This window comes from Tenacibaculum discolor (assembly GCF_003664185.1).
GTDB lineage: Bacteria > Bacteroidota > Bacteroidia > Flavobacteriales > Flavobacteriaceae > Polaribacter > Polaribacter discolor.
Genome location: NZ_RCCS01000004.1, coordinates 288,358 through 346,028 on the forward strand (window position 1 = coordinate 288,358; position 57,671 = coordinate 346,028).

Below are 57,671 nucleotides of genomic sequence, written 5' to 3' on the forward strand. Positions count from 1 at the left end.
CTTCTTTTGTCCAATCCGTAGGTGTATTTGTTGTTGGATAATATGTTAACTGTTTAGGAACTCCTCCTTTTACTGAAGTTACAAATACATTATCATTTCCTTTTCTATTTGATGAAAATGCAATTTCAGTTCCATCTGTACTCCAAACAGGGTTGCTTTCGTAACCTTTATGAATGGTCAACCTTTTTGTTTGCTGATTGTTAAAGTTATATAGCCAAATATCGCCATAATAACTGAATGCCATTTGAGAAGCATCAGGGCTTATCACAGGCTTACGAATTAACGTATGTTGCGCAAATAAAAAATTACTTGCTATTAAAGCCACCCCTAAGAATATCTTTTTAGTCATGTTGTTTGATTTTTTAAATCCCCAAATTACTTCATTATGACTAAAACTCTAATAAAATTAGGAATATATTAACAGTTCTTAACAGTTTTCACAAAATCACCAATTCCTTCAACTCCCTTTTTTTCTAGCTCTTTTATAAAAGCTGAACCAATAATTGCTCCGTTTGCATATTCACAGGCAGTAGAGAATGTTTTATGATCTGAAATACCAAAACCAACAATGAGCTTACTTTGTAAATTCATTGTTTGAATTCTTTTAAAATAATTGATTTGTTCTTCAGAAACTTCGCCTTTAGCACCTGTAATAGATGCTGAAGCAACTACATAAATAAAAGCATCTGATAAAGAGTCTATCTTACGGATGCGTTCATCTGAAGTATGCGGTGTAATTAAAAACACATTCGTAATTCCGTAGTTTTTGAATAACTGTTGATAATGGTTCTCGTATTCAACCATAGGTAAATCGGGAATAATGACAGTATCAATTCCGCAATCTTTTACTTTTTTACAGAATTTATCTTCTCCATATTTAATAATTTGGTTCAAATAGCCCATTAATACCAAAGGCGTTTTATTTGAATCTTTAATCGACTCTAATTGCTTAAAAACAACATCGAGATTCATGCCATTTTTCAATGCTACATCACTACTATGCTGAATAGTAGGACCATCAGCCAATGGATCAGAATATGGCAAACCTACTTCTATAAAATCTACACTGTTTTTACCTAACTCTTCAATAATTTTAGTTGTATCGTCTAATTTTGGAAAACCTGCTGTAAAAAAAATTGATAGTAAATCGTTTTCTTTTTGATTGAATATATCTTGAATTGAGTTCATTTCTAATAGCTTTTAGCCATTAGCCAGAGGCTATTAGCTTAAATGTTTTATATACGTTTCTAAATCTTTATCTCCTCTACCTGATAAATTTACCACCACAACTTGATCTTTTTGTAAATTCATTTTCGGTAATACTGCCAAGGCATGCGCACTTTCTAACGCAGGAATAATTCCTTCTATTTTTGTTAGCTCGTAGGCTGCATCTAAAGCTTCCTTATCAGTAGCATTCATAAACGTTGCGCGTTCTGTTTCATGTAAATAAGCATGCAAAGGACCAACTCCTGGATAATCCAATCCTGCTGAAATCGAATACGGTTCTACAATTTGTCCGTACTCATCTTGCATTAAAATGGTTTTACTTCCATGAATAACTCCTACTTCTCCTAATTGTGATGTCGCAGCACTTTCTCCAGAATTCACTCCTAATCCTGCTGCTTCAACTGCGATTAATTCCACTTCTTCATCCTCTAAATAATGATAAAAAGCACCTGCAGCATTACTTCCTCCTCCTACACATGCTATAATAGTATCTGGATTCTCTTTACCTGTTTGTTCTTTTAGCTGTACTTTCATTTCTTCTGAAATTACTGCTTGTAAACGTGCTACCATATCCGGATATGGATGTGGCCCCACTACAGAACCTATTAAATAATACGTATCTGGGTGTTGAATCCAATAACGAATCGCTTCATTGGTGGCGTCTTTTAAGGTTTTACTTCCACTCGTTGCAGCGACTACTGTTGCTCCTAGCATTTTCATACGTGCTACATTGGGTGATTGACGTTTAATATCGGTTTCTCCCATAAAAACAACGCACTCTAAGCCCATTAATGCACACACTGTTGCTGTAGCCACTCCATGCTGACCTGCCCCAGTTTCTGCTAAAATTTTAGTCTTCCCTAAATGTTTTGCTATTAAAATCTGACCAATGGTGTTATTTACTTTATGCGCTCCTGTATGATTTAAATCTTCTCGCTTTAAATAAATAGTCGCTCCGTATTTCTCTGATAATCGTTTTGCTAAATACAACGGACTCGGACGACCAACATAGTGTTTTAATAAGTCTTTATATTCTTGCTGAAAAGTTTCAGACTCTATAATTTGTATATAATTGTCTTCTAACTCTTTTACATTTGGGTATAACAATTCTGGAATAAATGCTCCTCCAAATTGTCCGTAATACCCGTTATTATCTGGTTGAAATTTCATATGATTAGCTTTTAGCTGTTAGCTTTTGGCAATAAGCCTTAAACTGTTCTATTTTTTTTACTGATTTTATCCCTGGCTTTGTTTCAAACTTACTGTTCACATCAATGGCATAACAATGCTTAGATGCTGACGTTTTAAAAAACATGGTTAACTCATCTACTTCTTCCAAACCTATTCCACCGCTTAAGAAGTACCCTTTTGTTGAGTTATAATCTTTTAAAACTTGCCAATTAAATGTTATCCCATTTCCTCCTCGCTCTTTTCCTTTAGTATCAAACAAAAAGTAATCAACTACTTCTTCGTACGGTTTTAAAAGCTCAAAATTGAATGCTCCTTTAATTCCAAATACTTTTATGATTTCTACTTTTGGTAGATGTTGTTTTAACTCATTAATATACGCTACAGATTCATCTCCATGCAACTGAACTGCTTCTAACTGATATTCTTCAACTAATGAAACTACTATTTCTACATATTCATTTACAAAAACGCCTACTTTTTTGATTCCTTTGGGTAGTTTCGGAATGATACCTTCAAAATTTCTTGGAGATTTTTCATAGAAAATAAAGCCTAAATAATCAGGTTGTAATTCAGCTACTTGCTGAATATTTTCTACAAACTTCATCCCGCAAACTTTTAGTTTCATATTATCTAATTTGATCGATAAATTCTTGACATGCTTGTCCAGGGTTATCTGTTTTCATAAAATTTTCTCCTATTAAAAAACCATGAAAACCATGTTCTTTTAACCCCGTAATAATTCTTGGATCAGAAATTCCGCTTTCAGAAACCTTCACAACAGTATCAGGAATTTGATTTGCTAAGTTGATAGAGTGTTCTAAATCAACTTCAAATGTTTTTAAGTTTCTATTATTAATTCCTATAATTTTATTGTCTAAATCTCCTATTTTATCTAAGTCTTCTTGTGTATGTACTTCGTACAATACCTCTAAACCTAAGTCTGTAGCTAACTGTCCGTAATTTTTCAATTGTTCTGGCGTTAAACAAGTAGCTATTAGCAAAACAACATCAGCTCCAATAGCTTTTGCTTCCACGATTTGAAATCCGTCAACAATAAAGTCTTTTCTCAAAATTGGTTTTTGTTGGTTGATAATTCTCGCTTCCATCAAATCTGCCATCGTTCCTCCAAAGAAAGAAGTATCGGTTAAAATAGATTGTGCTGCTACATTAGCATCTAAATATCCGTGGGTTACTTCTGCAACTGTTGACTTGTCATTGATAATTCCCTTGGAAGGTGATTGACGTTTAAACTCGGCTATAATTCCTGTTGAATATGGCTCTAACAATGATTTTTTTAACGAGATTGGTTGTCTTTTAAAATTTGGACTCTCCACCAGTTTTTTAACAGCAACCTCAGCTTTTATTTTTGCTACTTCTTGTTTTTTAAAGGCTATTATTTTATCTAGTATTGTCATATCAATTATAAATTATGATTTTTTAATTATGAATTACGAATTGTCTTTTGGATGCTTCCTATTATTTTAAGTATTTCCTCTGTATCATTTAAAAATGATTGTGCTGTATCTTTTGAAAGAAAACCAGTGTCTTTTAACAAACGAATCCAATAATGTGTTTCTCTTGCTTCTTTATATGCTATGGTTAGTTTAGCATAAAAATCTTTTCTGCTCTGCCCACCAATTGCTTCTTCTATATTCGCTCCAATTGATGTACCTGAACGTAATAATTGTTTACTTAAAACGAACTCCTTTCTCTCTTGTGATAAATGTTTGTACAAGTTCACAGTTCTCACAGCAAAATCATAGCTCTTTTCCTGAATAATATTACCCTTTTTCATAATTAACAATTTATAATTCGTAATTACTAATTCGTAATTAATTTATTTAAACATTCTTTCGCTTTTAACCCTAATAAAGAGTCTTTTGCTTCTTCAAAAGCAGTTTCAAAACTCTTCTCTTTATCAAAGGTTTTTAAAGCAAAAGCAGCATTGGTTAATACCACATTGTTTTGTGCTTCTGTTCCTTTTCCATTTATAATATTCACAAATATTTCGGCAGCTTCTTTCACTGTATTTCCTCCAAAAATAGCAGATGGAGCAATTTGTCGTTGTCCTAAATCGGACGGGGAAACTTGTTGCTCTGCTTCTTTTGTAAATAATTTAAAATCTCCTGTGAGTGAAATTTCATCATACCCGTCTAGTGCGTGTACCACCCCATAATTCACATTCGATTGCTGTAACATATAATTGTATACTCTTGCCACTTCTAAATTGAATACGCCCACCAACTGATTTTGTGGTCGACTCGGATTTACCAACGGACCTAACATGTTAAAAAATGTTTTTACTCCTAATTCTCTTCGGATGGGAGCCACTACTTTCATCGCTGGATGAAATAATGGCGCGTGTAAAAAACAAATATTCGTTTCTTCTAACTGACGCTTTAAAGTTGATTCATCGTTTGTAAAGTTATACCCTAAAAACTCTAACATATTGGATGATCCTGATGCTGAAGACACTCCATAGTTACCGTGTTTTGCAACTTTATGTCCTGTTCCTGCTACGATAAATGAGGTTAATGTTGAAATGTTAAATGTGTTTTTTCCATCACCTCCTGTTCCACATAAATCAATGGTGTTAAAATCTGACAAATCTACTTTTATTGCTAATTCCAACAAAGCTTCTCTAAACCCTGACAATTCATCAACTGAAACTGGACGCATTAAAAACACTGTAATAAATGCAGCTATTTGCGAAGCATTATATTTTTCTTGTGCAATGTTCATCAACACTTCTTTCGATTGTTCTTTCGTTAATCGTTTTTGTTCAAATAAGGTGTTTAGTATTTTTTTCATTTCTCTTTTTATTTTTCTTAGAATGAAGCAGTTCTCTTATAACAAATTTCTTGCTCCGCTCGAAATGACATTATTTATTTACACTTTCTATAAAATTCTGAATCATTTTTTTCCCTTCTGGAGTTAAAATACTTTCGGGATGAAACTGTACTGCTTCAATTGTAAATTCTTTATGTCGCAGTGCCATAATACTTCCGTCTTCATCAATTGCTGTTATTTCTAATTCCTCTGGGAAATTGTTATGAGAGGCAATCCAAGAATGATAGCGTGCTGCTTCAAATGTTTCTGGAATACCTTTAAAGGTTGTAGTGTCTTTTTTAGTCACTTTCATTTCAGTAGCAACTCCATGAAACACATCATTTAAGTTTTCTAACTCCCCACCAAAAACTTCAGTAATTGCTTGCAGCCCTAAACACACTCCAAAAATTGGAATTTTACCTGCATAGGTTTTAATTGTTTCTTTTAAAATACCCGCTTCATCTGGAATTCCTGGTCCCGGAGATAAAATAATAGCATCATAAGTTTTTATTTCTTCTACAGAAATTTCATCGTTGCGATATACATCAGGCAAAGTACCCGTTATGTCTTCTACATAATGCACCAAATTATAGGTAAACGAGTCGTAATTATCTAATATTAATATGTTCATTTCTTTAGCTTTTGGCTCTTGGTTATTAGCAAAAAACTAACAACTAAAAGTTAATTTATATTTCTTCTGCTAACACTAATGCTTTTTTTAATGCTGCCAATTTGTTATTTACTTCTTGTAATTCGTTTTCTTCTTTTGAGTTGATAACGATTCCCGCCCCTGCTTGATAATACAACGTATTATTTTTACTTACAAAAGAACGAATCGCAATTGCTTGATTTACATTCCCGTTCAAACCGATAAACCCAACACATCCCCCATAAAACCCACGGGTTTGATTTTCATACCTATCAATTAATTCCATCGCTTTATATTTAGGAGCACCGCTCAAAGTCCCTGCAGGAAAAGTATCTCCCACAATTTCTATAGGGTTCCCCGTAATTTTACCTGTAACCGTAGAAACTAAGTGAATTACATGACTAAAATACTGTACCTCTTTATAAGTTTCAACTGTTACATTGGTAGCGTGTTTGCTTAAATCGTTTCGAGCCAAATCAACTAACATTACATGTTCCGCATTCTCTTTCGGGTCATTTGCTAACTCTTTTGCTAACTCCCTATCTTTCTCGTCATCTCCAGTTCTTCTAAAGGTTCCTGCAATTGGATTAATAATTGCCTGACCTTCTTCTATTTTAATTTGCGCTTCAGGTGAAGATCCCATCAACTTAAAGCTTCCGTAATCAAAATAGAATAAATAAGGCGAAGGGTTTATAGAACGGAGTGCTCTGTACACATTAAACTCATCTCCTTTAAATTGTTGCTGGAATTGGCGAGACAATACTAATTGAAAAACATCTCCTCTTTTACAATGTTCCTTTGCTTTGGTTACACTTTGCTTAAATTCTTCATCTGTTATATTCGAAGTTTCTTCTCCTTGAAAAGCAAAGTCGTATTTTGCAAAAGATTGAGAGTTTACCAAGTTTTCAATTTCAGATAATCGAGACTCTTCTCCTTCAGGAATATTTTCTATCAATATCATTTCGTTCTTAAAATGATTGATTGCTACTATAAATCGGAAAAAACTATATTGTAATAATGGAATTTCAGAAGGTGCTTTTTTAGAATTAAATCGAATAGTTTCAAAATATTGTACAGCATCAAAAGTAGTGTAACCATACAATCCATTAAATGATTTAATCTCCTCTGAACAATCTACAGAAATAACATCACTATAGGCATCAAACTTCTCATAAAAATCTCTTTGAATAGCTACTCTTTCTAATTCTTCTTTTTGGTAAGACAGTACTAGCTGATCTTCTTCTGCCTTAATTGTTACCAATGGTTCTATACATAAAAATGAATAGCTATTTTCTTTACTGTGATAATCTGAACTTTCTAACAGCAAACTATTTGCATATTTATCTCTTGTTCTTAAATACAAGCTAACTGGCGTAACCATATCTGCCAATTGTTTTTTTGCTATTGTTTTAAAAGTAATTTTTTTCATTTCATTTAATTTGTAAAAACAAAAAAGGCTTATCATGAGATAAGCCTTTTCGTTGTATTATAGATATAACAGTATGGTCTCACTAACGTAAGTTATGAGTTTTCCACCACCAGTTATTTAATTGTTGATTCATCATTATGCTACAAATGTATAAAGTGATTTTGATTTTACAAACTTTTCTTTCAAATTATTTATTACAACTAAAAAACAGTAAGCTTATTTGAGCAAACAGGCAACAACAAGTTTCATTTTAACACAAAAAAAATATTTATAGTTTTAATTTATAATTATATTTAATTTTTACCTTACAATTAAAAAACATTCCTCTGTTATTTGTACCAGAAATAAACCAAAAAGAATAGAATTAAAAAATATTATTATGTGTGGAATTGTATGTGCGTTTGATTTAAAACAACCTTCAGATAAACTGAGACCTCAATTATTAGAAATGGCTAAAAAAATTCGCCATAGAGGTCCAGATTGGAGCGGGATTTATAGTGATGAGAAGACAATTATGGCACATGAGCGATTAGCAATTGTTGACCCTGCCTCTGGACAACAGCCTCTATTTAGCCATGACCGTAGATTTGTTTTAGCTGCTAATGGAGAAATATACAATCATAAAGAAATAAGAAAACAACTTAAGGAACAACATGAGTTCTTAACAAAATCTGACTGTGAGGTGATTCTTGCACTTTATAAAGAAAAAGGTGTGGAGTTTTTAGATGATTTGAACGGAATTTTTGGTTTTGCCGTATACGATTCTATAACCGACGAATATCTAGTAGCTCGAGATCACATGGGGATAATTCCTTTATACATGGGATGGGACAAGCATGGTACTTTCTATGTAGCTTCTGAATTAAAAGCTTTAGAAGGAGTTTGTAACAAAATTGAAGTATTTCCTCCAGGTCATTATTACACACGTGAAGATGGTTTACAACAATGGTATTCTCGTGATTGGATGGAATATGAAGCTGTTAGAGACAACCAAACTTCTATTGATGAAGTTCGTGATGCGTTAGAAGCCGCTGTACATCGTCAATTAATGAGTGATGTTCCTTACGGAGTTTTATTATCTGGCGGTTTAGATTCTTCCATCACCTCAGCTATTGCTAAAAAATATGCGGCTAAGCGTGTAGAATCTGGTGATAAAGATGCTGCTTGGTATCCACAATTACACTCATTCTCTATTGGTTTAGAAGGGTCTCCAGATTTAGCTGCTGCTAAAAAAGTCTCTGAATATATTGATACTATTCATCATGAAATCACTTTTACCATTCAAGAAGGTTTAGATGCCATTCGTGATGTAATTTACAACTTGGAGACCTATGACATAACTACAGTTCGTGCATCTACCCCTATGTATTTAATGGCGCGTGTTATTAAATCTATGGGAATAAAAATGGTACTATCTGGTGAAGGTGCTGATGAACTTTTTGGAGGGTACTTATACTTCCATAAAGCTCCAAACTCTGAAGAATTTCACAAAGAAACTGTACGCAAATTAGACAAATTATATCAATATGATTGTTTACGTGCAAATAAAAGTTTGATGGCTTGGGGAATTGAAGGTCGCGTACCGTTTTTAGATAAAGAATTTATGGATGTTGCAATGCGTATTAATCCAGAAGATAAAATGATTAACGGAGAACGTATGGAAAAATGGGTATTACGTAAAGCTTTTGAAAGCTACTTACCTGAAGAAGTGGCTTGGAGACAAAAAGAACAGTTCTCTGATGGTGTTGGATACAACTGGATTGATACTCTAAAAGAAGTTGTAGAAGCTGCTGTTACTGATGAAATGATGGCAAATGCCTTACATCGTTTTCCCATCCAAACACCAAGAGCAAAAGAAGAATATTATTATCGTTCAATATTTGAAGAACATTTCCCTAGTGAAACAGCTGCTTTAACAGTACCCTCTGTTCCTTCAATTGCATGTAGTACACCTACTGCATTAGCTTGGGATAAAAGTTTTCAAAACCAAAACGAACCCTCAGGTAGAGCTATAAAAGCTGTACATGAAGACGCATACTAAGAAAAATTCTTAGTTTTTTTCAAATTTTAGTTGTGATTAAAATCTCGCTTTAGCGGGATTTTTTTATACAAAAACCTAAAACTTTGTTAAAGTAAATTCTTTGAATCATTTTTTATAGTAATAAGAACAATTTTAATAACAATTTCATTTATTTGATGTTAATTTTGTTCTTCCTCAAAAACCGAATTATTACTCATACTCCTCGTTTTTTTTAACAATCACTAAAACTTAGTATTATGAAGAAATTTGTATTTGGTTTGCTCTTTCTAGGTCTAACCATCCTAGTACATTCTCAAAATAATGGAGTCGCTAAAAATATTATTTTAGAACCTGTAACCATTAAACCATTAAACCTAAGCTATCTTAACGAGGTACAACACAAAGACACACCCGAGCTAGTCAAAAACCTAGAAAACGAAGCTGCTAGGTATGACATTACTGAAGACCCTATTTTTGATAGAGAGTTTGAAGCTTATGAAGTTATTTTTAGAACAAAAAAAGAAGGAGGAACAACTGGATTAATAACAGCTACTTACGATTCTAATGGTAAAATTATGAGTTCTATTGAACGTTACAAAAACATGCTACTACCTAAAGTTGTGAGAACTGCTATTATAAATAAATATCCCGGATGGTCTATACATAAAGATGTTTACCTTGTAACTTACAGAAACAATAGTAACTCAAAAAAAGTATTTAAAGTTCAAATTAGGAAAGATGAGAAACGAAAAAACTTAAAACTAGATTATGATGGTAATATTCATTAAGAAATGAGTTTCAATCATAACAGAACAAAAAGTATTTTACACCTTAAGTAAAATACTTTTTAAGTCTTTTCCCCTATTTACTAGGGGTTTTCCCTTTTTCCCTCAAAGCTAACAACTTATCCAGTTTCTATTTGTTAACTTTACATATGTCGGTTTATTTGATTCAACATATAACTAATAACAACACTGCTATTGATTTAGCTGTTGCCTTTTACTCTAAACTTCAACAGAATCTCGTTAAAAAATGTATTAACTGCTGGATTGACCGCAAAAAAAATAGTGTTTTTTATCTTATAAAAGCTCCTGACAAGAGATTTATACAAAAATTATATTATAAATCCATTAATTTACACCCTTACAAAATAACTCCTGTTAATAACCATTTAGTTTATGCCTTCCTAAAGAGTGTACGAAAACTTAAAGCGATACAGTCTAAATCATTATACCCTCCAAAAAAACATTCAGTAATTTTTCTAGCTCAAACATTCAATAAAAAAACATTTTTATTGAATAGAACAAAAGCTCTTGAGTCTTTATCGTTTAAAAAAGCTATTATCCAAAACTTAATCACCTCTTATAAAGGGCATCAAATAGAAGATAGCGAAAACATTATAGCTTCATTTCACTCTTTTAAAAATGCTTTGGGCTGCACGGTTTCTGTGTTAGATAAACTAAATAAAAGAGCAGACAATACTTCTACTAAAATTATTTTATATGCATCATTACATAACAATAAAGAAACCACTTTTACTCAAATAATTCCCAAGTTAACAAAACTACTTTATCTTATAAAAAAGAAAGAACAACTTATTGTTTCTTCAAAAACAATAAACATGCACCCTTCTCTTTCTAATTTAAAAAAAATTTACTGGTTAACTCCCGAAAAAGAGTCCTTCATATTGTCTTTAATGGAAATACTTTCAAAAAATTATCATAAACCTAAATTTAAAGTTTCTGATATCTGCACCTTAATGATGATGTCTAAAACTAAACTATATAGAAATTGTAAAGACATTACAGGAAAATCTATTAACCGACTCTTAAAAGAATTTCGACTCTTAAAGTCTATAGATTCCATAACAATGAGCTCTTCAGCTATAAACCAAATTTCAACAGATGTAGGCTTTAATAGTAGCTCTTACTTTTCCAATTGTTTTAAGAAAAAATTCGGTATCTGCCCTAAAGAACTCTCTAAACAAAAATACTCTTCCCTTTTTCCTTACAGCATACAACTATAAACATCTTGATAAAACTATTCAGTAATAAAAAAAGCATCCTGAAAATTCAGAATGCTCTTTAATTTACTTATCCTTTACCTTTTTTAATTTGGCGCAATATAAAAAGGAGATAAGTTTATTTTTGCATTTCTTCTAGCACCATAATAATTATAGTAACTTTTATTCTTTTCAATTGTATAAAATGAGTCTACATAATCATCATTATTGGCGTACCAACTATCAGGCATCGCTTGAATTATAGCTCCTGCTACTTGCCCTAAAACACTAACCCAAGGTTGCGTTGAAACTGTTCCTATTATTTGAAAAACACCATTTACAATAGCAGATACTAAGTCTTTATAATTAGTATTATCATCTTTTTCAAACAATTGAATATTTGCAGCTTGATATTGGTAATCATCCCAAAACAACATAACTTGATTTGGATAATAATCGGTATCATCATGATCCAAATAATACATAGGTATCACCTTAATTTCAGGATTATTATTATCATCTTTAATACCTGATGTTACCGCATACACTTCAGCAGCACCACTAATCCACGGCTCTTCATCGTCATTCAATCTAATTTTATCTAGTTTTGTAGTTTCTAAACCTGTACCTCTCGCAGATTGAGTATTCAAATCAAATGAAGAATTTAAAAACCTATTATTCTGAACTCCACTCTCTTGAAGATACTTATTCATGTAAGCTACTTCCTTTTTTAAAGTCTCAAAACCATCAGTCTCAATAACAATAACTGTTTGACTAGGGGCTTCTTTAGGGTCTAAATAAACAAGCTCCTTATTCATAGTGTAAGCCTCAACCTTAGTCCATGTTTTTTCATCTCCTTCTGGAGCATAAGAAAATAACACATCTGAAAAGTCACCCATGTTTTTTTCATTATGCATCCAAACTTCTAATATTTCAATCTTTTCAGGAGCAGCTCCTTTCGATGCTCTACCTTCTAACATCATAGTTTTAGATGACAACAATTTGTACGCTTTTTCAGTACTTACTAAATCAGATGTTCTTTCTAAAATTTTGGACATTGCAACACTTGGCTGTTGATTTTTCAACATTTCAACTGTAGCTTCTTTAAAACTTTGGTTTTTCATCAAATCAATAAACTGCATTGTAATTTCTTTCTTGTTTACTGAATTTGACAATTCTTCTTGAACAATGTTTTCAGGATTTTCAATTAATTCTTCTGAACTATTACAGCTCATAAATAACATTGAAGCAAATAAAGCTCCTAATAAAATTCGGGGGGTTTTCATTTTTTAAAAATTTTAATTTATTAATACTAAATTCAATATTAACAAAAAACACAACAAAAACCTTAAAAAATGTTAATTTTTTACATATAATTAACCAAATTGCTATTTAAAAATATTTTAAACACATTTTTTTAACACTAAACAAACAATACCCTAACCTAACTTTTATAAAACGTATTTAAAGCCATACAAGCAATTTTACTGAAAAAAAAATTACAACACCTACTCTACTTCCTATTAAATTTAATTTAAGAAGCTTTTTAGCCTTTTTAAGAGCTTTTTTTATTTTTAAAGCAACTGTTAATAAACTCTCGTAAAAACCGCTTAAAAACTTTATTTTAAGGTATAAAATTTGTAAATTTGTAAGACAACTACAGTCGCTTTCGAGCGATTTTTTTATGATAAAGATTTTAATTTAATTCTCTTTATAATGAGCGAAGAAAAAAAACATAATTATTCTGCCGATAGTATTCAGGCACTAGAAGGAATGGAGCACGTACGTATGCGCCCTTCCATGTATATTGGAGATGTTGGAGTGCGTGGTTTACACCACTTAGTATACGAGGTAGTAGATAACTCTATTGATGAAGCTTTAGCAGGTCACTGTGACGCAATTGAAGTTACTATTAACGAAGATAACTCTATTACCACAAAAGATAACGGTCGTGGTATTCCTGTAGGGATTCATAAAAAAGAAGGAGTGTCTGCTTTACAAGTAGTAATGACAAAAATTGGTGCCGGTGGTAAGTTCGACAAAGACTCATATAAAGTTTCTGGAGGACTACACGGGGTTGGAGTTTCTTGTGTTAATGCACTTTCTGATCATTTAACCGCAACCGTACACAAAGACGGTAAAATCTGGCAACAAGAATATGAACGTGGTAAGACTTTATATCCAGTAAAAACTATTGGAGAAACCGACTTTACAGGAACAATCGTTACCTTTTTACCAGATAAATCAATCTTTCAACAGACAACAGAATACAACTACGATACCTTAGCAACTCGTATGCGTGAGTTAGCATACCTAAATAAAGGTATTACTATTACGTTAACTGACAAACGCAATAAAGATGATGAAGGCAATGATATTGTTGAAACATTTCATTCTGAAGAAGGTTTATCTGAATTTGTTAAGTTCTTAGACGGAACAAGAACTCAAATCATCCAAGATGTAATTTCTATGGAAGGTGAAAAAAATGGTATTCCTGTAGAAGTTGCAATGGTATACAATGATTCATATGCCGAAAATTTACACTCATACGTAAACAATATTAACACACACGAAGGAGGTACACACCTATCAGGTTTCCGTCGTGGTTTAACTCACACATTAAAAAAGTATGCAGACGAATCTGGTTTACTTAAAAATGTAAAGTTCGAAATTGCTGGTGATGATTTCCGTGAGGGATTAACAGCAATTGTATCTGTAAAAGTAGCTGAACCTCAATTTGAAGGTCAAACAAAAACAAAACTAGGTAACCGTGAAGTAAGTGCTGCTGTATCACAAGCAGTTTCTGAAATGTTAACAGACTACTTAGAAGAAAACCCTAATGACGCTAAAACCATTGTTCAAAAGGTTATTTTAGCAGCGCAAGCGCGTCACGCAGCACGTAAAGCTCGTGAAATGGTACAGCGTAAAACAGTAATGAGTATTGGTGGTTTACCTGGTAAATTATCAGACTGTTCAGAAACTGATCCTGCTCAATGTGAAATTTTCCTTGTAGAGGGAGACTCGGCAGGAGGTACTGCAAAACAAGGTCGTGATCGTAACTTCCAAGCAATTCTTCCTTTAAGAGGTAAAATCTTAAATGTTGAAAAAGCAATGCAACATAAAGTTTTTGAGAACGAAGAAATCAAAAACATGTTTACTGCTTTAGGTGTTTCTATAGGTACAGAAGACGATCCTCGCGAGTTAAACTTATCTAAGTTACGTTACCATAAAGTAGTTATTATGTGTGATGCCGATGTTGATGGTTCTCACATTGCTACTTTAATTTTAACATTCTTCTTCCGTTACATGCGTGAAATGGTTGAACAAGGATATATTTATATTGCTACTCCTCCTTTATATTTAGTTAAAAAAGGACAAAAACGTGAGTATGCATGGGATGACAATCAACGTGATTTAATTGCTCAAAAAATGGGTGGCTCTGTAACTATTCAACGTTATAAAGGTCTTGGAGAGATGAATGCTGAACAATTATGGGACACTACCATGAACCCTGAGTTTAGAACATTACGACAAGTTACTATTGATAACTTAACAGAAGCAGATAGAATTTTCTCTATGTTAATGGGAGATGAAGTTCCACCACGTAGAGATTTCATAGAAAAGAATGCAAAGTATGCTAATATTGATGCATAAAATATTTTCTTAACTTTAAAAAAGCTCAATAATATTATTGAGCTTTTTTTTATTTTATATTTTTACCGTTTAAAACAACACCCTCATAATTATGAAAAAAATTCTTTTACCACTTTTAACTTTAATGGTAAGCTTTAGTGTTAAAGCTCAGGAGTTAGAAACTATTTTATTAGCAAAAGAAGATGCTAGCAAATTAACAAATGCTTATTTAGATCCTGCTATGAAAGGTTTTATTTACAGCATGAACAATGGTTGGTATCACACTGCTAAAGTTCATAAAAAATTTGGTTTTGACATTTCTATAGGAGCAAATGCATCTTTTATCCCTTCTGAGGATGAAATGTTTAATCTAACGAAAATAGGACTATCTAACAACACTACCTATAACCAAAACACTACAGCTACAGTTGCCGGAAGTAACTCGATAACTCCTGCTGAATTAACATACACAACTACTATAGATGGACAGCAAGTTGAAGCCAACTTTACTATGCCTGAAGGTATTAAAGAAGACCTACCAGCAAATGCTGTACCCGCACCATCTGTTCAGGTAGGACTAGGGCTTCCTTTTAAATTTGAAGCAATGCTTAGATATTCTCCTAAAGTAGGTTCAGACGATGTAAAAGGAGGATTATTTGGTATCGGTGTTAAAAAAGAAATCACAGATTGGTTCGGTCCAATGGACAAGACTCCTTTACATGTTTCTTTATTAGCCGCCTACACAAATATGAATGTAGATTATACTATTGGTGATGTAAATGGAGACATTGAAGCTAGAAATGCTGTTACAGAATTTAGATTAAATTCATATACTGTTCAAGCTATAGCTTCTTTAAACTTTCCTATTATCAATATTTATGGAGGTGTTGGATATAACGGAGGTAACACAAGCTTAGACATGAGAGGAGATAGTTTTTACGCGAACTATTCTGCGCCTTTAGGTACAGAAAGAGAGAATCTTGGAACAAACCCACTATCTCTTAGCTCTAGTTCTGGAAGTTTTAACACTACTTTGGGTGCTCGTTTAAGTTTAGGTTTCTTTAAAATCTTCGGAAGTTATACCTTACAAGAGTATAACTCTGTTAATGCAGGTATTGCTTTTAGCTTTAGATAAAACTCACTTTATAAAATGCATAATAAAAAAATCCTATTTAGCTAAATAGGATTTTTTTAATCTCTATATTCGCAGCTAATTTTTATTTTAACAAAATTTTAACCTCTTAATTTTTAAGTGTTATGAAAACAAAATTATTCTTATTATTTCTATTAACCTCTTTATTAGCGTCCGCTCAAAAGGCCCCTGATCACACACTTACTCTTGACAGTAAAATCAGTGACGTTTACCTGCACAACCTAACAGGAATCCCTGTAGTTACTACAGATGGTGCTGTATATGGAGTTAATGGTGAAACAGGTCAAAAAATATGGGAGTTCAAAGAAAGTGGTTTTATTAAAAACCTTAATGCTCTTGGTCAAGACGGAGGATCTTCTTTTAGTGAAGTAGCATTATCTCCATTCGGAAAATTTGATCAAACAATTTTCAACATCAAAACTGGTCATAAAATTTTAGACGAAAAGACCAATGGATACAAAGGAATTTTTGATAATAAGTTTGTTTTTGGTAAAAATGCTATTTTATTTTTTGCAAAAACTGATAAAACTGAAGCTAAGCTATTTTTAACTAGTATTGAAAATGATAACATCATTTGGGAAAGCTATATAAAAACCAATAAGAAATTAGGAAGCTTATTATTAGGAGGTGCAGGTGCTTATAACTTTATCCAAAACGAAGATAAAATTGCTTTTACAGCTGGAAAAACTGTTTTTTTAATTAACAAATCTGATGGTAAAGTTATATTATCAGAAAAATACGACGCTGGTAAATTGTTTTTCACAGAAGATAATAAGTCTTTAATCGCTGTTGAAAACAAAAGTAGTTCTCTAGTGGGAGGAGCTATTAAAGCTGGATTTACAATGGGATTATCTTTAATAGGTAAAAAAGTAATTGGTAAAGAACTTATTGCTTTTGATGTAAATTCTGGTAAAGAAGCTTGGAAAAAGCCTATTAAACTAGATGAAGGTTTTGTAGACTATCAATTTGAAGATGGAAAACTATTCCTTATCCATGAAGACGGAGCTAAATTATTTGATTACCACACAGGTAAAGAAGCTTGGAAAAAAGAATTCAAAAGAAAGAAAGTTAAAGGTATTGAAAAAACTGATGAAGGTTATATAGTTTACTATAAAAACAAAAAACATTTAGTAGACAATACAGGTAAAAAAGTATGGAAAAGACCCCAAAAAGTTATTAAAAATGTAGATTTCGAAGTAGACGATGAAGAAGAGTTTACTACATTCTCTTACGACAAGGGTACCATTTTCGTAACTCCATATAGAATTGAGTATTTTGAAAACGGAAAAGAAAAGAGAATTTACAAAATAAACTTAGATGGCAAAAGCGACAAACTTACTTTTGACAAAAAGAACAATAATCTAATTCTTTTGAGCAAAAAAAGGCTTTACATTTTAAACCCAGACAAAGGACTTGGAAAAGACCAGGTAAAAAAGATTGATTTCCATAATAAAAATGACATTAATCTTGTTGAACCAAGAGATAATGGATATTTCATTAATGGAAATTGGGAATATGTCATGGTAAACCTTGAAGGAAACCTTATTAAAAAAGAATATTTTAAACAACCAGGAGAAGGACTTCGTCATCTAAAAAACATTGGATCAGCAGCTATAGCACTTAATGGAATGGCTTCTCAAGTTTCTGGTGTTACAAATGCTGCTGTAGGTGGTACATTATATAGCACAGAAGCGTTTGTTGGTGAACAAAACCTATCAAGGAGAGGTAGCAACTTATACGACAAAGGATACAATCAATATCAAAACGGACAAGATATGATTGATATCGCTAATAAATTATGGGACGGAGACCGTTACAATGCTTTTAAAGGCACTAAAAATAATGCTTTCTTCTACGCTAACAAAGGAGGGAAAAAAGTATTAGTACAGGTTAACAAAGACTCTGGTGACACTGTTGAAACATATGAATTTGGTATAGATAAACCAAAATACAAAATTGACAAACCTGCTAAAAAGATTTATTTTTCTAAAGGAAAAGACTTAAAAATATTTAGCTACAACTAACAATATAAAACCTGTTGAAATATCAACGGGTTTTTCTTTTATATCCATAGTCAAATCGCTATTTTTGTGCATCTTGTGCGGATTCCGCACTTATAAACATAATTAATTACAAAAAAACATATATAAAATGAAAGTAACGGTTGTAGGAGCAGGTGCTGTAGGTGCAAGTTGTGCTGAGTACATTGCTATTAAAAATTTCGCTTCTGAAGTTGTTTTGGTTGACATTAAAGAAGGTTTTGCTGAAGGTAAAGCAATGGACTTAATGCAAACTGCTTCTTTAAATGGTTTCGATACTAAAATTACAGGAACTACAGGAGATTATAGCAAAACTGCTGGATCAGACATTTGTGTAATTACTTCAGGAATCGCTCGTAAACCAGGAATGTCTCGTGATGAGTTATTAGGAATCAATGCTGGTATCGTAAAATCAGTAGCTGCTAGTTTAGTTGAACAATCTCCTAATACAATTATCATCGTAGTATCTAACCCAATGGATACAATGACATATTTAGTACACAAAGCAACTGGATTACCTAAAAACAGAATTATTGGTATGGGTGGTGCATTAGACTCTGCTCGTTTCAAATATCGTTTAGCTGAGGCTTTAGAAGCTCCTATTTCTGATGTTGACGGAATGGTTATTGGTGGGCACTCTGACAAAGGAATGGTACCTTTAACTCGTTTGGCTACTCGTAACTCTGTTCCTGTATCTGAATTCTTATCTGAAGAAAGATTAGAACAAGTAAAACAAGACACAAAAGTAGGTGGTGCTACCTTAACAGGTTTATTAGGTACTTCTGCTTGGTATGCTCCAGGTGCTGCTGTATCAGGTTTAGTACAAGCAATTGCTTGTGACCAAAAGAAAATCTTCCCTTGTTCTGCTTTATTAGAAGGAGAATATGGTTTATCAGACTTATGCATCGGTGTTCCTGTTGTATTAGGAAGAAACGGAATTGAAAAAATCGTTGAAATTAACTTAAGCGAAGAAGAAAAAGCTGCTTTAACTTCTTCAGCTGAAGCTGTTAAAAACAACAATACTGCTTTAACTTTCTAATAAGTTAATACTGTATAATATAAAAATCCTGAGTAGTCTTATTACTCAGGATTTTTTTTATAAACTTTTGTTAAAATTCCTATAACTGTGTAAGATTTCGCTAATATAAACGTCTTTATAGTAGAGAAGCATTAGTAGTGTTTCTTTTCATAGTTTTTCATAGCAATTTTCCCACTTCATTCTTGAAGTGGGTTTGTTTTTATATACTATACAGCTTGCTGCACTACTTCAAACAATTCCCCTCCCTCACATTTAATCACCTTCTGTTTAAATTTCACAATTAATTGGTAGTCATGAGTTGCCATAAGAATCGTTTTTCCACTTTGATGAATTTCATTTAACAACTCCATTACTTCTAATGAAGTTTTTGGATCTAAGTTCCCAGTTGGCTCATCTGCTAAAATTAATTCAGGATCGTTTAATAATGCTCTTGCTATTGCTACACGTTGCTGTTCTCCTCCTGACAACTCAAAAGTTTTCTTGTAGTACTTCTCCTTCATTCCTACCTTATCTAAAACCTCATGAATTTTATCTTTCATTTCAGTTTTATCTTTCCAACCAGTTGCCTTTAACACAAATTCTAAATTCTCAAAAACATTTCTATCGTTTAATAATTTAAAATCTTGAAAAACAATTCCTAATTTTCTTCGTAAAAAAGGAATATCACTTTCCTTCATTTTCTTTAAATCAAAATCAACTATACTTCCTAAACCGCGTTGTAAACGTAAATCTCCATACAAGGTTTTTAACAAACTACTTTTCCCACTCCCAGTTTTACCGATTAAATAATAAAAGTCACCTTTATTTAGTGTAAAGTTTACTTTTGACAACACTAAATTATCTTGTTGATAAATATCTGCATTTTCAAGGTGTAAAACAGGGTTTTCCATGGAGTATAGTTTTTTTACAAATCTAAAATTTTATAACGTAATTCTGTAACATTTCTTACTTTTGATAAAAAGTCTCCCAACAAAAATAAAAAACTAACGTTATAGTTTCTAGATAACTAAAAAATATGAGATTTAATTGTTTCAAAAAAAGCTGCTACTTATTTCTTTTTTTAACCTTTACAACAGCAGTAATAGCACAAGAATCGGCTATAAATACTGATGTAAATGCCGATTTCTATAAAGCAATTCGTTTGTACAACAATAAAGCATATGCTGCTTCTCAAGAAGTTTTTCGTGAAGTTTCACTAAACTCTGAAAAACATCATAATTTAAAAGCTGATGCAGACTATTACGATGCTATGTGTGCTATTAAATTACAACAAGATGATGCTGATTACAGAGTTAATCAATTTGTTGAAAATTACCCTTATAATAATAAAAAAGAGAAGGCTTTTTTAAATGTTGGTAATTATTATTTTGCTAATAGAAAAGCGGCCCATGCTCTAAAATGGTATCAAAAAGTAAATGAAAAACTATTGAGTCCAGAAGAAAAAAATGAACTCAATTATAAAATGGGATATGCACTTTTAGTTTCTAATTATCTAAGAGATGCTAAATCTCGTTTTCAAGCCTTGTTAGGAAATCCTATTTATGGTAACGATGCTCGTTATTACTACGGTTATATTGCCTACAAACAAGAAAACTTTGGAGAAGCAGAAGACAATTTAAGTCAACTAGCAAACGATGCTACCTACCAAGCTAAAGCAAACTATTACATTTTAGATATTAGTTTTAAAGCTGGGCGATTCGATAAATCAATTCAAATTGGAGAACAATTATTAAAAACTACAAAGGACAAAAAAGAGATTTCAGAAATTTCTAAAATTGTAGGGGAAAGTTATTTCAACCTTAAAAAATATGAAAAAGCTATTCCATACTTAAAAGCCTATAAAGGTAAAAATGGTCGTTGGACAAACACCGATTACTATTATTTAGGTTATGCTTATTATCAACAAAAAGATTACGAAACAGCTGTTAGTAATTTCAATAAAATTATTGGTGGAAATAACAAAGTAGCACAAAATGCTTATTACCATTTAGGAGAATGTTATTTAGAATTAGATAAAAAAACGGAAGCATTAAACGCATTTAAAAATGCTAGCGAAATGGATTTTGATGCTCAAATTACTCAAAGTTCTTCTTTAAATTACGCTAAATTGAGTTATGAAGAAGGAAATCCATATGAAAGTGTTCCTGATGTTTTAAAAGGTTTTTTAGCTAAATACCCTACATCTCCTAACGCTGCTGAAATTAGTAATTTGTTAGTTACTTCATACTTACACCAAAGAGATTACCAAGGTGCTCTAGACTTTTTAAGCACTTCAGAAACTCCTGAAAGTAAAAATATTATTAATGAAGTTTCTTTATACAGAGGTATTCAATTATACAATGAAAACAAGATAACCAAAGCAAAACCATACTTTATAAATGCAACACAATCAGAAAACATGACTGTGAGTAATAAAGGGGCATATTGGTTAGCTGAAACTGAATATTCTTTAGGAAATTATCAAAACGCTCTTAAACACTTCTTATCCGTTACTGATAAAGATATTAAAGAGGCTAAAATGTTAAATTACCAAATTGGATACACAAACTTTAAACTAAAAAGCTACCCTAATGCTGCAAAATATTTTCAGCAATTTTTAGAACAGAATCTTGATGATAACGATTTAAATGACGATGCTTCAAATCGCTTAGGAGACTCTTTTTATGCCTCAAAAAGTTATACAAACGCTATTAAAGCATACAATAAAGTAATTCAAGAAGGTGGTGTAGGATCAGATTATGCACAATATCAAACAGCTATGAGTAATGGTTTCTTAGGTAAAAACGATGTAAAAGTTCAAAACCTTGAAACCCTAATTAATGATTATGATGGTTCTCAGTTAAAAGATGATGCTTTATTCCAATTAGCAACGACTTATACAACTATGAACAATGCTTCAAAAGCTCAAAAAACTTATGAACGTCTACTAACCAATCACCCAAAAAGTAACTACGTTCCAAACGTACTGTTACGTCAAGGATTATTATACTATAGCAACAATAATAATAAAAAAGCTATTGAGAAATACAAGGAAGTAGTTGCGAAACATCCTAATTCAAACGAAGCAAAACAAGCTGTAAGTAACGTTAAAAACGTATATATTGATATAGGTAAAGTTGATGAATATGCTGCTTGGGTTAAAAATGTAAGTTTTGCCAATGTTACCAATGCTGAACTAGATAATGCAACTTATCAATCTGCTGAAAACAAATTCTTAGATAACAACAACAATAAAGCTATTGAAGGCTTTAATAAATATTTACAGCAATTCCCTAACGGAATTAATGCTTTAAAAGCTCATTTTTACTTAGCACAAGCCTATAACAACTCTAAACTATTCGACAAAGCTATTCCTCATTATACGTATGTAAACAAGCAAACTAAAAGTGAGTTTACAGAAGAATCTTTAACCAAGTTAGCTAATATTTATTTACAAAAAGAAGATTGGAGCAAAGGTATTTTAGTGCTTCAACAATTAGAAAAAGAAGCTAACTATCCGCAAAACATCATTTTTGCTCAAAGTAATTTAATGAAAGGATATTACAAAAAAGAAGATTATACGAATGCTATTGCCTATGCTGAAAAAGTATTAGTTAAAGGAAAGGTAGACACGAACATTGCTGAAGATGCTAAAATCATTTTAGCTCGCTCTTCGTTTAAAAACAATGACTTTTTAACTGCAGAGGAGTATTTTAACGAAGCTAGTAAAAAAGCCACTGGAGAGTTAAAAGCTGAGTGTTTATATTACAATGCTTTCTTTTTACATGAAAACAAAGAATATGAAGCTTCTACCAAAGCTGTACAAGATTTAATTGCCAATTATTCATCATACAAATACTGGGGGGTAAAAAGCTATATAATTATGGCAAAAAATTATTATGCCCTAAAAGATGCGTATCAAGCAACATATATCTTGGAAAATATCATCAAAAACTTTACACAGTATAAAGATGTTATTGAAGAAGCAAAAAACGAGCTTCGTACTATAAAGAATAAAGAAGCAAAAACAAACGAATCAGTAACTACCCAAAACTAAAATTTGTTAATAACAAACGAAAGTTAAATGACTAGATCGATGAAAAAGCACCTAAGTTTACTTGTTTTATTTGTAGTAGCATATACAAATGCACAAGAAAAAAACGTCACTAATAAAGCTAAAGACACTATTATAAAAACAGAAGTTGTAAATGTTGTAACTTCATATGTTCCAAAGATTACTGATGCCTTTAAAATAAAACAAAAACCAGTAATTGAACACACAAAAGAAACTCAGAAAAAAGCTTTAGAATACCAAATATTTTCAGTTCCTGTTGCTTCTACTTTTATTCCTAAAAGTGGAACAATGAAAAAGGTAGACTTGGGTAAAAGAGAAAAGCTATACCCTAACTACGTATCGGTTGGGTTTGGAAACGTACTTTCACCTTTTTTAGAAGCATATGTAAGACGTAGCGAAAGCTATAATAGCGAATTGGGGGCTCATTTAAAATTCTTATTATCATCTGACCCCGTAGCAAACACTGAATTAAGTAGTACTTTTTACAATATTGACTTAAACATAAACTACACTCAACAAGAACGTTATTTCCAATGGTCAGCAGGTTTAGATGCTGAAAAAGATAAATATAACTGGTACGGTTTACCTACAAATATTACGTTTACAGAAGCTACTTTAAGTGCTATTGAAGAAGCCCAAAGTTACAATCATATCAAAATATTTGGTCAGATAAAGCCCGATGATTCTTTTTTAGATGAAGCTAATGGATCAATCGCTTTTTTCTCTGACTCATTTGAAACTGCTGAATTTTTAGTTGATGGTAATGCACAATTTCGTTTTCCTTTAGATAATTTTCATCGCCAATTAAACGATCTGTATGTAAATACTACTATTAACTACTTAGGAGGTTCATATGCCTATGCATATGATGCAATTACTCCTATAGATTATAACTTCATTACACTAGGAGTACATCCAACTTACAAATTCAATGTACAAGATTTAGCTATTCAATTAGGAGCAAAAAGTTACTTTTCAATGGATACAGAAAATAGCGAAAACAACTTTTTCATCTATCCTGATGTAGAGATTTCATATCCTATCATTAAAGAACTAGCAAATGTATTTGTTGGAGCATCTGGTGATTTAACCACAAATATGTATCAATCTTTCACAAATGATAACCCATACTTATCTCCTACTCTTGACATGAGACAAACTAATAAAAAGTTTGATGCTTTTGGAGGAATTAGAGGTAAACTAAACCATCAATTTAGTTATAATGCAAAAGTAAGTTATGCTGATATTGAAAATAATCCATTTTTTGTACTCAATCAATCAAAATCAGAGGGTGATAACATTGCTGGAACTAACGGATTTACATTCTATGGATATGAATATGGGAACTCTTTTAAGGTTATATATGACGATATTAAATTGATGACCTTCTTTGGTGAAGTTGCCTTTGATGGTATTAAAAACCTTACTATTGGAGCCAATGCCCAGTTCAATAAATTTACCTTGACCAATGAAACAGAAGCTTGGAATACTCCTGAGATAAAAGGTGAAGTCTTCGGAACTTATAAAACCAACAAATGGTTTGCAGGCGCTAATTTATACTTTGTAGGAAGTCGTAAAGGAAGAACCTATGATGTTTTACCTGCCGATACTTTTACTTCTACAGATTTGAAAAGTTATTTTGACGTGAATTTTAATGGTGGATATCATTTTGACGATTCGTTCTCAGTTTTCTTAAACTTAAATAATGTTCTAAACAACAGCTACCAACGATTCAATAACTTTAATGTACAAGGATTTCAGGCAATGGGAGGTTTAACTTGGAAGTTTGATACGTTATTCTAAGAATTAAAATATAAAACTTACATTTAGGGTGTTAAAAACTAATACCCTAAATGAAAAAACTAACCTTTTTATTATTTACAAGTTTTGCTTTTGTTACTTGTAAAACAGAACAAAAACAGGCTACAACTACTTCGAAAAACTATACTGAAGTAAACTACCAACAAGATTCTACACAAATAAAAAAACTATTTAGCACAGCACTTACCGAAGGTAAATCATACGAATGGTTACGCGATTTAACACAAAACATTGGAAGTCGTTTATCAGGATCAGAAGGAGCAGCTAAGTCTGTTATTTGGGGAGAGAAGCTAATGAAAGAAGTTGGTTTAGACTCTGTTTGGTTACAACCTGTAATGGTACCACATTGGGTTCGTGGAGAAAAAGAAGTAGCCAACTACAAATTTAATGGAGAGGAAATTAATGTTCCTATCTGTGCTTTAGGAGGCTCAATTGCAACACCAAATGAAGGAGTTACTGCAGAGATTATTGAAGTAAAAAACATAGAGGAAGCTAAAAAACTAGGAGATAAAGCCAATGGAAAAATTGTGTTTTTTAATGGTGCTTTTGACAATACACTCATCAATACCTTCCAAGCTTATGGTGGTTGTGTAGGACAGCGTTATGGAGGAGCCGCTATAGTTGGTAAATTTGGAGCTAAAGGAGTTATCGTACGATCTATGACTAACGGAATCGATGATTATCCGCACACAGGTTCTATGGGCTATGGGGATATTCCTGAAGAAGAATATATTCCTGCTGCTGCAATTAGTTCTCGTGCTGCAGAAAATTTAAGCAAGCATTTAAAAGAAGACCCAACCTTACAATTTTACTTTAAACAAAGTTGTAAAAACTTACCTGATGCCCCTTCACATAATGTCGTAGGAGAAATTAAAGGAAGTGAATATCCTAATAAAATTATGGTAATTGGTGGACATTTAGATTCTTGGGACTTAGGTGACGGTGCTCATGATGACGGAACAGGGATTGTACAATCTTTAGAAGTAGCATATCTATTAAAAAAGAACAATATTCAACCAAAAAACACAATCCGTATTATATTTTTCATGAATGAAGAAAATGGTTTACGTGGTGCAACTGAATATGCTCGTTTAGCTAAGGAAAATAACGAATTACATATTGGAGCTTTAGAATCTGATGCAGGCGGGCACACCCCTAGAGGTTTTTCTATCGATGCCAATGAAAGAAACTTACAACTTGTACAAAGTTGGAAAAAATTATTAGCTCCTTACGGTTTACACGATATTACTGCTGGAGGCGGAGGTGCAGACATCGGGCCTTTAAAAGACGACCATGTTACCTTGGTAGGCTATCGTCCAGACTCTCAACGCTATTTCGACTATCATCATGCTGCTACTGATACATTTGACAAAGTCAATAAACGTGAATTAGAATTAGGTAGTGCATCTATGGCTAGCATTGTGTATTTAATGGATAAATACTTATACAACAAAGAGACATTAAAACCTTAATTCATGGGCTCCCTAATAATTACATTAAGGATTATATTCGGAATATTTTTTGCTTTTGCAGGAATTATGCACTTTATAAAGCCTAAAATTTTCAATCGATTTATACCTAATTTACTTCCAAAATTAGCTATAAATTATATAGCTGGCTTATTAGAGTTAGCAATTGGTATTGGATTATTAATTAATCAAACTACAAAACAGGCAGCTCTAGCAATGTTTATACTAATGTTGATTTTTTTACCAATCCACATTTGGGATGTTTTCAGAGAAAAACCTGCAATTGGATCTAAGAAAATAGCCATTATTAGAGTACCTCTTCAATTTTTATTATTGTACATCGCATATTTAATTTATACACACTAATGAAAAAAACACTACTTCCTCTACTCGCTTTTAGCCTATTATTTTCTTGTAAACCACAAGAAAAAGTAGATACTATTGTTATTAACGCTCATACTTATACCGTAAACTCTAATTTTGACACAACCGAAAGTTTCGCTATAAGAGACGGGAAATTTATAGCAGTAGGAAACAATAAAGAAATACAAGAAAAATACACAGCAACTAATCTTATCGATGCTAAAAACAAACCTGTCTTCCCTGGATTTATCGATGCACACTGTCATTTTTACGGATTAGGATTACAACAACAAAAAGCTGACTTAGTTGGAACAGAAAGTTATAATGAAGTACTACAACGCTTAATCGATTTCCAAAAAGAAAAGAACACTACCTACATAACTGGGCGTGGTTGGGATCAAAACGATTGGGAGGTAAAAAAATTCCCTACCAAAGAAAAGTTAGACAGCATATTTCCAAACACACCTGTAGCTATTCGTAGAATTGATGGCCATGCGATGTTAGTAAACCAAGCTGCAATTAATTTAGCAGGAATTACTACTAAGTCAAAAATTGATGGTGGTGAGTTTATAAAAAAAGATGGAAAATTAACTGGAGTGCTTATTGATAATGCAATGAACTTTATCAATAACCCGAAACCATCGAAAAGAGAACAGATTCAAGCGTTAAAAGATGCTGAAAAAATCTGTTTTGATTTAGGGTTAACCACAGTTGACGATGCAGGGTTAAACAAAGAGGTTATCGAACTAATCGATAGTTTACAACAATCTGGCGATTTAAAAATGCGTGTATATGCAATGATCTCTAACAATCAAAAAAATCTTGATTATTATCTTAACAAAGGAATCATTAAAACAGATAGATTAAATGTTCGTTCTGTAAAAGTATATGCTGATGGCGCATTAGGTTCACGAGGAGCTGCTCTTAAAGACGAATATTCTGATAAAAAAGGACATTTTGGTGCTTTGGTTAATTCCTACGAAAACTTACAAAAAGTAGCTAAAAGAATTGCCGCTTCTGAATATCAAATGAACACACACGCTATTGGCGACTCTGCAAATTATATAATGCTAAAAACTTATAATGAAGTATTGAAAAACAAAAATGATAGACGTTGGCGTATTGAGCACGCTCAAATAGTAGATACAAAAGACTTTGACCTATTTAAAAATGTGCTTCCATCTATACAACCAACACATGCTACTTCAGATATGTATTGGGCAGAAGACCGTGTAGGGTCAGATAGAATCAAAGGTGCTTATGCTTATAATGATTTATTAAAAGAATACGGAAAAGTTGCCTTAGGAACGGACTTTCCTATTGAACATGTAAGTCCATTATATACATTTTACGCAGCAACCATCAGAAAAGATTTAAAAGGATATCCCGAAAAAGGTTATCAAATGGAAAACTCTTTATCTAGAGAAAATGCTTTAAAAGGAATGACCATTTGGAATGCTTATGCAAACTTTGAAGAAAAAGAAAAAGGAAGTATCGAAGTTGGTAAGGTAGCTGATTTTATTATCTTAGATAAAGATATCATGACGATTGATGGAAAAGAAATTCCAAATACAAAAGTTCTAGCAACCTATATAAACGGAGAAAAAGTAAATTAAAAATGCATCTTTTTCTATTCGTTGTAGTCTGATTTATAAAATCAACAAATTATGACACAACTACAACGAAAACAACAATTTTACAAACAATTAACTTTAGCTAAAAAGGCACTTAAAAGTAAACACTTTCAGGTGTCTTTTTATCATTTAGAGAATGCTCATATTTTAGGACAAAAACATGTTTACAGGCACACTTTATCTCATTACTGGATGTTAGTCTACGGAATAAAAACATATAGTCTTAAAGAAATTGTTGGTCAATTTTTCAGAATTATAGCTTCAATTTTATTTACTTTAATTTGGGTACCTACAGGAAATACAGGTGGCTCTAACATATCTGCAATTAAACCTATTCCTGTTAGAAAAGAACTTCAAAAATATTTTTGACAATAAATGCATCTTTTTACACTTTTTCTTGTCTGTTATATGAAAACAAAAAACAGATAATATCATGAAAAATAAAAATCAATGTACTTGTACTTGCGAAGGATGTAAAACAGGTGACTGCTCAAATTGTACATGTGAAAACTGCACATGTAACAACTGTAACTGTTAATTAAATCAACTTTTAAAATTCTTGTCACTCTGAATACAATGAAAACAAAATATTCGTTTTATTCAGCGTGGCATTTTTCGTAAATTTATACTATGACAACGCAACAAGTTTGGAAAAAATACGCAGATGATGTAAAGCACTTTATTTTAAGTAAAGTGAAAGACACTACTGTGACTGATGATTTGCTACAAGAAACATTTATTAAAGTTCATACGAAACTTCATACCCTAAAGGATATTACTAAATTAAAACCGTGGATTTTTACAATTGCTCGTAATACTATGATGGATTACTTCAAAAGTACTAATCAAACTGTTGAATTAAACAATTTTGAAACTCAAATAGATGAAAAAGAGCACGAACATACCGAAAAAGATTGCTTACGCGGTATCTTACAAAGCTTACCCAAAAAATATAGAGATCCGCTATTTTTATCAGACATAAAAGGCTTAAAACAACAAGAAGTCGCTAATACTTTAAAACAAAATTTACCTACTACAAAATCTCAAATTCAACGTGCTCGAAAACTAATTGCTCAAGGTTTTATGGATTGCTGTGGATTCTCACTTAACGAAGAAGGGAAATTAGTAGGCGAAATTCAAGACAAAGAAGATTGTAAAGTTTGTAAGTAAGTTATATATTCAACTTTTCTTCTAACTTATTTTTTAATTATGATTTCGTTCTTTATCAACTTTTATCGCTTTTGCAAACTTGTTTTTATAGGTATTAAAAAAGATACTGAATTTAGATATTTATTCTTTTTCCTTTCTATTCTACTAACGAGTTCTACCATATTTTATAATAAAATTGAACATTGGGAAGTTGTAGACTCCTTATATTTTTCTGTAATTACGATGGCTACCGTAGGTTATGGAGATTTTGTCCCTACTCATAATATTAGTAAAATATTTACAATAATATATACCTTTCTGTCTATCGGAACATTTGTTGCTTTTACTACTAAAATTGTTCAATTTACCCTACAAAAAGACAATCAAAAAACACCTTTAGGTAAGCTAACTTCAAAGTTTAAAAATAAGAATCAGTAGTTTTTTAAAACTTTCGTAACTTTGTGTAAATTCAACACTAAATGAAGATATCACAAAATATAAAAGTTGCTGTAGATGCTGTTGTTTTTGGCTATCAACAAAAAGAACTCTCTGTTTTATTAATAAAAAGAGGCATTGAACCTTTTAAAGGAGCTTGGGCGTTACCTGGTGGATTAGTTTTAGAAAATGAATCACTAGAACATGCTGTTGAAAGAGAACTATTAGAAGAAACTGGAGTAACTATTGATTATCTTGAACAGCTGTACACTTTTGGAACTCCAAAAAGAGACCCAAGAAATAGAGTTATTTCTGTTACCTATTTTGGCTTAGTAAGTCCCAATCATTTTAAAATCAGTGCGAATACAGATGCTGCTGAAGTGCAATGGTTCCCTATTCATGAATTGCCCAAATTAGCGTTTGACCACAATCTTATTTTAACCATAGCTTTACAAAGACTTCAAAACAAAATAAACTACCAACCTATTGGATTCGAACTACTAAAAAAAGAATTCCCTTTTTCTGATTTAGAAAACCTTTATCAAACTATTCTTGATCAGAAAATTGACCGACGTAATTTCAGAAAGAAAATTATGAGCTTCGGAATACTTACTGAAACAGACAAAATACACCAACCATCTAGTGGTAGACCTGCGAAACTTTTTAAGTTTAATGCTAAAAAATACAAAGAACTAGAAAAGAAAGGATTCCACTTCGAAATTAAGTTTGCGTAAAAAAAACACTAAAACATTTTTTATTTTAAAAAACTGAATTATATTTGTGTAAAAATTACGCAATATGATTTTAAACTTAGACAAAAACTTTACTCCTTTCGGAACAGAAAACAATATAGACCATAATTTCTTTACTTTTTCAGGAGGGGAACCGCATATTAAAATCATTTCTAAACTTGAAAATGTAACAGAAGTAACAATTACACATCGTATTCAGTCTTTTAATGATATAGGTACTCTATTATTAGCTACCAATGCGCTCAAAAATATGGAAATAAAAAAACTACATGTGGTACTTCCTTATTTTCCTGCTGCACGTCAAGATAGATTAATGGTATCAGGTGAACCTTTATCGGTAAAAGTATATGCAGATATTATAAATGCACAAAACTTTGAGTCAGTAACTGTTTTCGACCCACATTCTGAAGTAACTCCTGCCCTATTGAATAACTGTAGAGTTATAGATAACCACAAATTCATAGAGCTCATTACTCAACAATTATCAGACAACTTACTTCTAATTTCACCAGACGGAGGTGCTTTAAAAAAGATTTATAAAGTTGCTGCTTATCTTCAAAATTATGAAGTAGTAGAATGTTCAAAAAGTCGAAATGTAAAGACTGGTCAGCTAACAGGTTTCAAAGTATATGCTGATGACCTACAAGGAAAAGATTGTTTAATTGTGGATGATATTTGCGATGGTGGCGGAACTTTTTTAGGGCTAGCTAAAGAACTAAAAGCTAAGAATGCAGGAAACTTATACTTAGCGATAAGTCACGGAATATTTAGTAAAGGTTTTGATGAGCTTCAAAAACACTTTACCAAAATTTTTACAACGGATAGTTTTAAAACTATTGAAAACGATAATTGTATACAAATTGAATTGGGAAAATTGCTATAAAAACCAAAAAATTGCTATGAAAAAAAACATTATAAAATCAACATTTATTGGATTGGCAGTAGCTGATGCCCTAGGGGTACCAGTAGAGTTTAAAAATAGACAGGAGTTAAAGCAAACCCCAGTAACAACTATGAGAGAGTTTGGAACACATCATCAACCAAAAGGAACTTGGTCTGATGACAGTTCTCTTACTTTTTGTTTAGCTGAGAGTTTATGTCAAGGATACGATTTAGTGGATATTTCATATAAATTTATCCAATGGATGAATGCTGAGATATGGACTCCACACGGTAATGTTTTTGATATCGGAATCCAAACACGAAAAGCGATTGAACAACTTTCAAAAATCATAAATAAAAAAGACTATAAAGAACTAGAAATTTTAAAATATTCTGATGATGAATATACAAATGGTAATGGTTCATTAATGAGAATTATTCCTTTACTCTTTTACATAAAGGATAAAAAAATAAATGACCAGTTTAATATTATTTGGCATGTTTCATCACTAACACACCCCCACATAAGATCGGCTATTTCCTGTTTAATATATTTAAAATTAGCTGAATATATTTTAAATGGATTTTCAATTATAGATTCTTATAAAAAAATGCAAAATGAAATTAATCTCTTTTTAACAGAAAGAAATATTTCTTCTTACGAGCAAAATCATTTTTCAAGAATTTTAAAACAAAATATATCAAATTTAAAAGAAAATGATATTAATTCTAGTGGTTACGTTATTCATACATTAGAAGCTTCACTTTGGTCTTTACTCAACGCCTCTAATTATAGCGAAGCAGTTTTAAAAGCTGTAAATTTAGGTGATGATACTGATACAACAGCTACTGTAGTTGGAGCTATTGCTGGTATGTACTATGGAATAGATAATATACCTCAAGAGTGGATAGATTCATTGGTAAGAAAAGATGATATTATTCTCCTAAGTCAACAATTTGCTAAAAAATACAACTATGACAATTAAAATTATAAAAGGAGATATTACAAAAGTAAGAGTTGACGTTATAGTTAATGCTGCTAATTCAAGTTTATTAGGAGGAAGTGGTGTCGATGGAGCTATACACAGAGCAGGCGGTTCTTCTATTTTAGAAGAATGCCAGCAAATTAGGAACAAACAAGGTAAATGTAAAACTTGGGAAGCTGTAATTACAACTGCTGGAAATCTTCCTGCTAAAAAAGTTATTCATACTGTTGGCCCTGTGTACCAAGAAGGAAAAAACAACGAGAAAGAATTATTAGCCAACTGTTATAAAAACAGTCTGTTGCTTGCTAAAGAAAACAATTTGCATTCGATCGCTTTTCCTTGCATTAGTACAGGGATTTATCGCTTTCCTAAACAAGTAGCAGCTGAAGTAGCTCTTTCAACAATAAAAAGCACTCCAATATTAGATGAAATAATTTTTGTGTGTTTTGATAATGAAAGCTACACGATATATAAAAACTTATTAAGCTATGAATGAGAAAAACACAAAAAGAAATGGCGTTTGGTTAACCAACCTTGTCCCAGCTGAATTTATTGAATTTTTAGATTAATAATAGTATGAAAACATTTGTCATTGGTGATATTCATGGAGGCTTAAAAGCCTTACCCCAAGTTTTAAAAAAAGCCAAAATCACTATAGAAGATACCTTAATTTTTCTTGGTGATTATGTGGACGGTTGGAGTGAGTCTGCACAAGTCATTGATTTTTTAATAGAGTTAAACAAAAAGCATAAATGTATTTTCATTAAAGGAAATCATGATTTGTGGTGTGAAGATTGGTTGAGAACTGGTGAAGGTGAAACCATTTGGCTAGTACATGGTGGAGAAGAAACCAAAAAGAGTTATGAATCTTATTCAGAAGAACAAAAACATGAACATCTAGCATTTTTTCAACAAATGAAACCTTACCATATCGATAGTAAAAATCGTTTGTTTATTCATGCTGGTTTTACCTCTATGCATGGAGTTGAAAAAGAAACTTTCAAATTAAATTATCATTTTGATAGAACCTTATGGGAAACTGCTTTAGCTACTGATAAAGATTTGCCTAAAGAATCAGAGTTATACCCTGAGAGGTTCACACACTATTCAGAAATATACATTGGTCACACACCAACTATACGCTATAATTCATCAACACCTATAAACGCTTTAAACCTATGGAATATTGATACGGGAGCTGCATTTACAGGATATTTAACAATTATGGATATTGACAGTAAAAAGTTTTGGCAAAGTGATCAAGTAAAAACTTTGTATTCAAACGAAAAAGGAAGGAATTAAAATAAAAATTAAGAAAAATTTTTGCTTATAATTTAATTTGCGTAAATTTGACACAAACAAAATAACAAACTATGAATCCATTATTATATACAGACGGTTATAAAGTAGACCACAGAAGACAATACCCTAACAATACTACGTTAGTATATTCAAACTGGACACCAAGAAAAAGTAGAATTCAAGGAGTTGAGAAGGTTGTTTTTTTCGGACTGCAATACTTCATCAAAAAATATATAATTGAAGATTTTCAAACCAACTTTTTTAACAAACCAAAAGAAGAAATTTGCAAACAATACAGTAGAAGAATTAATAACTATTTAGGTGAAAACTCAGTAGGTATTGAACATATTGCAGCATTACACGATTTAGGATACATTCCAATGGTTTTTAAAGCATTACCAGAGGGTGTTGAAGTTCCTATCAGAGTACCAATGTTTACCATGTATAATACATTACCAGAATTCTTTTGGTTAACCAATTACTTTGAAACGTTATTATCTACCACTGTTTGGTTACCATGTAATTCTGCAACCATTGCAAAACAGTACAGAAAAATATTAGACAAATACGCACAAGAAACCTCATCTGTTCCTGAAATGGTAGATTGGCAAGGGCACGACTTTTCTATGAGAGGAATGGCTGGTTTAGAAGCTGCTGAAATGAGTGCTGCTGGTCACCTATTAAGTTTTACTGGTACAGACACAATTCCTGCTGTAGACTTTTTAGAAAAATATTACAATGCAGATTCTAACAACGAATTAATTGGAGGTTCTGTTGCGGCAACTGAACACTCTGTAATGTGTATGGGAACTAACAGTGGTGAGGAAGAAACTTTTAAAAGATTAATTACTGAAGTATATCCAAACGGTATTGTTTCTATTGTTTCTGATACTTGGGATTTATGGAAGGTTCTTACCGAATATTTACCGAATCTAAAAGAAGAAGTATTGGCTAGAGATGGGAAAGTAGTAATTAGACCAGATAGCGGGGATCCTGTAGACATTATCTGTGGAAACCCTAACGGTAAAACTGAAGAAGAACAAAAAGGAGTTATACAACTACTTTGGGAAGTTTTTGGAGGAACAACCAATACAAAAGGATATAAAGAACTAGATAGTCATATCGGAGCTATTTATGGCGATAGTATTACCCTTGAAAGAGCAACACAAATTTGTGAACGCTTAAAACAAAAAGGATTTGCTTCTACTAATGTAGTACTAGGAATTGGTTCTTTCACTTATCAATACAACACCAGAGATACTTTTGGATTTGCCATGAAAGCTACCTACGGAGAAGTTGATGGAGAAGGAAGAGAAATATTTAAAGATCCAATTACCGATGACGGAACTAAAAAATCTGCCAAAGGATTATTAAAAATAACTTTAGAAGATGGAGAATATATACTCAACGATCAAGTAAGCTGGGAAGAAGAACAAAAAGGTGAGTTGAGAGAAGTATTTAAAGACGGAAAATTGTTAGTTGATGAAAAACTAAGTGAAATAAAACTTCGCACAAAAAACAGTGTGTTAGAACTTACAGAATAGTATAAAGAAGCAGGAGTTAAACTCCTGCTTCTTTTATTTAAAACCCTACCAAAAACACTAAATACCAACACATTAAAAATCACTCAATTTGCTTAACTCTTGATTTTTTCATATCTTAAATGCAACTAAAAAAGAAACTTATGACAGATCAAGAACAGAAAAGACTAGATACAATGAATGCGGTTTTAGTTAAAATGGAAGACATTAAAAACACGCAAAAAAGTTTAATTGAAAAAATTGGTGTGGTTGAGGTTCAACTATTCGATATCCAATCAAAAGATTTAGACAAAGAACTCGAAAATGTAATGGTAAGAGCTTCTGACACCTTAAAAATTATAAAACAGGCTACAGAAGCTTTTGAAATGAAACGAAATCGTTTAGAAAACGAAGCATAAATAAAAAATCCGCCTAACAGCGGATTTTTATTTTATCGTCTCTTCTTTTTGAAACCTTTATTCTTTCTTCTAGAAGGTTTTAATGGCTTATAGGTTACAGTATCATCAAAGGTGTTTTTTGCTTTTCCTGCTTTATTTTTTCTCCAAGAAGTGTCTTCTGGAAGTAATTTTTTCAATAAATCAGTACGCCCAACTTTGTTCAATGTATCTTTAATCCACTTTTTATTTTCCTTTTTATACCAAAAGAAAAACTTATGCTGATCTTCCTTCTCCTTTTTAGTTTTCGGAGTTTTTACTTCTTTTAAAGTATACGGATGGTATCCACTGTAATAAATTACCGTAGCAACCGTCATCGGTGTTGGTGTAAACCCTTGTACTTGCTCTAACTGGAAGCCCATATCTTTGGTCTCAGCAGCTAAATTTGCCATATCTTCCGCCTCACAGGCAGGATGACTAGATATAAAGTAAGGTATTAATTGAAGCTTTAATTTCTTTTTAATATTAATACGATCGAACCTATCTTTAAATAAATGAAAATACTTAAACGAAGGCTTACGCATTAACTTTAATACTGGATCAGATGTATGCTCAGGAGCAACTTTAAGTCTACCTGAAACGTGTTTAGTCATTACCTCTTCAGTATATGCATCTAACTCCTTAGGATCAGCATTTTTATTGAATTCAGGCACTAACATATCATGTCGAATTCCACTACCAATAAATGATTTTTTCACCTTCGGATGTGCATCAACAGCTTGATATAACTCAGTTAACGGTTTGTGTGATGTATCTAAATTACTACAAATTACAGGTGATATACACGACGGTGCAACACATTTGTCACAAATCGATTGTACTTTACCTTTCATTTTGTACATATTCGCCGACGGTCCTCCGATATCTGATAAGTACCCTTTAAAGTCATCCATTTGGGCAACTTGATCCACTTCCTTTAAAACAGACTCTTGACTTCTACTCGCAATAAATTTTCCTTGGTGCGCTGAAATAGTACAAAAACTACACCCTCCAAAACATCCACGGTGAATATTAATAGAAAACTTAATCATTTCAAACGCGGGTATCGGTCCACGTTTATTATACTTTGGATGTGGTAATCGTGTAAAAGGTAAATCGAATGAAGCATCAATTTCTTCCTCCGTCATTGTTGGAAACGGCGGATTAATCATCAGCTTTTTATTCCCTACCTTTTGAAAAATACGACGTGCATATAATTTGTTCGACTCCTGCTCTATCACTTTAAAGTTAGAAGCATAAGCTTTCTTATCTTTCAAACAAACTTCATGCGAACTAATTTCTACATCGTCCCAGTTCTTATTTTTTGGAGTTTTCTCATCTTCTTCTAATAAAACAGCAGTCTGCTTAATAGTTTTTAAACTCGAAAATGGCACTCCTTTTTGCAACAACTCCACAATTTCTCTTAGTGGCTGCTCACCCATTCCGTATACCAACATATCGGCTTTAGAAGTTTCTAAAATCGTTGGTAATAATTTATCAGACCAGTAATCGTAATGTGTAACACGACGTAGCGAAGCTTCTATTCCTCCAATTAACACAGGAACATCTGGAAACTTTTCTTTTAAAATTTTAGAATATACTGAAGTTGCATAATCAGGTCTGAACCCTTTATCTCCATTAGGAGTGTAGGCATCTTTATCACGACGACGTTTACTAGCCGTGTAATTACTTACCATCGGATCCATACAACCACCTGTTACTGCAAAGAATAACCTTGGAGTTCCTAACTTCTCAAAATCTTGCAAATTGTCATGTACACTTGGTTGCGGAACAATTGCCACACGCAAGCCATAACTCTCTAAAATACGCCCAATTACTGCAGGACCAAATGATGGATGATCTACGTATGCATCTCCACTGAATAGGATTACATCTAATTCATCCCATCCTCTTAACTTCACCTCCTTTTTTGTAGTCGGTAACCAATCTGAAAGTCGTCTTATTCTCATGCCGCTGCAAAGGTACGGGGTTTTATTTACACTACAATACAGTAAAAAACTGAAAACTACATTATAAACACAACAAACAAGAAAAATAAAATCATAATTTTTAACTAGATTTATTCCCTAATTAATTTAAATAAAAACCCAAAATGAAAAAAAACATTACTTTTCTATTACTATTATTTTTATCACTTCAAGCCTTTTCTCAAATACAAACTGAAAAAATTATCCCTCCTGCTAAAGGAAAGTCTGTAATTTACTTTCTAAGAACAACTGGTTTAGGAGCTTTAATGAACATTAGGTATTTTGATAAAGAAAATTATCTAGGAAGATTTAATGGTGTTAACTATTTACGTTATGAATGTGATCCAGGAGAAAAAGTTTTTTGGATTAAAGCTGAAAACATTGATGTGTTAGAAGCTAATTTAGAAGCTGACAAAGTTTATTTAGTTGAAACTAATGCTGTAATGGGAGCTTTTTCTGCAGGTGCGAAATTTAAACTGGTTGATTTCAACAAAAAGAATCAAGTTAAAAGAATTAATAAGCTTTTAGAAAAAAAGGAACCTAAAACTTTTACTCAAGAAACTCTACAAGAACAACTACAGAAAATGAAAGATGTTGTAAACAAGGGATTAAAAAAAGTGAGAAAAAAAATAGAGCGTAAAAAAACGACTAAGTTATCACCTAATATGAATTATGAAGTATAAACTACTCACTCCATTTAGTTTAACTTCCCTTTAACAATTAATTAAGATAATACCGAAAGTAGTTTTACTAATTTCCGCCCTTATTTATTCAATTAATTTTTACAATGACTAAAAAAATACTTTCAACTATTTTAGTGGTATTTCTTGCTTTAGGAGTTTCTTTGAATGCAGAAGCACAACGAAAGAAGAAAAAAAACGCAAAAAAAGAGACTACCACTAAAAAAGACAAACCTAAAAAGGGCGGTATACAACCTTACGAAAAAGTTGTTACCAAAAAACACAAAACAGACGAAGGTTTGTTTAAAGTTCACTCAAAAGACTCTAAATATTTATTTGAAATTCCAGATTCTCTTCTAAACCGAGAAATGCTAATGGTTACCAGAATAGCCAAAACAGCTAGCGGAATTGGTTTTGGAGGTGGAAAACAAAATACACAAGTGTTACGTTGGGTAAAAAACAAGAAGCAAATTTTACTAAAAGTAGTTTCTCACAATGTTGTAGCAGACACAATTTTACCGGTACACGAAGCCGTTGTAAACTCTAATTTTGAACCTATCTTATATGCCTTTCCAATCAAAGCATTTAGCAAAGACTCAACAGCTACTGTAATTGATGCTAGTCCACTTTTTGAAGGTGATGTAAAAGCAATTGCTTTCCCTCAAAGAAGTAGAAAACGCTATAAGATTTCTAAAATGGATAAAAGCAGGTCTTATATAGATAGAATTAGTAGTTATCCTCAAAACATAGAAGTTAGAAACGTTAAAACATACATTGCAGGAAATCCTCCTTCGAATTCAAGTGTAGGTTCTGTAACTATGGAGTTAAGTAACTCTATGATTTTACTTCCTAAAACCCCTATGAAAAGACGTTATTTTGATGAGCGTGTTGGATGGTTTACTAGTTCTCAAACAGATTATGGTTTAGATGCTCAGAAAAGTAAATCAGTTACCTACTTAGACAGATGGCGTTTAGAAGTAAAAGATGAAGATCTTGAAAAGTTTAAAAGAGGTGAATTAGTAGAACCTAAAAAACAAATTGTATACTACATTGATAGAGCTACACCAAAAAAGTGGCGTAAATATATTAAACAAGGTATTGAAGATTGGCAAGTTGCTTTTGAGGCTGCTGGATTTAAAAATGCTATTATAGCTAAAGATGCACCTACTAAAGAAGAAAACCCAGATTGGAGTCCTGAAGATGTACGTTATTCTGTAGTTCGCTACTTAGCTTCTCCAATTCCTAATGCAAACGGACCTCACGTTAGTGATCCTCGTTCTGGAGAGATTTTAGAATCAGACATTAACTGGTACCACAATGTAATGACCTTATTACACAACTGGTATTTTGTACAAACAGCAGCTATTAATCCAGAAGCAAGAACAAATAAGTTTAAAGATGAAATTATGGGACGTCTTATTCGTTTCGTTTCTTCTCACGAAGTTGGACATACACTAGGACTCCCTCATAACATGGGAAGCTCAGTTGCTTATCCTGTAGATTCTTTACGTTCAGCTGAATTCACTAAGAAAAATGGAACTGCTCCTTCAATTATGGACTATGCTCGTTTTAACTACGTGGCACAACCAGAAGACAAAGGTGTGGCATTAATGCCTAATATTGGTCCTTACGACAAGTATGCTATCAATTGGGGATATAGACCAATCTTAGATAAATCTGCTAAGGAAGAAAAATCTGTATTAAATAAGTGGATTAAAGAGAAAGCTGGAAATCCTGTTTACAGATTTGGACACCAACAAGTTCGTAACATTATTGATCCTAGTTCACAAACAGAAGACTTAGGAGACGATGCTATGAAAGCGAGTGCTTATGGTATTAAAAACCTACAACGTATTTTACCTCGTTTAGAAGAGTGGACTACCGAAGATGGTGAAACCTACGAAGAACTTAAAACTATGTACGGACAAGTAGTTGGACAGTTTAACAGATACATGGGACACGTAAGTTCTAATATTGGTGGTGTATATGAATACTTTAAAACTTCCGATCAAGATGGTGCTGTATACATTCACGTTCCAAAAGAACACCAAAAAAGAGCGTTACAATTTGTAAATGATGAGTTATTTAAAACTCCAAATTGGTTAATTGACGAAAACATTATTAGTAAAACACAACACTCAGGTGTTATTGAGCGTATTAGAGGTTTACAGGTACGAACGTTAAATAGAGTTTTAAAAACTGGAAGATTAACACGTATGATTGAAAACGAAACGCTGAATGGTAATAAAGCTTACACACTTCTTCAAATGATGGGAGATTTACGCAAAGGTATTTGGAGTGAAGTATATGCTAACAAAACTATAGATCCGTATCGTAGAAACCTACAACGTGCACATTTAGACAGATTAGACTTTTTACTAAATAAAGCGAAAGATCAAAAAGCTGCTAAAAGCGACAGAGGTTACTTTAAGCAAACAGCCGTTACTATTAATCAATCAGATATTAAACCTGTAGTAAGAGGAGAATTAAAACGTTTACAAAGAGACATTAAAAGAAGTATTCCTTCTGCTCGTAACACCATAACTCGTTACCACTTACAAGATGCAGTAGATAGAATAGACACTATTCTAAATCCAAATAAATAATTTTTCTTAAATAACAGCAATCTAATAGGTTGCTGTTATTTTTTTTTACATTTACCTTCCATCTACTAAAAAACTATAATGAAAAAAAACTTACTTCTATTATTTATACTAGTAATCTCATTTGCTAGCTGCACAAAAAAAACAACAGCAAAGAAAGCTGAAAAGACAGAAAACACTTACGTAAAAGACCATTACACTAAAAAAGAGGTGAAAATTACAATGAGAGATGGCGTAAAACTTCATGCCACTATCTACTCACCAAAAGACACCAGTAAAGCCTACCCTATTCTACTACAACGTACTCCGTATAGTTGTCAACCTTATGGAGAAGATAAATTCAGAAAAAAAATTGGTCCAAACCCAGTTTTAATGAAAGAGGGTAACATTATCGTATATCAAGATGTTCGCGGACGTTGGATGAGTGAAGGAGTATACGACAACATGCGTGCATACATTCCAAATAAAACAGAAAAACAAACCGATGAAACTACAGATACCTATGACACTATTGATTGGTTAGTTAATAATGTAGCAAACAATAATGGTAAGGTAGGTACATGGGGAATTTCATATCCTGGTCACTACGCTACTGTTTCAACTATTGATGCACATCCAGCTTTAAAAGCTGCTTCACCACAAGCTTGTATTGGAGATTTCTTTTTTGATGATTTCCACCATAACGGAGCTTTCTTATTGAGCTACTTTAAAGCCATTTCTTTATTTGGTACATACAAAGATCAACCTACCGATTCAGCTTGGTACTCATTTCCTGATATGAAAACTCAAGACCAATATCAGTTTTTCTTAGATAAAGGACCTCTTAAAAACTTAAACGAATATTTTCAGTACGATAAGTTAGATACCAAAGTTGTTGAAAATAAAGAGCGTATTGATGATTTCTTTTGGAAAGAAATTGTAGAGCACCCTAATTATGACTCAGTATGGCAAAGTAAAGGAATCATTCAACATTTAGATAAAGTCCCTTCTACTGTAGCCACGATGATTGTTGGAGGTGAATTTGATGCTGAAGACTTGTATGGTCCATTAGAAACCTACAAAAACATTGAAAAAAATCAACCAAACAACTATAATACAATCGTTTTTGGACCTTGGGATCATGGCGGATGGTCTAGAAATAAAGTAGCTAACAAAGTTGGTAACTATTACTTTGGTGACTCAATCTCTTTAAAATTTCAAAAAGAGGTAGAAACCAAATTCTTCAATCACTTCTTAAAAGGTGATGGTTCTAAAAACTCAGGATTACCAGAAGCTTATGTTTTTGATACAGGTAAAAAAACGTGGAAATCTTACGATGCATGGCCACCAAAAAATGCTCAAAAACAAACATTTTTCCTTTCAGAAAACCAAGAATTAACAACAACTCAAAAAGGAAATAACAAGGTTAGTTTTATTAGTGACATTAAGCGACCTGTACCTTATTCGGAAGACATAAAAACGGTATTCACTCCACGTAAATATATGACAGACGATCAGCGTTTTGCTGCACGTAGACCTGATGTTTTGGTATATGAAACAGAGGTATTAACTGAAGATTTTACACTTGCTGGTGATATTTTAGCAAAATTACAAGTAGCTACCACTGGTTCTGCTGCCGATTGGATTGTTAAAGTTGTTGATGTGCATCCTGCTAATCTAAAAAATGACAACAAAGAAATGCAACCACATTTAAAATTGAGCAACTATCATTTAATGGTACGTAGTGAAGTAATGCGTGGACGTTTTAGAAACAGTTTTTCAAGTCCAGAACCATTTACTCCAAATAAGAAAACAGCTGTAAATATTAAACTACAAGATGTTTTTCATACGTTTAAAAAGGGACACAAAGTACAAATACAAGTGCAAAGCACTTGGTTTCCTTTAATTGACTTGAATCCTCAAACCTATGTAGACAATATTTACAAAGCAGACGAAAAAGACTTTAAAACACAAACACATTCTGTATTTACAGACTCTAGTATAGAGTTTACAGTCTTAAAATAATAGCAAACTTTTTTCTATTTAAAAACTTACAACATTTAAGTGTTGTGAGTTTTTTTTATGCTCTTTTAGCTATTTCTGTCTTAAAATTTAATTCTACTACCTCTAATAATAAACCTCTCAGCACAAAATGAAAAAAATAATCATTCTAACAGTTTTCATTCTTTTTAATAGTTGTAATTCAAAAAATACTAAGCCTTTAACTACAGAGAAAATAAACAACATTGTAAACAAAGAGGTGAATAATTTTTTAAAACCTCCATATACCTCTTTATCTTGTGTTCTATACATAGATGGAGTATCACATCAATTTCACTTCGGTGAGTTAATTGATAAAAGTAAAGCAACCAATGAAACCCTATATGAAATAGGGTCTTTAACCAAAACCTATACAGGGTTATTACTTTCTCAAGCTGTTTATGATAAAAAAGTTAATCTTGAAAATAACATACAAACATATCTACATGACAGTTACCCTAACTTAAAACTACACAATAATGCTCCTATAACCTTACGTCATTTAATAACTCATACTTCTGGACTTCCTTTCAACATTAATTGTACAGACAACAATGCTCCTGTAGAAGAACAAATTAAATGTTTTGAGTCTTTTACCAAAGAAGATTTCTTTACCAAATTAAAAAACATAAAACTAACTCACGCAACCGGAAAAGATTATAACTATTCAAATGCCGGAGTACAACTTGTTGGATATATATTAGAAAACGTTTATCAGTTATCTTTTCAAGAACTATTAGAAAAATACGTTTTCTTTCGCTCAAAAGAACAACAAACAAGCTATAACACAAACAACAAGCTTCCTGTTTTAAAAGGTATGAATAATGAACAACAACCTATGCCTTTAATAAACAGTTTTTACAAGCATGCAGGAAGTTTGGTTTCCTCTACAAGCTCAATACAAAACTACCTTAAAATGTATTTAGAAAGTAATGATCCAGTTATAAAACAAGCCATGAATAAGTTAGCTGGTAACAACCAACATGGTAGAGCCTATGCTTGGAATACTTATAATTATGATAGCCACAAAAAAATGCTTTATCATAATGGCGGAACTTTTGGTCATTCTTCTTGGGCTGCTCTTTACCCTAACCAGAAAGTTGGCATTTTTTTAGTAACAAATAGTATTAATAATCAATCTCAAGGTGATTTAAACGAGCTTTCTAACAAAATAATTGATAAAGTTATGGAGTAACGCAACCTTTTTACAGTCTATACATCTATTTTAAAATATATAGACTATAAAGCAAATAAATCTCTCACTCAACTAACACATAAACAACTGAACAACAACATAAAAGAACTAAAAAAACCAATATTTACCAATTACAAATATTAAAATAATCCCCTATATTTAACATACTATAAAACAAGCTTACTTATGAAAAACCTTATACCTATACTTCTTAGTGCCTGCATAGCAATTTCAGCATGTTCTAATAAAAAAGATAAAAAAACTCCTATAAACAAAACAGTTACTACTGATTCTGTTCAAAAAACATCAACTGCAACTTCGAAAAAAACAATTACTGATGCTTATTTCAAAGCACATGGAGTTGAACCTTTTTGGAACTTAACCATTTCTGATAACATGATTAAGCTAAAAACACTTCATGATTCAGATTCTATTATTATACCGCATACAGAACCTATCTATGCTCAAGACAGTAATGTAAAAATGTATAATTTACAAACTGAATTAGCTGAGGTTCGTATTCAAATTAATCAAATGGAATGTATCAATGCTATGTCTGGTAAATCATTCCCTTACTCAGTAACTATTAACTATAAAAAAGGAAAAGATACTGATTACACTACCTTAGAAGGGTGTGGGCAATACATCACCAACTATCGATTACACGATATCTGGGCATTAGAAGAATTAAATGGTACAAAGGTTAGTAAAGAAGATTTCGGAAAAGAATTACCATATATAGAAATAAACACTGTTAAAAACACCTTTATGGGAACTTCAGGGTGTAACAGAGTTACAGGTAAACTTTTTTCTGAAAGAGAAAGAATTCGATTTACTAATATTGCCTCAACAGAAATGTTATGCCTTAAAGGAGGCAAAAAAGAACAAGAATTTACTAAAGCCCTAGCAAGTACCATTTCTTATAAAATAGCAAACAACCGACTAACGCTTTTAAATCCTGATAAAACCTTATTAGTATTTAAAAAAGTTGATTAATAATTACAAAAACTCTCAATAAAATATTGGGAGTTTTTTATTTTCAATACCCAACAAAAACAAATCATCAAAGTAATTATATAACTCTTTTACTAATGGTATTCATAGCTAAAAACTATGGAAAACTATAAAATAACTATGCTATTACCTCCCTAATAGGTATAATTTTCAATAGGTTTGATACACTAACACTTTAAAAATCTAACCGATAATGAAAACTGGAATAATAACTGGGTGCAGTAGAGGAATTGGATTTGCTATTGCTAATCTATTAACTGAAAACCTCAACTATAAAATTATTGGAACCTCTACTTCTGGAAACTCTCCAATTACAAAGTCAAATTTTGAAGCCTATCAGCTAAATCTTTCAAAAAGTGATTCCATAGATAATTTTATAAAAAAGATTGAAAACACCAAGATTGACTTTCTTATTAACAATGCTGGTATCTTATTAGAAAACTGGAACGATGCATCCATAAACATTGAACAATTAAAACATACGTTTAATGTAAATTTATTTGGAACAATTGAATTAACCGAAAAATTAATCACTAACTTTAAAAGAGGTGGACAAATAGTTAACATTACATCTGACTGGGGGTCTTTTAGCGAAAAGAATTTTGATGAATTTCAACCTCACTATAAAATGTCAAAAGTTGCTTTGAATATGTACACAAAGCTATTAGCTAAAAGACTCGAAAAACAACAGATAATTGTTTCTGCTCTTGACCCTGGATGGACACAAACCGATATGGGAGGAAATGAAGCTTCTAGAAAACCTAACGATGTTGCAACAGATGTTAGAAATTTAATAACTAACAATTCTAAGAGTGGATATTTTTGGCATCAAGGAAATATCAGAGAATGGTAAAACATTATCCTTTTACTTAATTAAAGTTAATTCAAAATTTAAAAGCTACCAAGATGACATTAAACGAGATTGAAATTAAAACAACTGATATAAAACCTGTTAAGGCTTTTTATAAAAATATCATGGAGCTTCCAACTACACAGATTGATAATAAATCGATATGTGTCAAAGCTGGTACATCCTATTTAAAATTCATAGAAGACTCTGAAAAAAACTTACCCGCATATCATTTAGCTTTTAACATCCCCAAAAACAAATTGCAAGAAGCTATTAACTGGTCAACAAACAAGTTTGAATTTATAAAAAAAGAAAATGGGGAATTCATTACCAACTTCGAGAATTGGAATGCCTATTCAGTATATTTTTTTGATGCCGTTGGAAATATATTAGAGTTTATTGCTCGACACGATTTGGATAATGCTACTACAACGCAGTTCAATAGCAATCAAATCTTAAATATAAGTGAGTTTGGAATTGTTAAAGACCAACCTGATGTTTATGGAAAATATTTAATTGACACCTATGGACTACATCTATTCGAAAAAAATCATAATAGTGAAACATTTACAGCTATTGGCGATGACAACGGATTATTAATCATCGTTAAAACTAACAGAAACTGGTATCCTACACAAACCCCTTCTAAAGCTAGTTGGGCAAACATTAAATTGAGCAACTCAGGCTCCGAAACAATTTTAAAGATAAGAGAGTAACGTACTAAACATTTTCCCTTATAAACAATATAAACAGGCTAAAAGCCCATTTATATATGTCCTCTTGCATAAGCAATTATTGGTATTTAAAAATTAAAGCGACGTTCCACCATCAACTATAATCTTCTCATTTCTTAAAACTTGTGATTTATCTGAAAGTAGAAATTCAACAATTGGAGCAATATCTGTTGGTTGAACAATTCTACCAATAGGAGAAGTACTTGAAAAATGCTCTAAAAGATTGTCTATAGCCTCATCACTCATCCCCGATTTTTTCTGAATTGGACTCTCTGTAACTCCAGGACTCACCACATTTACCCTAATTCCTTTATCTGCAAGTTCAATATTTAAAACTCTTGCTATACTTTCCAAAGCAGCTTTACTAGCTGTATATACACTTGTATTAGAAAAAGATTTAAAAACAACAATAGAAGTATTTAAAACAACACTTGAAGGGTTTTTAAGAATTGGAATAAATTTTTGAACTGTAAAAAAAGCTCCTTTAAAATTAATGTTCATTGTTTCATCAAATAGTTGTTCAGAAGTTTCTTCAAAACTAGAAGCTTTAAAAATACCTGCGTTTACAAACAATCCATCAATCTTTCCAAACTCATTTTTAACTTTAGCTACTAAATTATCAATCTCAACTAATGAAGATGTGTCTGATAAAATACCTACTGAATTATCTCCTAATTCAGCAACAGCTTTATCTAAATTCTCTTTTGTTCTTCCTGTTATTATTACTCTATAATTTAAACTTAACAAGTATTCTGCACAAGCAAAACCAATCCCTGATGTTCCACCTGTAATTACTATAATTTTATTATTCATCATATGTTTTTTTTGCAAAATTGGCGAATAACTTTACATTTGACAAGTACTTACCTTTTGGTAAGTAACTGACCTGCAAGTCGGAAAAATGTATTTTTATATGAAAACAGAAGAAAAAATAATTGAAAAAAAATATCAGCAAGCTAAAGAGTGTCCAATAACCATATTTATGGAACAAATTGGAGGAAAATGGAAACCTGTAATCATTTGGCTTTTACTTTTAAACGAAGTAATGCGATTTAACGAACTAGATAAAGCTATTGATGGTATTAGTCAAAAAATGTTATCTCAACAATTAAAAGACCTCGAAAAATTAAACATAGTAAATAGGAAAGTATATCCTGTAATCCCTCCTAAAGTTGAATACAGCCTAACTAAAAAAGGAAAATCTTTAAAAGAAAACTTAACTATGATAATGGAGTGGAGTAATAAAAACCTAAGATAAACTTCACAAACTAAAAATACTATTAGTTAAGCTACCACAGCTCTTATTTTTCTATGTTAAAAACACATTCATTATAATAACTTCTATACAATAAAAGCCTTAGTTAAGAAAATTATCCATTCATTAACGATAATTATCCATTTTAAACCATTGCTTTCTTCATCAACTTTGTAACGTCAATATTGACATACAATTTTAATAATAGAAAAAATGGAAAATATAACTGCAACAGTATTTAACGTTCCTACAAGAAATGAAGTATCTCAAACCAATAAAGAGATATTTGACAGTTTAAACAACGCATTAGGTTTTGTACCAAACTTATATGCAACCATAGGGTATTCAAACAATGGTTTAAAAAGATTTTTAGACTACCAAAATGCTAAAACATCTTTAACCAATAAAGAAAAAGAAGCTGTAAACCTTATTGTAAGTCAAGTAAATGAGTGTATCTATTGTCAAAGTGCACATTTAGTACTGGGAAAAATGAATGGATTTAATGATGAACAATTATTAAACATCAGAAAAGGAGGAAGTGAAAACGCGAAACTAAATGCATTGGTAAAATTAGCGGCTGATATTACTCAAAACAGAGGTAAAGCTAAAAATGAAAATGTAGAAGACTTCTTTGCTCAAGGGTATACTAAAGAAAACCTTGTAGATCTAATACTACAAGTGAGTGATAAGACAGCTATGAATTATTTACACAACCTTACTAAGGTACCTGTAGATTTTCCTTTAGCTGAAACTATTTAAATAAAATAAGGAAATATGAAAATCATATTTCCTTCATTTTCAACCTTTAACCTATTTAGAGATGAATCAAGAAGAAAAAAAATATCCGCTCCCACCATTTACTTTTGAATCTGCACTTGAAAAAGTACAAAAAGCAGAAGACGCATGGAACTCCAAAGATCCAATACAGGTATCAAAAGCATACACCATAGATTCTGAATGGAGAAACAGAACACAATTTATTAATGGACGAGAAGAAATTGTTACCTTTTTAACCAAAAAATGGGAAGAAGAAAAGCATTATAAACTAAAAAAAGAGCTTTGGGGTTTTAGAGGAAATAGAATGGCTGTTAGATTCGAGTATGAATTTCAAGATAAAAACGACCAATGGTACAGAGCATACGGTAATGAACTTTGGGAGTTTAATGAAAATGGACTTATGCAAAAACGCTATGCCAGTATAAACGATTTAAAAATTGCAGAAAACGAAAGAAAACTTATATAAAACATTCTATCATGATGCAAAACAACAACTTCACCCTCATCAATTCGCAAACGGGAAATCTTGCATTTAAAATATATCATTTAGAAAAAGGGAATCCTTTTGATCATATTCAAAGACTAAATTATTATTCGCTTATTTGGATACAAAAGGGTAAAGGAATACTCAAAGCTGATTTTTCCGAATACGATTTTAATGAGAACACGTTGTTGTCTTTTTCACCTTATCAACCGTTTATGCTTTCTCCTAAAACAGATATCAGTGGCGTAATAATTCATTTTCATCCTGATTTTTTCTGTATTCACAAACATCATAAAGACGTTGCTTGTCATGGAGTTCTATTTAATAATATTTACAGTTCGCCAATGGTTCAAGTTGAAGAAAAAACTACTGCTAATTTTGAAATGATAATAGAACAATTCAAAGACGAAATAAAAAAGTCAGCTTTAGCCCAATATGAATTATTAATCTCCTATTTAAAAATATTTTTAATAACAGCGTCAAGGTTAAAAACAGAACAACAAACCAAAGAAAACACAGCAACAAATAATACCGAAGAAACCCCTTTCATTTTACAGAATTTAAAGAATTACATTGAAACACATTACAAAACAAAACATTCTGCTAATGAATATGCTAAAATGCTAGCAATTACACCAAAAGCTTTAACAAAGCTCACCAAAACCCACTTCAACAAAACTTTAACCAACTTAATCTCAGAACGCATCATTATTGAAGCTAAAAGAGAGTTATACCTAACCAATAAAACTATCAAAGAAATTGCATATGAGTTAGGCTATGATGACCAATACTATTTCAGTAGATTTTTCAAAAAAAACGTAGATATATCTCCACAACTTTACAGAGAAACTGTTGGATTTAATAAAGCTTCAGCTGGTTAAAAGAATCAAACTGCTTAAGCTTTTATTTTATACTTTAAAAAAGCACTTTTATTCCTTAATATTACTACATAAGAACATCAATAGTACATATATAAATTAGTTATTAGTAATTTGAAAATGTTTTGCCATTAAACTCACGTGTTAGAATCTACTGACAATTTAATCGCTAAAACAATTTTTTTCAACATTAAAACTAACTAAAGCTATGTCTAATCAAACCACTATTAAAGGAGATGTATCATTTAACCAATCTAATAATGTTACTGCAATTGTAAAATTATGGGAAGCAAACAATAAAGATGCTATTGGTGAGCATATCATTTCACCTGAAGCAAAAGGTAAATTCACCATAAAAGCAACTCCTAAATCAAAAGACACTGTTCTCTACATCACTGCCGAACTACACTACTCCAAAGTAGTACTACTCTCTGTACTATCTCCTAATTTTAAAGAGAAGATTACAAAGAATGTAATTGTCATAAATGAATTAACTACAGTAGCATCTGCTTTTACCTGTGCTCAGTTTTTTAACGGGCTTCAGTTAACCGGAAATCTACATGGAATCAAAATCGCCGCTAAAAACACTCCTAACCTTATCAATCCTCTAACAGGAACTTATGGAGAAGTCTTAATGGATCCTTTCAACATCACACAAAACGAAACACTAGCGCGATTAAACACATTAGCTGCGTTAATCACAGCCTATGATACGGTAGAAATCGAAGGATACGACTGGAAGAAAAACTTCATAAAGTACTCAACACCTTTAGGAGGTAAAAAACCTCAAAATACTGCCGAAGCTATGATTGGTATTGCCCAATCTCCTTGGTTGCATCCAACAGGTTTATTTCATCTTTTTGACAAAGCCTATCCATCACCAAAAGATGGTTTTCCTGCTAAACCTAATAGTAAAGTTTCTGTTAGTAGACGCAATGCTCCTTTTCTACCTTATTTAAGTTTTGCTCCAGAAGATTTTGCTATGATTTTAGCCTTTGGTCAAGGAGGAATCTGCGCACCGGGAAAACTTTCTCTTGATAAAGAAGGAAACTTATGGACAGGTTTAAACTGGATGCCTGGATCACAAAATGGCGTGTACCAAGGTATTGGTGGTGGACTCGTTAAGTTGGACTCCACAGGTAAATTAGTATCACCTCCTGTTACTGGTTACACAGGAATGGGTGTTGATGGTGCCGGTTGGGGTACGGCTGTTACCAAAGACGATACCTGTTGGGTATCGAGTTTTAACGGTTCTATTGGAGTGTATAGACTAAAAGATGGCTCACCAATCGTTGAAAAAGTCCCAGAACACTTAGCTGAAGCCTTAAATGAAATTGGAGGTTTACAAGGTATTGGAGTAGCTCCGAATGGTGATGTTTGGATTGTTGGAACCTCATCTAACATCATGCTTCATTTTCCTGATGGTGACCTTACTAAGGGTAGAGTTGTTATAAATGAAGAACTCAATGAATCTCTTTCTGCTCCGTTTGCAGCTTCTATAGATACTAACAATCGTGTATGGATTAGTAATACCAACGGTGTATCGTTGGTTCGTTATTCTCCTTCTGAAAAAAACAGACCTGTAGAACGCTTTATTCTTGCAGGTGGCGGACGCGGTGTTGCTTTAGATTCAAAAGGAAATTGTTGGGTAGCCTGTAATACAAGTCCAGACTTTCCTCATACCACTACTACAGACGGCGTTTCTATTATTGAAGGATTTGCCCTTGGGTATCCACACTTACAACAAACAGTGGGGCGTAAACATAAAACAGGTTCCGTTTTTATGATTCCTGCGGATGCTAAACCTATAGACACCATTGATAAAATTACCCACGAATCTAATTTAACACCTTACGGAGATGGTGAACTAAACGCACCTTGGGGAGTATCTATTGATGGAAATGATGATGTTTGGGTTGCTAACTTTATAGGGAGAGGTGTATCGTTTATGGCGGGTGCTTCACCAACTGGACGTACCGAAGATTTTACTACAGGAGATGTGATTCACACCATTCATTCGGGTAGTATACAAATGCTGACCGATGTAGTTGTTGACCAAGCAGGAAACCTTTGGTGTGCCAATAACTGGAACTTACCTCAAACGGTAATGGAAGCAAAACCTGACCCTGCCTATTCTACTTGGGGTGGAGGCTCTGGTGTCGTAGTGGTTTATGGAATAGCCAAACCTGCTCAAACTCCACTTGCTGGTCCTGTGAGTGCTGTTTAAAACCTATAATTCTAAATAAGCGTCTTTAAAACAGACGCTTATTTCTTCAACACTTTTTTAGATTCTTATACTCTTTTATTTTTATATTTGGGAAATTGAGAATTAATAGAAATCTAGATATAACTAAATTTATCTAAAAAAACAGAAATAATAAAGATACCAGAATATTGATTATGCATTGCGATATCGAAATGTCAATCCAAAAGTGAGGATTTAAATGAAGTTGATTCTTTTTAGATTAACTTTTTATTATTATATCTTTTAAGTTCAAATTTTTTATAATACTTCTATATTTATAATACAATCTCACTTTTAATTCTTTTTAATTAAATTATGATTTATAACTTATAAAAGTTCATACACAAGAGAATATGCCTGGTATCTTTTTAGATGATGTTTCCCGTGAAAAAGTAATTCAAAAATTTAATAAAATTAGCTCTATTAATGAATTTGCATCACTTTTAAATTTTATAGAGAAGAATAACACTCACCTTCTAGATAAAAAAAAATTTACACCAATTAACTCAAAATATTTATACCATTTATCAATAACTAAGGACAAAAGATATAAAGAGTTTAGTATCTCAAAAAAAAGTGGAAATTTAAGAAAAATTGAAACACCAGATGAACTCTTAAAAAGAGTACAAAAACTAATTAATTTTTTATTACAAGTTATTTTTGAACCATATTCTCATTACAGTTCAAACGGTTTTTTGTTTGGGAAAGGAATCCTAAGGAATGCAAAACCTCACGTTAATAAAAATTATGTTTTAAACTTAGATATTAAAGATTTCTTTCCTTCAATAAACTTTAGAAGAGTAAAAGTAGTTTTAGAATTAAACCCTTTTAACCTTAAAGATGAAAGAGAAAGAATATCTTTTCTAATAGCCAATATTTGTACTTATAAAAATCACCTTCCACAAGGTGTTCCTACTTCTCCTATTTTATCAAACATTGTTACACAAAGATTAGACAGGAAATTAACAAAAGAATGTCTAGATTTAAATATAAAATATACAAGATATGCAGATGATTTAACGTTTTCTAGTAATCAAAATATCCTTAACCCTAATTTTGTTAAAAAGGTTGAGCAAATAATTCAATCAGAAAACTTTGAACTAAATAACAATAAAACTAGACTACAAACTTCTATGCAAAGACAACAAGTTACTGGCTTGATAGTAAATGAAAAGTTAAATATTAAAAGAGAATATTTGCAAAAAGTTAGAGCAATGCTTAACAATTGGGAAAAAGGAGGATTAGATTATGCAGAACAAATTTTTAGAAATCATCAGCCAATTGAAAAAAAAGAATATCCTTTTAAAAATGTATTATTAGGCTATATTTCGTTTATTAAACAAATAAAAGGCTCTGATAATGGTATTTCATTAAAACTAGTAGAAAAATATACTTTATTAAATAACTTAATCGACTATAGCTTTATAAAAAATTCAGCAGTAAAAGAGAAGTTAATAAGTGACAACTACAAAATGGAACAGATACCTCTTTTTAATAATCAACCTGAAAATGATAAATTTATATCCTTTTGTACTTCTGCTTTCCATCAAATAGAAAACTTATTAAATTATTACTATTGGTCAAAATTCAGTGATTTTATTAATTTACTTGAACACCTTTTATTACATAATCCATCATTTAAAAAGAGATATAAAAACCTTGATAAGGCTAAAAGTCATTTCAAAAAAATAAGTGATTTAAATATCAATTTAATAGTGTACTTGTATGAAAAAGAATTCTTTTTTGACAAAAAAATATACTACAAACAGGAAATAACCAAATTAAGAGAAATACGAAACGATGATTCACATAGATGTTCTGTCATTGGTGTTAACAAAGATGAAATCAATAATGAATATGCAAAGTTAGAAGCAAAAAAAAATGATTTTAAAAAAAGAGGAAAAAATCTTATATATAGCAACAAGGAAAAAAAGTTTATTTTGAAGTATGAAACCTTTCTTTTTCTAGAAGACAAAAATTACAAGGAAGTTAGAAGAATTTTAAAACATATAACATTGAATATAAAAAACACTTTACCTAAAACCTCATAAACTAATAGCTTAACCACATAACTCTCCATATTCAAACAAAATTCTACAACCACTTCAAAAACTCCTCCCTAGGAATTTCTCTCGCGCCTAAACTTGCCAAATGGTCATTATAGACTTGGCAATCGATAAGTTTATAACCTCCCTTTTGTGCTAAATGGATAAACGCAACTTTGCTCATATTACTTACTTTGCTAAACATACTTTCACCACAAAACACACCGTTTCCTAAATCTACTCCATACAAACCTGCAACCAGTTTGTCATCTATCCATACCTCAATAGATTTTGCATAGCCTTTGTCGTGTAAGTTTATATATGCATCTTCCATTTCATCGGTAATCCAAGTACCTAATTGATCAAAACGATTGATGTGTCGACAATTAAAAATAACATCGTCAAAAGCCTTATTTTCCGTTATCGTAAAACCGCCTTTTCGCAATACCTGTTTCATCGATTTGGAAATCTTCACTTCCTCAGGAAACAACACCATACGCTCCCATGGAGAATACCAAACAATCGGTTCCCCTTCATTAAACCACGGAAAAATTCCATGTTGGTAGGCATACACCAATCGCTCAACCGATAAATCACCGCCCAAAGCCAGTAAACCATCATCAGTAGCCAACTCATACGGAGGAAACTCTATTTTTTCAGAAAGCCAAATCATTCGTTACATTCTTTTTTACAAAAATACTATATCCTTGAATTCAACATAAAAGTTTTATTAATAAAACGAAGTATAGTCACCATCAGCGAAGCTCGCTGACGTTTCCTCAACACAACGAAACCTTCAGCGAAGCTCGCTGACGTTTCCTCAACACAACGAAACCTTCAGCGAAATTCGCTGACATTTCCTCAACACAACGAAACCATCAGCGAAGCTCGCTGACGTTTTCTCAACGCAACGGAACCTTCAGCGTGACGCGCTGAGGTTTCCTCAATAAATTCCTAAAACAAGGTAAGCCCTAACAAATAAATTACGCTACCTACTACCATTGCAATTAACGTGTAGGGTAAAATTTCTTTTGCTTTTAGTTTTGTAATTCCTAATAAGGGTAATGCCCAGAAAGGCTGTAACATGTTAGTTATTTGATCTCCGTATGCTAATGCCATAATTGCCTTAGGTAACGGAACCCCTAATTTTAATGCACTTTCTACCACAATAGGACCTTGTACAACCCACTGTCCTCCCCCACTCGGCACAAAAATATTGACCAAACCAGCACTAAAAAACGTAAATATGGGTAAGGTTGTTGCAGTTGCTATTGACACAAAAAAATCAGAAATTAAAGTAACCATTCCCGTACTTTTCATCACCCCCATAATACCAAAATACAATGGAAACTGAATTAAAATTCCAGAAACATCACTAATTGACTCTCCCACAGCATTCGTAAACTTTTTAAAACTTCCGTGTAGCATAATTCCCAACCCTAACATAAAAAAGTTGATTAGGTTAGGCGTAATTTTTAACTGCTGAATGTCTGCCCAATAACGATAACCAAACGCTACTAAAATCAACACACCAAAAGCAATAGCTAACCACTGAGAACTATCTAGTTTTTCTGCTTGGGTACTAACCTTTTCATCGGTATGCATTTTATATTCTGGTAAATTAATCGCTGTAGGAGTTGCTTTCTTCCCTAAAAAATAAAAGGTTGCCGATACCGCAGCTACTACCACGAAAAAAATCAGCAAATTCCACCAACTAAAAATCGTTTGAGAATAATCAATCACATCAGGTATTTGAGCTAAAACCTCATCCGAAGAAACCGATTGCATAATACTTTTTATATGTCCGCTCTCGTTAATTTTTATCGGTGCAGAACCTGAAATTCCACCATGCCAAACCATCAATCCCATATAACCCGCCGCTCCAATAATTGGATAATTTAGTTTGATATTATGTTGTTGTGCATGTTCTGCTACTTTACGTGCCAACAAAGCACCAAAAATGAGTCCTAACCCCCAATTAAAAAAAGCTACCAACATGGTAGTACAACTTACAATAGCTGCACTGTTTGCTGTGTTGGTACAGAATTTTGTTACTTTTAAAATTAAATTACTCACAGGCTTACTCAACACCAATACATGCCCTAATACCAAAATCAACATCATTTGGTAAGCAAAAACGAGTAACCCGTTAGACCAAATTCCTTTTTCCCAAAATTGTAAAACCTCTAAAGAATAGGTAACTACAGAGCTTTCTGCTGGTTTTGTAAAAAACAGTGCTAATAAAAGTGTTACGAGCGTTAATAATATGGCGATAGTAAAAGGTGAGGGTAAATATTTTTTAAAAACATTTTCTATAACCTGCGTAATTTTCATAGTATAGGGTTTGATTTGCTAAAATAATTAAATAGACTGAATCTTATTTTAACTAGTTTTGCAGTATGGTAAAAGAACTTCAATTACGTGTTAATTTAGTAGAAGAACGCAAAGACAATATTTTACAGCTAAAAGCTGCTAAGAAGCTAGGTATTAATATAGCTGATATTACTAGCGTAAAGGTGTTACGTAAATCGATAGATGCACGTAAAAAAGAAGTTATTTTTAACTATAAAGTAGCGGTATACATTAACGAACCGCAACCAGATACTCCTGATTATATTTTTGAATATCAAGATGTATCAAATGCAAAAGAAATTCATATTGTAGGCTTTGGTCCTGCGGGGATGTATGCAGCACTTCGTTGTATTGAATTAGGCTACAAACCTATTGTGTTAGAGCGTGGTAAAAATGTACAAGATCGTCGTAGAGATTTACGTGCTATTAACCAATTTCATGAAGTAAACCCAGACTCTAACTATTGTTTTGGTGAAGGTGGTGCAGGAACCTATTCGGACGGAAAGTTATATACAAGAAGTTTAAAGCGTGGTGATGTTC

At 32.1% G+C, this 57,671-nt stretch carries 51 protein-coding genes (2 of these 51 only partly in view); 36 read left to right on the top strand and 15 right to left on the bottom strand.

The features are described 5' to 3' along the window. The 9 genes from C8N27_RS01835 to C8N27_RS01875 form a co-directional block, all read right to left on the bottom strand. Positions 1-349, bottom strand: partial view of a S41 family peptidase gene (locus C8N27_RS01835; protein ID WP_121146055.1) — the 5' portion only. 2,822 nt of this gene lie to the left of the window's left edge; only the first 349 of its 3,171 coding nucleotides appear in the window; its start codon is at positions 347-349; the stop codon falls past the left edge of the window. Between the two features lie 68 nt (positions 350-417). After that, positions 418-1,188 carry a tryptophan synthase subunit alpha gene (gene trpA, locus C8N27_RS01840; protein ID WP_121146056.1) on the bottom strand — a complete coding sequence of 257 codons (771 nt, stop codon included), beginning with the start codon at positions 1,186-1,188 and terminating at the stop codon, positions 418-420. 33 nt (positions 1,189-1,221) lie between these two features. Next, on the bottom strand, positions 1,222-2,397 hold the full coding sequence (gene trpB, locus C8N27_RS01845; RefSeq protein WP_121146057.1) for a tryptophan synthase subunit beta: 1,176 nt from the start codon (positions 2,395-2,397) through the stop codon (positions 1,222-1,224). 4 nt (positions 2,398-2,401) lie between these two features. Further along, positions 2,402-3,043 (bottom strand): phosphoribosylanthranilate isomerase, encoded by a 642-nt coding sequence (locus tag C8N27_RS01850; RefSeq protein WP_121146058.1) that lies wholly within the window; start codon positions 3,041-3,043, stop codon positions 2,402-2,404. A gap of 1 nt (position 3,044) precedes the next feature. Beyond that, on the bottom strand, positions 3,045-3,833 hold the full coding sequence (gene trpC / locus C8N27_RS01855; protein WP_121146059.1) for an indole-3-glycerol phosphate synthase TrpC: 789 nt from the start codon (positions 3,831-3,833) through the stop codon (positions 3,045-3,047). A 26-nt stretch (positions 3,834-3,859) separates the two neighbouring features. After that, positions 3,860-4,213, bottom strand: a complete 354-nt coding sequence (locus tag C8N27_RS01860; protein WP_120186414.1) for a four helix bundle protein — start codon at positions 4,211-4,213, stop codon at positions 3,860-3,862. 26 nt (positions 4,214-4,239) lie between these two features. Continuing rightward, entirely contained in the window at positions 4,240-5,229 is a 990-nt protein-coding gene (gene trpD, locus C8N27_RS01865; RefSeq protein ID WP_121146060.1) for an anthranilate phosphoribosyltransferase, read from the bottom strand. 70 nt (positions 5,230-5,299) lie between these two features. Further along, complete coding sequence (locus C8N27_RS01870; RefSeq protein WP_121146061.1) at positions 5,300-5,878, bottom strand: anthranilate synthase component II; 579 nt, start codon at positions 5,876-5,878, stop codon at positions 5,300-5,302. Between the two features lie 55 nt (positions 5,879-5,933). After that, a complete protein-coding gene (locus tag C8N27_RS01875; RefSeq protein WP_121146062.1) occupies positions 5,934-7,325 on the bottom strand; it encodes an anthranilate synthase component I family protein in 1,392 nt (463 codons plus the stop codon). A 379-nt stretch (positions 7,326-7,704) separates the two neighbouring features. Here C8N27_RS01875 and asnB point away from each other — a divergent pair, with 379 nt between their 5' ends. The 3 genes from asnB to C8N27_RS01890 all read left to right on the top strand — a co-directional run bounded on the left by asnB (position 7,705) and on the right by C8N27_RS01890 (position 11,371). Next, positions 7,705-9,366, top strand: coding sequence for an asparagine synthase B (gene asnB / locus C8N27_RS01880; RefSeq protein ID WP_121146063.1), 1,662 nt, complete (start codon positions 7,705-7,707; stop codon positions 9,364-9,366). A gap of 236 nt (positions 9,367-9,602) precedes the next feature. Continuing rightward, positions 9,603-10,133, top strand: a complete 531-nt coding sequence (locus C8N27_RS01885; protein WP_121146064.1) for a hypothetical protein — start codon at positions 9,603-9,605, stop codon at positions 10,131-10,133. 506 nt (positions 10,134-10,639) lie between these two features. Then, on the top strand, positions 10,640-11,371 hold the full coding sequence (locus C8N27_RS01890) for a helix-turn-helix domain-containing protein (RefSeq protein WP_167444711.1): 732 nt from the start codon (positions 10,640-10,642) through the stop codon (positions 11,369-11,371). Positions 11,372-11,454: 83 nt separating this feature from the next. Here C8N27_RS01890 and C8N27_RS01895 read toward each other — a convergent pair whose 3' ends face one another. Next, on the bottom strand, positions 11,455-12,633 hold the full coding sequence (locus tag C8N27_RS01895) for a DUF3103 family protein (RefSeq protein WP_099215981.1): 1,179 nt from the start codon (positions 12,631-12,633) through the stop codon (positions 11,455-11,457). Between the two features lie 430 nt (positions 12,634-13,063). Here C8N27_RS01895 and gyrB point away from each other — a divergent pair, with 430 nt between their 5' ends. The 4 genes from gyrB (at position 13,064) to mdh (ending at position 19,211) form a co-directional block, all read left to right on the top strand. Continuing rightward, positions 13,064-15,001 carry a DNA topoisomerase (ATP-hydrolyzing) subunit B gene (gyrB, locus tag C8N27_RS01900; protein WP_099215980.1) on the top strand — a complete coding sequence of 646 codons (1,938 nt, stop codon included), beginning with the start codon at positions 13,064-13,066 and terminating at the stop codon, positions 14,999-15,001. Between the two features lie 91 nt (positions 15,002-15,092). Continuing rightward, positions 15,093-16,115 carry a DUF6588 family protein gene (locus C8N27_RS01905; protein WP_121146065.1) on the top strand — a complete coding sequence of 341 codons (1,023 nt, stop codon included), beginning with the start codon at positions 15,093-15,095 and terminating at the stop codon, positions 16,113-16,115. Positions 16,116-16,237: 122 nt separating this feature from the next. Further along, positions 16,238-18,157: a PQQ-binding-like beta-propeller repeat protein gene (locus C8N27_RS01910; RefSeq protein ID WP_121146066.1), complete on the top strand. Its 1,920-nt coding sequence runs from the start codon at positions 16,238-16,240 to the stop codon at positions 18,155-18,157. Positions 18,158-18,284: 127 nt separating this feature from the next. After that, positions 18,285-19,211: a malate dehydrogenase gene (mdh, locus tag C8N27_RS01915; RefSeq protein WP_121146067.1), complete on the top strand. Its 927-nt coding sequence runs from the start codon at positions 18,285-18,287 to the stop codon at positions 19,209-19,211. A gap of 206 nt (positions 19,212-19,417) precedes the next feature. Here mdh and C8N27_RS01920 read toward each other — a convergent pair whose 3' ends face one another. Further along, positions 19,418-20,101 (bottom strand): cell division ATP-binding protein FtsE, encoded by a 684-nt coding sequence (locus tag C8N27_RS01920; RefSeq protein WP_099215976.1) that lies wholly within the window; start codon positions 20,099-20,101, stop codon positions 19,418-19,420. 125 nt (positions 20,102-20,226) lie between these two features. Between C8N27_RS01920 and C8N27_RS01925 the strand changes: the two genes are divergently transcribed. From C8N27_RS01925 to C8N27_RS01995, 15 genes are all read left to right on the top strand, one after another. Continuing rightward, on the top strand, positions 20,227-23,247 hold the full coding sequence (locus C8N27_RS01925; protein WP_121146068.1) for a tetratricopeptide repeat protein: 3,021 nt from the start codon (positions 20,227-20,229) through the stop codon (positions 23,245-23,247). Positions 23,248-23,286: 39 nt separating this feature from the next. Beyond that, entirely contained in the window at positions 23,287-25,068 is a 1,782-nt protein-coding gene (locus C8N27_RS01930; protein ID WP_121146069.1) for a TonB-dependent receptor, read from the top strand. Positions 25,069-25,118: 50 nt separating this feature from the next. After that, complete coding sequence (locus C8N27_RS01935; protein WP_121146070.1) at positions 25,119-26,558, top strand: M20/M25/M40 family metallo-hydrolase; 1,440 nt, start codon at positions 25,119-25,121, stop codon at positions 26,556-26,558. 3 nt (positions 26,559-26,561) lie between these two features. Beyond that, a complete protein-coding gene (locus C8N27_RS01940; RefSeq protein WP_121146071.1) occupies positions 26,562-26,921 on the top strand; it encodes a DoxX family protein in 360 nt (119 codons plus the stop codon). Beyond that, entirely contained in the window at positions 26,921-28,534 is a 1,614-nt protein-coding gene (locus tag C8N27_RS01945) for an amidohydrolase (RefSeq protein WP_121146072.1), read from the top strand. Before C8N27_RS01940 ends, C8N27_RS01945 begins: the two co-directional genes overlap by 1 nt. Positions 28,535-28,585: 51 nt before the next feature. Beyond that, complete coding sequence (locus tag C8N27_RS01950; protein WP_028890575.1) at positions 28,586-28,921, top strand: DUF3703 domain-containing protein; 336 nt, start codon at positions 28,586-28,588, stop codon at positions 28,919-28,921. A 261-nt stretch (positions 28,922-29,182) separates the two neighbouring features. Further along, positions 29,183-29,722 (top strand): sigma-70 family RNA polymerase sigma factor, encoded by a 540-nt coding sequence (locus tag C8N27_RS01955; protein WP_028890574.1) that lies wholly within the window; start codon positions 29,183-29,185, stop codon positions 29,720-29,722. 39 nt (positions 29,723-29,761) lie between these two features. Then, the gene (locus C8N27_RS01960; RefSeq protein WP_121146073.1) at positions 29,762-30,139 is read left to right on the top strand and encodes a potassium channel family protein; all 378 of its coding nucleotides are present in this window, start codon (positions 29,762-29,764) and stop codon (positions 30,137-30,139) included. 41 nt (positions 30,140-30,180) lie between these two features. After that, the gene (locus C8N27_RS01965; RefSeq protein ID WP_121146074.1) at positions 30,181-30,870 is read left to right on the top strand and encodes an NUDIX domain-containing protein; all 690 of its coding nucleotides are present in this window, start codon (positions 30,181-30,183) and stop codon (positions 30,868-30,870) included. Between the two features lie 64 nt (positions 30,871-30,934). Beyond that, positions 30,935-31,771 carry a ribose-phosphate diphosphokinase gene (prs, locus tag C8N27_RS01970; RefSeq protein ID WP_121146075.1) on the top strand — a complete coding sequence of 279 codons (837 nt, stop codon included), beginning with the start codon at positions 30,935-30,937 and terminating at the stop codon, positions 31,769-31,771. Positions 31,772-31,787: 16 nt separating this feature from the next. Beyond that, positions 31,788-32,756 (top strand): ADP-ribosylglycohydrolase family protein, encoded by a 969-nt coding sequence (locus C8N27_RS01975; protein ID WP_121146298.1) that lies wholly within the window; start codon positions 31,788-31,790, stop codon positions 32,754-32,756. Continuing rightward, positions 32,746-33,252 carry an O-acetyl-ADP-ribose deacetylase gene (locus C8N27_RS01980; RefSeq protein WP_121146076.1) on the top strand — a complete coding sequence of 169 codons (507 nt, stop codon included), beginning with the start codon at positions 32,746-32,748 and terminating at the stop codon, positions 33,250-33,252. The genes C8N27_RS01975 and C8N27_RS01980 overlap by 11 nt, the downstream gene beginning before the upstream one ends. An 80-nt stretch (positions 33,253-33,332) precedes the next feature. Continuing rightward, positions 33,333-34,058 (top strand): metallophosphoesterase, encoded by a 726-nt coding sequence (locus C8N27_RS01985; protein WP_121146077.1) that lies wholly within the window; start codon positions 33,333-33,335, stop codon positions 34,056-34,058. Between the two features lie 71 nt (positions 34,059-34,129). Next, the gene (locus C8N27_RS01990; protein WP_121146078.1) at positions 34,130-35,602 is read left to right on the top strand and encodes a nicotinate phosphoribosyltransferase; all 1,473 of its coding nucleotides are present in this window, start codon (positions 34,130-34,132) and stop codon (positions 35,600-35,602) included. A gap of 140 nt (positions 35,603-35,742) precedes the next feature. Then, positions 35,743-35,997 carry a hypothetical protein gene (locus C8N27_RS01995; protein ID WP_099216060.1) on the top strand — a complete coding sequence of 85 codons (255 nt, stop codon included), beginning with the start codon at positions 35,743-35,745 and terminating at the stop codon, positions 35,995-35,997. A gap of 32 nt (positions 35,998-36,029) precedes the next feature. On the opposite strand, the gene C8N27_RS02000 is transcribed toward C8N27_RS01995, so the two are convergent. After that, positions 36,030-37,982, bottom strand: a complete 1,953-nt coding sequence (locus C8N27_RS02000; RefSeq protein ID WP_121146079.1) for a YgiQ family radical SAM protein — start codon at positions 37,980-37,982, stop codon at positions 36,030-36,032. A 143-nt stretch (positions 37,983-38,125) separates the two neighbouring features. On the opposite strand from C8N27_RS02000, the gene C8N27_RS02005 reads away from it, so the two are divergent. From C8N27_RS02005 to C8N27_RS02035, 7 genes are all read left to right on the top strand, one after another. Continuing rightward, positions 38,126-38,683 carry a hypothetical protein gene (locus tag C8N27_RS02005; RefSeq protein ID WP_121146080.1) on the top strand — a complete coding sequence of 186 codons (558 nt, stop codon included), beginning with the start codon at positions 38,126-38,128 and terminating at the stop codon, positions 38,681-38,683. A 104-nt stretch (positions 38,684-38,787) separates the two neighbouring features. Next, a complete protein-coding gene (locus C8N27_RS02010) occupies positions 38,788-41,286 on the top strand; it encodes a zinc-dependent metalloprotease (protein WP_121146081.1) in 2,499 nt (832 codons plus the stop codon). Positions 41,287-41,364: 78 nt separating this feature from the next. Then, the gene (locus C8N27_RS02015; protein ID WP_121146082.1) at positions 41,365-43,287 is read left to right on the top strand and encodes a CocE/NonD family hydrolase; all 1,923 of its coding nucleotides are present in this window, start codon (positions 41,365-41,367) and stop codon (positions 43,285-43,287) included. Between the two features lie 127 nt (positions 43,288-43,414). Continuing rightward, positions 43,415-44,497 (top strand): serine hydrolase domain-containing protein, encoded by a 1,083-nt coding sequence (locus C8N27_RS02020; RefSeq protein WP_121146083.1) that lies wholly within the window; start codon positions 43,415-43,417, stop codon positions 44,495-44,497. 186 nt (positions 44,498-44,683) lie between these two features. Beyond that, the gene (locus tag C8N27_RS02025) at positions 44,684-45,493 is read left to right on the top strand and encodes an META domain-containing protein (RefSeq protein WP_121146084.1); all 810 of its coding nucleotides are present in this window, start codon (positions 44,684-44,686) and stop codon (positions 45,491-45,493) included. Positions 45,494-45,704: 211 nt separating this feature from the next. Further along, positions 45,705-46,364, top strand: coding sequence for an SDR family NAD(P)-dependent oxidoreductase (locus C8N27_RS02030; RefSeq protein WP_121146085.1), 660 nt, complete (start codon positions 45,705-45,707; stop codon positions 46,362-46,364). A gap of 53 nt (positions 46,365-46,417) precedes the next feature. Beyond that, positions 46,418-47,077 (top strand): VOC family protein, encoded by a 660-nt coding sequence (locus tag C8N27_RS02035; protein WP_121146086.1) that lies wholly within the window; start codon positions 46,418-46,420, stop codon positions 47,075-47,077. Positions 47,078-47,170: 93 nt separating this feature from the next. On the opposite strand, the gene C8N27_RS02040 is transcribed toward C8N27_RS02035, so the two are convergent. Further along, positions 47,171-47,911, bottom strand: a complete 741-nt coding sequence (locus C8N27_RS02040; protein ID WP_121146087.1) for an SDR family oxidoreductase — start codon at positions 47,909-47,911, stop codon at positions 47,171-47,173. Positions 47,912-48,008: 97 nt separating this feature from the next. Between C8N27_RS02040 and C8N27_RS02045 the strand changes: the two genes are divergently transcribed. The 6 genes from C8N27_RS02045 to C8N27_RS02070 all read left to right on the top strand — a co-directional run bounded on the left by C8N27_RS02045 (position 48,009) and on the right by C8N27_RS02070 (position 54,785). Then, on the top strand, positions 48,009-48,353 hold the full coding sequence (locus C8N27_RS02045; RefSeq protein ID WP_121146088.1) for a winged helix-turn-helix transcriptional regulator: 345 nt from the start codon (positions 48,009-48,011) through the stop codon (positions 48,351-48,353). A gap of 210 nt (positions 48,354-48,563) precedes the next feature. Continuing rightward, positions 48,564-49,109, top strand: coding sequence for a carboxymuconolactone decarboxylase family protein (locus C8N27_RS02050; protein WP_121146089.1), 546 nt, complete (start codon positions 48,564-48,566; stop codon positions 49,107-49,109). Positions 49,110-49,170: 61 nt separating this feature from the next. Further along, complete coding sequence (locus C8N27_RS02055; protein WP_121146090.1) at positions 49,171-49,593, top strand: nuclear transport factor 2 family protein; 423 nt, start codon at positions 49,171-49,173, stop codon at positions 49,591-49,593. Positions 49,594-49,604: 11 nt separating this feature from the next. Beyond that, the gene (locus tag C8N27_RS02060) at positions 49,605-50,492 is read left to right on the top strand and encodes a helix-turn-helix domain-containing protein (RefSeq protein ID WP_121146091.1); all 888 of its coding nucleotides are present in this window, start codon (positions 49,605-49,607) and stop codon (positions 50,490-50,492) included. 205 nt (positions 50,493-50,697) lie between these two features. Beyond that, on the top strand, positions 50,698-52,716 hold the full coding sequence (locus C8N27_RS02065; RefSeq protein ID WP_121146092.1) for an NHL repeat-containing protein: 2,019 nt from the start codon (positions 50,698-50,700) through the stop codon (positions 52,714-52,716). Between the two features lie 371 nt (positions 52,717-53,087). Continuing rightward, entirely contained in the window at positions 53,088-54,785 is a 1,698-nt protein-coding gene (locus tag C8N27_RS02070; protein ID WP_121146093.1) for a reverse transcriptase domain-containing protein, read from the top strand. A gap of 43 nt (positions 54,786-54,828) precedes the next feature. On the opposite strand, the gene aat is transcribed toward C8N27_RS02070, so the two are convergent. Both aat and C8N27_RS02080 read right to left on the bottom strand, forming a co-directional pair. Next, complete coding sequence (aat, locus tag C8N27_RS02075) at positions 54,829-55,452, bottom strand: leucyl/phenylalanyl-tRNA--protein transferase (protein WP_121146094.1); 624 nt, start codon at positions 55,450-55,452, stop codon at positions 54,829-54,831. 281 nt (positions 55,453-55,733) lie between these two features. Beyond that, positions 55,734-57,113, bottom strand: a complete 1,380-nt coding sequence (locus tag C8N27_RS02080; RefSeq protein ID WP_121146095.1) for a short-chain fatty acid transporter — start codon at positions 57,111-57,113, stop codon at positions 55,734-55,736. Positions 57,114-57,178: 65 nt separating this feature from the next. On the opposite strand from C8N27_RS02080, the gene C8N27_RS02085 reads away from it, so the two are divergent. After that, positions 57,179-57,671: the start of an NAD(P)/FAD-dependent oxidoreductase gene (locus tag C8N27_RS02085; RefSeq protein WP_121146096.1), read on the top strand. It continues 1,064 nt past the right edge of the window; the window shows 493 of its 1,557 coding nt (coding positions 1-493); it begins with the start codon at positions 57,179-57,181; the stop codon falls past the right edge of the window.

Excerpts from the sequence above, each read along its gene's own strand:
- trpA (WP_121146056.1), bottom strand. The coding sequence starts at position 1,188 with ATGAACTCAATTCAAGATATATTCAATCAAAAAGAAAACGATTTACTA.
- trpB (WP_121146057.1), bottom strand. The coding sequence starts at position 2,397 with ATGAAATTTCAACCAGATAATAACGGGTATTACGGACAATTTGGAGGA.
- C8N27_RS01850 (WP_121146058.1), bottom strand. The coding sequence starts at position 3,043 with ATGAAACTAAAAGTTTGCGGGATGAAGTTTGTAGAAAATATTCAGCAA.
- trpC (WP_121146059.1), bottom strand. The coding sequence starts at position 3,833 with ATGACAATACTAGATAAAATAATAGCCTTTAAAAAACAAGAAGTAGCA.
- C8N27_RS01860 (WP_120186414.1), bottom strand. The coding sequence starts at position 4,213 with ATGAAAAAGGGTAATATTATTCAGGAAAAGAGCTATGATTTTGCTGTG.
- trpD (WP_121146060.1), bottom strand. The coding sequence starts at position 5,229 with ATGAAAAAAATACTAAACACCTTATTTGAACAAAAACGATTAACGAAA.
- C8N27_RS01870 (WP_121146061.1), bottom strand. The coding sequence starts at position 5,878 with ATGAACATATTAATATTAGATAATTACGACTCGTTTACCTATAATTTG.
- C8N27_RS01875 (WP_121146062.1), bottom strand. The coding sequence starts at position 7,325 with ATGAAAAAAATTACTTTTAAAACAATAGCAAAAAAACAATTGGCAGAT.
- asnB (WP_121146063.1), top strand. The coding sequence starts at position 7,705 with ATGTGTGGAATTGTATGTGCGTTTGATTTAAAACAACCTTCAGATAAA.
- C8N27_RS01885 (WP_121146064.1), top strand. The coding sequence starts at position 9,603 with ATGAAGAAATTTGTATTTGGTTTGCTCTTTCTAGGTCTAACCATCCTA.
- C8N27_RS01895 (WP_099215981.1), bottom strand. The coding sequence starts at position 12,633 with ATGAAAACCCCCCGAATTTTATTAGGAGCTTTATTTGCTTCAATGTTA.
- gyrB (WP_099215980.1), top strand. The coding sequence starts at position 13,064 with ATGAGCGAAGAAAAAAAACATAATTATTCTGCCGATAGTATTCAGGCA.
- C8N27_RS01905 (WP_121146065.1), top strand. The coding sequence starts at position 15,093 with ATGAAAAAAATTCTTTTACCACTTTTAACTTTAATGGTAAGCTTTAGT.
- C8N27_RS01910 (WP_121146066.1), top strand. The coding sequence starts at position 16,238 with ATGAAAACAAAATTATTCTTATTATTTCTATTAACCTCTTTATTAGCG.
- mdh (WP_121146067.1), top strand. The coding sequence starts at position 18,285 with ATGAAAGTAACGGTTGTAGGAGCAGGTGCTGTAGGTGCAAGTTGTGCT.
- C8N27_RS01920 (WP_099215976.1), bottom strand. The coding sequence starts at position 20,101 with ATGGAAAACCCTGTTTTACACCTTGAAAATGCAGATATTTATCAACAA.
- C8N27_RS01925 (WP_121146068.1), top strand. The coding sequence starts at position 20,227 with ATGAGATTTAATTGTTTCAAAAAAAGCTGCTACTTATTTCTTTTTTTA.
- C8N27_RS01930 (WP_121146069.1), top strand. The coding sequence starts at position 23,287 with ATGAAAAAGCACCTAAGTTTACTTGTTTTATTTGTAGTAGCATATACA.
- C8N27_RS01935 (WP_121146070.1), top strand. The coding sequence starts at position 25,119 with ATGAAAAAACTAACCTTTTTATTATTTACAAGTTTTGCTTTTGTTACT.
- C8N27_RS01940 (WP_121146071.1), top strand. The coding sequence starts at position 26,562 with ATGGGCTCCCTAATAATTACATTAAGGATTATATTCGGAATATTTTTT.
- C8N27_RS01945 (WP_121146072.1), top strand. The coding sequence starts at position 26,921 with ATGAAAAAAACACTACTTCCTCTACTCGCTTTTAGCCTATTATTTTCT.
- C8N27_RS01950 (WP_028890575.1), top strand. The coding sequence starts at position 28,586 with ATGACACAACTACAACGAAAACAACAATTTTACAAACAATTAACTTTA.
- C8N27_RS01955 (WP_028890574.1), top strand. The coding sequence starts at position 29,183 with ATGACAACGCAACAAGTTTGGAAAAAATACGCAGATGATGTAAAGCAC.
- C8N27_RS01960 (WP_121146073.1), top strand. The coding sequence starts at position 29,762 with ATGATTTCGTTCTTTATCAACTTTTATCGCTTTTGCAAACTTGTTTTT.
- C8N27_RS01965 (WP_121146074.1), top strand. The coding sequence starts at position 30,181 with ATGAAGATATCACAAAATATAAAAGTTGCTGTAGATGCTGTTGTTTTT.
- prs (WP_121146075.1), top strand. The coding sequence starts at position 30,935 with ATGATTTTAAACTTAGACAAAAACTTTACTCCTTTCGGAACAGAAAAC.
- C8N27_RS01975 (WP_121146298.1), top strand. The coding sequence starts at position 31,788 with ATGAAAAAAAACATTATAAAATCAACATTTATTGGATTGGCAGTAGCT.
- C8N27_RS01980 (WP_121146076.1), top strand. The coding sequence starts at position 32,746 with ATGACAATTAAAATTATAAAAGGAGATATTACAAAAGTAAGAGTTGAC.
- C8N27_RS01985 (WP_121146077.1), top strand. The coding sequence starts at position 33,333 with ATGAAAACATTTGTCATTGGTGATATTCATGGAGGCTTAAAAGCCTTA.
- C8N27_RS01990 (WP_121146078.1), top strand. The coding sequence starts at position 34,130 with ATGAATCCATTATTATATACAGACGGTTATAAAGTAGACCACAGAAGA.
- C8N27_RS01995 (WP_099216060.1), top strand. The coding sequence starts at position 35,743 with ATGACAGATCAAGAACAGAAAAGACTAGATACAATGAATGCGGTTTTA.
- C8N27_RS02000 (WP_121146079.1), bottom strand. The coding sequence starts at position 37,982 with ATGAGAATAAGACGACTTTCAGATTGGTTACCGACTACAAAAAAGGAG.
- C8N27_RS02005 (WP_121146080.1), top strand. The coding sequence starts at position 38,126 with ATGAAAAAAAACATTACTTTTCTATTACTATTATTTTTATCACTTCAA.
- C8N27_RS02010 (WP_121146081.1), top strand. The coding sequence starts at position 38,788 with ATGACTAAAAAAATACTTTCAACTATTTTAGTGGTATTTCTTGCTTTA.
- C8N27_RS02015 (WP_121146082.1), top strand. The coding sequence starts at position 41,365 with ATGAAAAAAAACTTACTTCTATTATTTATACTAGTAATCTCATTTGCT.
- C8N27_RS02020 (WP_121146083.1), top strand. The coding sequence starts at position 43,415 with ATGAAAAAAATAATCATTCTAACAGTTTTCATTCTTTTTAATAGTTGT.
- C8N27_RS02025 (WP_121146084.1), top strand. The coding sequence starts at position 44,684 with ATGAAAAACCTTATACCTATACTTCTTAGTGCCTGCATAGCAATTTCA.
- C8N27_RS02030 (WP_121146085.1), top strand. The coding sequence starts at position 45,705 with ATGAAAACTGGAATAATAACTGGGTGCAGTAGAGGAATTGGATTTGCT.
- C8N27_RS02035 (WP_121146086.1), top strand. The coding sequence starts at position 46,418 with ATGACATTAAACGAGATTGAAATTAAAACAACTGATATAAAACCTGTT.
- C8N27_RS02040 (WP_121146087.1), bottom strand. The coding sequence starts at position 47,911 with ATGATGAATAATAAAATTATAGTAATTACAGGTGGAACATCAGGGATT.
- C8N27_RS02045 (WP_121146088.1), top strand. The coding sequence starts at position 48,009 with ATGAAAACAGAAGAAAAAATAATTGAAAAAAAATATCAGCAAGCTAAA.
- C8N27_RS02050 (WP_121146089.1), top strand. The coding sequence starts at position 48,564 with ATGGAAAATATAACTGCAACAGTATTTAACGTTCCTACAAGAAATGAA.
- C8N27_RS02055 (WP_121146090.1), top strand. The coding sequence starts at position 49,171 with ATGAATCAAGAAGAAAAAAAATATCCGCTCCCACCATTTACTTTTGAA.
- C8N27_RS02060 (WP_121146091.1), top strand. The coding sequence starts at position 49,605 with ATGATGCAAAACAACAACTTCACCCTCATCAATTCGCAAACGGGAAAT.
- C8N27_RS02065 (WP_121146092.1), top strand. The coding sequence starts at position 50,698 with ATGTCTAATCAAACCACTATTAAAGGAGATGTATCATTTAACCAATCT.
- C8N27_RS02070 (WP_121146093.1), top strand. The coding sequence starts at position 53,088 with ATGCCTGGTATCTTTTTAGATGATGTTTCCCGTGAAAAAGTAATTCAA.
- aat (WP_121146094.1), bottom strand. The coding sequence starts at position 55,452 with ATGATTTGGCTTTCTGAAAAAATAGAGTTTCCTCCGTATGAGTTGGCT.
- C8N27_RS02080 (WP_121146095.1), bottom strand. The coding sequence starts at position 57,113 with ATGAAAATTACGCAGGTTATAGAAAATGTTTTTAAAAAATATTTACCC.